At 69.7% G+C, this 46,684-nt stretch carries 55 protein-coding genes and 2 pseudogenes; 43 read left to right on the forward strand and 14 right to left on the reverse strand.

The genetic code is table 11. From position 1 onward, the window contains the following. The 7 genes and pseudogenes from ACFYOB_RS38175 to ACFYOB_RS38205 form a co-directional block, all read left to right on the forward strand. Nucleotides 1–1,314: pseudogene (locus ACFYOB_RS38175) on the forward strand (hypothetical protein); the annotation flags it as partial. 10 nt (nucleotides 1,315–1,324) lie between these two features. Then, complete coding sequence (locus ACFYOB_RS38180; protein ID WP_388568761.1) at nucleotides 1,325–1,759, forward strand: hypothetical protein; 435 nt, start codon at nucleotides 1,325–1,327, stop codon at nucleotides 1,757–1,759. Nucleotides 1,760–1,888: 129 nt separating this feature from the next. Then, nucleotides 1,889–2,731: a hypothetical protein gene (locus tag ACFYOB_RS38185; protein ID WP_388568763.1), complete on the forward strand. Its 843-nt coding sequence runs from the start codon at nucleotides 1,889–1,891 to the stop codon at nucleotides 2,729–2,731. Beyond that, the gene (locus ACFYOB_RS38190; RefSeq protein WP_388568765.1) at nucleotides 2,728–4,167 is read left to right on the forward strand and encodes a transfer protein; all 1,440 of its coding nucleotides are present in this window, start codon (nucleotides 2,728–2,730) and stop codon (nucleotides 4,165–4,167) included. The genes ACFYOB_RS38185 and ACFYOB_RS38190 overlap by 4 nt, the downstream gene beginning before the upstream one ends. 77 nt (nucleotides 4,168–4,244) lie before the next feature. Further along, nucleotides 4,245–4,436 carry a hypothetical protein gene (locus ACFYOB_RS38195; RefSeq protein WP_359236813.1) on the forward strand — a complete coding sequence of 64 codons (192 nt, stop codon included), beginning with the start codon at nucleotides 4,245–4,247 and terminating at the stop codon, nucleotides 4,434–4,436. A gap of 29 nt (nucleotides 4,437–4,465) precedes the next feature. Further along, on the forward strand, nucleotides 4,466–4,672 hold the full coding sequence (locus ACFYOB_RS38200; protein WP_388568767.1) for a hypothetical protein: 207 nt from the start codon (nucleotides 4,466–4,468) through the stop codon (nucleotides 4,670–4,672). Nucleotides 4,673–4,781: 109 nt separating this feature from the next. Next, nucleotides 4,782–5,252 (forward strand): hypothetical protein, encoded by a 471-nt coding sequence (locus tag ACFYOB_RS38205; protein ID WP_388568878.1) that lies wholly within the window; start codon nucleotides 4,782–4,784, stop codon nucleotides 5,250–5,252. Nucleotides 5,253–5,338: 86 nt separating this feature from the next. Here the strand turns inward: ACFYOB_RS38205 and ACFYOB_RS38210 are convergent, their stop codons facing one another. Continuing rightward, nucleotides 5,339–5,530, reverse strand: coding sequence for a hypothetical protein (locus tag ACFYOB_RS38210; RefSeq protein ID WP_361755527.1), 192 nt, complete (start codon nucleotides 5,528–5,530; stop codon nucleotides 5,339–5,341). A gap of 114 nt (nucleotides 5,531–5,644) precedes the next feature. Between ACFYOB_RS38210 and ACFYOB_RS38215 the strand changes: the two genes are divergently transcribed. The 26 genes from ACFYOB_RS38215 to ACFYOB_RS38340 all read left to right on the forward strand — a co-directional run bounded on the left by ACFYOB_RS38215 (nucleotide 5,645) and on the right by ACFYOB_RS38340 (nucleotide 24,498). Beyond that, nucleotides 5,645–6,448, forward strand: a complete 804-nt coding sequence (locus tag ACFYOB_RS38215; RefSeq protein ID WP_388568769.1) for a hypothetical protein — start codon at nucleotides 5,645–5,647, stop codon at nucleotides 6,446–6,448. A 33-nt stretch (nucleotides 6,449–6,481) separates the two neighbouring features. Continuing rightward, on the forward strand, nucleotides 6,482–6,736 hold the full coding sequence (locus ACFYOB_RS38220; RefSeq protein WP_388568771.1) for a hypothetical protein: 255 nt from the start codon (nucleotides 6,482–6,484) through the stop codon (nucleotides 6,734–6,736). Between the two features lie 151 nt (nucleotides 6,737–6,887). Further along, on the forward strand, nucleotides 6,888–7,448 hold the full coding sequence (locus ACFYOB_RS38225) for a hypothetical protein (RefSeq protein WP_388568774.1): 561 nt from the start codon (nucleotides 6,888–6,890) through the stop codon (nucleotides 7,446–7,448). Nucleotides 7,449–7,588: 140 nt separating this feature from the next. Beyond that, a complete protein-coding gene (locus ACFYOB_RS38230) occupies nucleotides 7,589–8,044 on the forward strand; it encodes an RRQRL motif-containing zinc-binding protein (protein ID WP_388568776.1) in 456 nt (151 codons plus the stop codon). Between the two features lie 116 nt (nucleotides 8,045–8,160). Beyond that, nucleotides 8,161–8,670, forward strand: coding sequence for a hypothetical protein (locus tag ACFYOB_RS38235; RefSeq protein ID WP_388568778.1), 510 nt, complete (start codon nucleotides 8,161–8,163; stop codon nucleotides 8,668–8,670). A 59-nt stretch (nucleotides 8,671–8,729) separates the two neighbouring features. Beyond that, nucleotides 8,730–9,683 (forward strand): AAA family ATPase, encoded by a 954-nt coding sequence (locus ACFYOB_RS38240; RefSeq protein WP_388568780.1) that lies wholly within the window; start codon nucleotides 8,730–8,732, stop codon nucleotides 9,681–9,683. Then, nucleotides 9,680–10,066, forward strand: a complete 387-nt coding sequence (locus ACFYOB_RS38245) for a hypothetical protein (RefSeq protein WP_388568782.1) — start codon at nucleotides 9,680–9,682, stop codon at nucleotides 10,064–10,066. Before ACFYOB_RS38240 ends, ACFYOB_RS38245 begins: the two co-directional genes overlap by 4 nt. A 119-nt stretch (nucleotides 10,067–10,185) precedes the next feature. Beyond that, the gene (locus ACFYOB_RS38250; protein WP_388568880.1) at nucleotides 10,186–10,488 is read left to right on the forward strand and encodes a hypothetical protein; all 303 of its coding nucleotides are present in this window, start codon (nucleotides 10,186–10,188) and stop codon (nucleotides 10,486–10,488) included. A gap of 92 nt (nucleotides 10,489–10,580) precedes the next feature. Further along, a complete protein-coding gene (locus ACFYOB_RS38255) occupies nucleotides 10,581–11,255 on the forward strand; it encodes a GGDEF domain-containing protein (RefSeq protein WP_388568784.1) in 675 nt (224 codons plus the stop codon). Continuing rightward, a complete protein-coding gene (locus tag ACFYOB_RS38260) occupies nucleotides 11,252–11,692 on the forward strand; it encodes a hypothetical protein (RefSeq protein ID WP_388568786.1) in 441 nt (146 codons plus the stop codon). The genes ACFYOB_RS38255 and ACFYOB_RS38260 overlap by 4 nt, the downstream gene beginning before the upstream one ends. Continuing rightward, the gene (locus tag ACFYOB_RS38265; RefSeq protein WP_388568788.1) at nucleotides 11,689–11,967 is read left to right on the forward strand and encodes a hypothetical protein; all 279 of its coding nucleotides are present in this window, start codon (nucleotides 11,689–11,691) and stop codon (nucleotides 11,965–11,967) included. Before ACFYOB_RS38260 ends, ACFYOB_RS38265 begins: the two co-directional genes overlap by 4 nt. A gap of 22 nt (nucleotides 11,968–11,989) precedes the next feature. Continuing rightward, a complete protein-coding gene (locus ACFYOB_RS38270) occupies nucleotides 11,990–12,196 on the forward strand; it encodes a hypothetical protein (RefSeq protein WP_331754927.1) in 207 nt (68 codons plus the stop codon). Next, complete coding sequence (locus ACFYOB_RS38275) at nucleotides 12,196–12,678, forward strand: hypothetical protein (protein WP_388568790.1); 483 nt, start codon at nucleotides 12,196–12,198, stop codon at nucleotides 12,676–12,678. Before ACFYOB_RS38270 ends, ACFYOB_RS38275 begins: the two co-directional genes overlap by 1 nt. Continuing rightward, complete coding sequence (locus ACFYOB_RS38280; RefSeq protein WP_388568793.1) at nucleotides 12,678–12,860, forward strand: hypothetical protein; 183 nt, start codon at nucleotides 12,678–12,680, stop codon at nucleotides 12,858–12,860. Before ACFYOB_RS38275 ends, ACFYOB_RS38280 begins: the two co-directional genes overlap by 1 nt. Before the next feature lie 91 nt (nucleotides 12,861–12,951). After that, complete coding sequence (locus ACFYOB_RS38285; protein ID WP_388568795.1) at nucleotides 12,952–13,389, forward strand: hypothetical protein; 438 nt, start codon at nucleotides 12,952–12,954, stop codon at nucleotides 13,387–13,389. Next, nucleotides 13,386–14,066, forward strand: coding sequence for a hypothetical protein (locus ACFYOB_RS38290; RefSeq protein ID WP_388568798.1), 681 nt, complete (start codon nucleotides 13,386–13,388; stop codon nucleotides 14,064–14,066). Before ACFYOB_RS38285 ends, ACFYOB_RS38290 begins: the two co-directional genes overlap by 4 nt. Further along, nucleotides 14,063–14,596 (forward strand): hypothetical protein, encoded by a 534-nt coding sequence (locus ACFYOB_RS38295; RefSeq protein WP_388568801.1) that lies wholly within the window; start codon nucleotides 14,063–14,065, stop codon nucleotides 14,594–14,596. The genes ACFYOB_RS38290 and ACFYOB_RS38295 overlap by 4 nt, the downstream gene beginning before the upstream one ends. Before the next feature lie 310 nt (nucleotides 14,597–14,906). Next, a complete protein-coding gene (locus tag ACFYOB_RS38300) occupies nucleotides 14,907–15,641 on the forward strand; it encodes a ParA family protein (RefSeq protein WP_328765372.1) in 735 nt (244 codons plus the stop codon). Continuing rightward, a complete protein-coding gene (locus ACFYOB_RS38305) occupies nucleotides 15,641–16,777 on the forward strand; it encodes a ParB/RepB/Spo0J family partition protein (protein ID WP_388568805.1) in 1,137 nt (378 codons plus the stop codon). Before ACFYOB_RS38300 ends, ACFYOB_RS38305 begins: the two co-directional genes overlap by 1 nt. 329 nt (nucleotides 16,778–17,106) lie before the next feature. Then, complete coding sequence (locus ACFYOB_RS38310; RefSeq protein ID WP_388568808.1) at nucleotides 17,107–18,498, forward strand: hypothetical protein; 1,392 nt, start codon at nucleotides 17,107–17,109, stop codon at nucleotides 18,496–18,498. Nucleotides 18,499–18,587: 89 nt separating this feature from the next. Next, nucleotides 18,588–19,169, forward strand: a complete 582-nt coding sequence (locus ACFYOB_RS38315; RefSeq protein WP_388568811.1) for a restriction endonuclease — start codon at nucleotides 18,588–18,590, stop codon at nucleotides 19,167–19,169. A 516-nt stretch (nucleotides 19,170–19,685) separates the two neighbouring features. Further along, complete coding sequence (gene mobF / locus ACFYOB_RS38320; protein ID WP_388568813.1) at nucleotides 19,686–21,503, forward strand: MobF family relaxase; 1,818 nt, start codon at nucleotides 19,686–19,688, stop codon at nucleotides 21,501–21,503. After that, complete coding sequence (locus ACFYOB_RS38325) at nucleotides 21,500–21,823, forward strand: hypothetical protein (RefSeq protein ID WP_388568815.1); 324 nt, start codon at nucleotides 21,500–21,502, stop codon at nucleotides 21,821–21,823. Before mobF ends, ACFYOB_RS38325 begins: the two co-directional genes overlap by 4 nt. Nucleotides 21,824–22,376: 553 nt before the next feature. Then, on the forward strand, nucleotides 22,377–23,117 hold the full coding sequence (locus tag ACFYOB_RS38330) for an alpha/beta hydrolase (RefSeq protein ID WP_388568818.1): 741 nt from the start codon (nucleotides 22,377–22,379) through the stop codon (nucleotides 23,115–23,117). Between the two features lie 275 nt (nucleotides 23,118–23,392). Continuing rightward, a complete protein-coding gene (locus tag ACFYOB_RS38335; protein ID WP_388568821.1) occupies nucleotides 23,393–23,596 on the forward strand; it encodes a hypothetical protein in 204 nt (67 codons plus the stop codon). 68 nt (nucleotides 23,597–23,664) lie between these two features. Next, nucleotides 23,665–24,498 (forward strand): transposase family protein, encoded by an 834-nt coding sequence (locus ACFYOB_RS38340; protein ID WP_388568823.1) that lies wholly within the window; start codon nucleotides 23,665–23,667, stop codon nucleotides 24,496–24,498. 103 nt (nucleotides 24,499–24,601) lie between these two features. On the opposite strand, the gene ACFYOB_RS38345 is transcribed toward ACFYOB_RS38340, so the two are convergent. Both ACFYOB_RS38345 and ACFYOB_RS38350 read right to left on the reverse strand, forming a co-directional pair. Beyond that, the gene (locus ACFYOB_RS38345; RefSeq protein ID WP_388568826.1) at nucleotides 24,602–25,072 is read right to left on the reverse strand and encodes a hypothetical protein; all 471 of its coding nucleotides are present in this window, start codon (nucleotides 25,070–25,072) and stop codon (nucleotides 24,602–24,604) included. A 149-nt stretch (nucleotides 25,073–25,221) separates the two neighbouring features. Then, complete coding sequence (locus ACFYOB_RS38350; protein ID WP_388568828.1) at nucleotides 25,222–25,698, reverse strand: hypothetical protein; 477 nt, start codon at nucleotides 25,696–25,698, stop codon at nucleotides 25,222–25,224. 271 nt (nucleotides 25,699–25,969) lie between these two features. Between ACFYOB_RS38350 and ACFYOB_RS38355 the strand changes: the two genes are divergently transcribed. The 3 genes from ACFYOB_RS38355 to ACFYOB_RS38365 all read left to right on the forward strand — a co-directional run bounded on the left by ACFYOB_RS38355 (nucleotide 25,970) and on the right by ACFYOB_RS38365 (nucleotide 28,411). Further along, a complete protein-coding gene (locus ACFYOB_RS38355) occupies nucleotides 25,970–26,347 on the forward strand; it encodes a hypothetical protein (RefSeq protein ID WP_388568831.1) in 378 nt (125 codons plus the stop codon). 385 nt (nucleotides 26,348–26,732) lie between these two features. Beyond that, a complete protein-coding gene (locus ACFYOB_RS38360) occupies nucleotides 26,733–27,542 on the forward strand; it encodes a replication-relaxation family protein (protein ID WP_388568834.1) in 810 nt (269 codons plus the stop codon). Between the two features lie 392 nt (nucleotides 27,543–27,934). Then, the gene (locus ACFYOB_RS38365; RefSeq protein WP_388568837.1) at nucleotides 27,935–28,411 is read left to right on the forward strand and encodes a hypothetical protein; all 477 of its coding nucleotides are present in this window, start codon (nucleotides 27,935–27,937) and stop codon (nucleotides 28,409–28,411) included. 48 nt (nucleotides 28,412–28,459) lie between these two features. Here ACFYOB_RS38365 and ACFYOB_RS38370 read toward each other — a convergent pair whose 3' ends face one another. Both ACFYOB_RS38370 and ACFYOB_RS38375 read right to left on the reverse strand, forming a co-directional pair. Beyond that, complete coding sequence (locus tag ACFYOB_RS38370; protein ID WP_388568840.1) at nucleotides 28,460–29,164, reverse strand: hypothetical protein; 705 nt, start codon at nucleotides 29,162–29,164, stop codon at nucleotides 28,460–28,462. Nucleotides 29,165–29,562: 398 nt separating this feature from the next. Continuing rightward, on the reverse strand, nucleotides 29,563–29,985 hold the full coding sequence (locus ACFYOB_RS38375; RefSeq protein WP_388568843.1) for a hypothetical protein: 423 nt from the start codon (nucleotides 29,983–29,985) through the stop codon (nucleotides 29,563–29,565). 443 nt (nucleotides 29,986–30,428) lie between these two features. Here ACFYOB_RS38375 and ACFYOB_RS38380 point away from each other — a divergent pair, with 443 nt between their 5' ends. Then, nucleotides 30,429–31,202 carry a hypothetical protein gene (locus ACFYOB_RS38380; RefSeq protein ID WP_388568845.1) on the forward strand — a complete coding sequence of 258 codons (774 nt, stop codon included), beginning with the start codon at nucleotides 30,429–30,431 and terminating at the stop codon, nucleotides 31,200–31,202. Between the two features lie 64 nt (nucleotides 31,203–31,266). Beyond that, nucleotides 31,267–32,094, forward strand: a complete 828-nt coding sequence (locus ACFYOB_RS38385) for an ATP-dependent DNA ligase (protein ID WP_388568883.1) — start codon at nucleotides 31,267–31,269, stop codon at nucleotides 32,092–32,094. Nucleotides 32,095–32,222: 128 nt separating this feature from the next. Here the strand turns inward: ACFYOB_RS38385 and ACFYOB_RS38390 are convergent, their stop codons facing one another. After that, entirely contained in the window at nucleotides 32,223–32,636 is a 414-nt protein-coding gene (locus tag ACFYOB_RS38390) for a hypothetical protein (RefSeq protein WP_158721224.1), read from the reverse strand. Nucleotides 32,637–32,960: 324 nt separating this feature from the next. Here ACFYOB_RS38390 and ACFYOB_RS38395 point away from each other — a divergent pair, with 324 nt between their 5' ends. After that, entirely contained in the window at nucleotides 32,961–33,365 is a 405-nt protein-coding gene (locus ACFYOB_RS38395) for a hypothetical protein (protein WP_388568847.1), read from the forward strand. A 501-nt stretch (nucleotides 33,366–33,866) separates the two neighbouring features. On the opposite strand, the gene ACFYOB_RS38400 is transcribed toward ACFYOB_RS38395, so the two are convergent. Then, nucleotides 33,867–34,424 (reverse strand): dihydrofolate reductase family protein, encoded by a 558-nt coding sequence (locus tag ACFYOB_RS38400; protein WP_388568849.1) that lies wholly within the window; start codon nucleotides 34,422–34,424, stop codon nucleotides 33,867–33,869. A 172-nt stretch (nucleotides 34,425–34,596) separates the two neighbouring features. Here ACFYOB_RS38400 and ACFYOB_RS38405 point away from each other — a divergent pair, with 172 nt between their 5' ends. The 3 genes and pseudogenes from ACFYOB_RS38405 to ACFYOB_RS38415 all read left to right on the forward strand — a co-directional run bounded on the left by ACFYOB_RS38405 (nucleotide 34,597) and on the right by ACFYOB_RS38415 (nucleotide 37,433). After that, the gene (locus ACFYOB_RS38405; protein WP_388568852.1) at nucleotides 34,597–35,508 is read left to right on the forward strand and encodes a LysR substrate-binding domain-containing protein; all 912 of its coding nucleotides are present in this window, start codon (nucleotides 34,597–34,599) and stop codon (nucleotides 35,506–35,508) included. A gap of 120 nt (nucleotides 35,509–35,628) precedes the next feature. Beyond that, nucleotides 35,629–35,915, forward strand: a pseudogene (locus tag ACFYOB_RS38410) (HNH endonuclease); the annotation flags it as partial. A 1,074-nt stretch (nucleotides 35,916–36,989) separates the two neighbouring features. Continuing rightward, nucleotides 36,990–37,433: a hypothetical protein gene (locus ACFYOB_RS38415; RefSeq protein ID WP_388568854.1), complete on the forward strand. Its 444-nt coding sequence runs from the start codon at nucleotides 36,990–36,992 to the stop codon at nucleotides 37,431–37,433. Between the two features lie 67 nt (nucleotides 37,434–37,500). Here ACFYOB_RS38415 and ACFYOB_RS38420 read toward each other — a convergent pair whose 3' ends face one another. After that, entirely contained in the window at nucleotides 37,501–38,067 is a 567-nt protein-coding gene (locus ACFYOB_RS38420) for a hypothetical protein (protein WP_388568857.1), read from the reverse strand. A 262-nt stretch (nucleotides 38,068–38,329) separates the two neighbouring features. Between ACFYOB_RS38420 and ACFYOB_RS38425 the strand changes: the two genes are divergently transcribed. Continuing rightward, entirely contained in the window at nucleotides 38,330–38,539 is a 210-nt protein-coding gene (locus tag ACFYOB_RS38425; protein ID WP_388568859.1) for a hypothetical protein, read from the forward strand. A gap of 99 nt (nucleotides 38,540–38,638) precedes the next feature. Here the strand turns inward: ACFYOB_RS38425 and ACFYOB_RS38430 are convergent, their stop codons facing one another. The 6 genes from ACFYOB_RS38430 to ACFYOB_RS38455 all read right to left on the reverse strand — a co-directional run bounded on the left by ACFYOB_RS38430 (nucleotide 38,639) and on the right by ACFYOB_RS38455 (nucleotide 45,834). Further along, nucleotides 38,639–40,399, reverse strand: a complete 1,761-nt coding sequence (locus ACFYOB_RS38430) for an ABC-three component system protein (protein WP_388568861.1) — start codon at nucleotides 40,397–40,399, stop codon at nucleotides 38,639–38,641. Further along, on the reverse strand, nucleotides 40,377–40,643 hold the full coding sequence (locus ACFYOB_RS38435; protein WP_388568864.1) for an ABC-three component system middle component 6: 267 nt from the start codon (nucleotides 40,641–40,643) through the stop codon (nucleotides 40,377–40,379). The genes ACFYOB_RS38430 and ACFYOB_RS38435 overlap by 23 nt, the downstream gene beginning before the upstream one ends. After that, nucleotides 40,640–41,575 carry an ABC-three component system protein gene (locus tag ACFYOB_RS38440; protein ID WP_388568867.1) on the reverse strand — a complete coding sequence of 312 codons (936 nt, stop codon included), beginning with the start codon at nucleotides 41,573–41,575 and terminating at the stop codon, nucleotides 40,640–40,642. Before ACFYOB_RS38440 ends, ACFYOB_RS38435 begins: the two co-directional genes overlap by 4 nt. Nucleotides 41,576–41,848: 273 nt before the next feature. Further along, the gene (locus ACFYOB_RS38445; protein WP_388568870.1) at nucleotides 41,849–42,445 is read right to left on the reverse strand and encodes a YaaC family protein; all 597 of its coding nucleotides are present in this window, start codon (nucleotides 42,443–42,445) and stop codon (nucleotides 41,849–41,851) included. Next, nucleotides 42,430–42,879, reverse strand: coding sequence for a YaaC family protein (locus ACFYOB_RS38450; RefSeq protein ID WP_388568873.1), 450 nt, complete (start codon nucleotides 42,877–42,879; stop codon nucleotides 42,430–42,432). The genes ACFYOB_RS38445 and ACFYOB_RS38450 overlap by 16 nt, the downstream gene beginning before the upstream one ends. A 294-nt stretch (nucleotides 42,880–43,173) precedes the next feature. Then, nucleotides 43,174–45,834, reverse strand: coding sequence for a Helicase associated domain protein (locus tag ACFYOB_RS38455; protein WP_388568876.1), 2,661 nt, complete (start codon nucleotides 45,832–45,834; stop codon nucleotides 43,174–43,176). Between the last annotated feature and the right edge of the window lie 850 nt (nucleotides 45,835–46,684).

Below are 46,684 nucleotides of genomic sequence, written 5' to 3' on the forward strand. Positions count from 1 at the left end.
CCCCCGAAGCGCACGGGCAAGGGCCGGGTCACCCTCCCGGCAGCCATCGCGGCGGAATCGGAGCGGCGGCTGAACAAGCGCCGCAAGCACCTGACACCCGTCCTGACCACGGTCCCCAAGGGCAAGAAGAAGGGGAAGAAGAAGCCGGCCCCGGCCGGGACGGCGACGCCGGGCACACCGAAGGTCGACCTGACCAAGAAGCCCAAGCCCACCACGAGCACACCGGGCGGCACGGCGAAGCCGAAGGTCAGCCTCACGAAGAAGCCCAAGCCCACCACCACCGCGGCCGGTACGGCCCCGAAGGTGAACCTGCGCAAGAAGGTCCGCCTCACCAAGAAGCCCCGGAAGCCGGGGCCGGGCGCGCCCGCCGGTACGACGCCGACGTCGAAGGTGAACCTGCGCAAGAAGGTCCGCCTCACCAAGAAGCCCCGGAAGCCGGGGCCGGGCGCGCCCGCCGGTACGACGCCGACGTCGAAGGTGAACCTGCGCAAGAAGGTCCGCCTCACCAAGAAGCCCCGGAAGCCCGGACCGGGCCCGGCCGCTGGTCCCACCGGCAGCACGGGCACGACCGGGCCGACGCCGACCGGCCCGGCCTCCAAGGGGAAGGGCGACCGGCGCCGTTCACTGCGCGGCTGGTGGGAGCGGGCGGGTGCGCGCCGCTCCGGGAAGCCGGAGTCGGACTCGTCCAGCTCCACCAGCTCGGCGACGACTCCCGGCCCGGACCCGGCACCGGCCGGGGGGTTCGGGCCGCCCCCGGGCTGGGGCTACGCCGAGGGCACGACCATCACCGTCGAACAGGCCGGCGGCCAGGTCTGGGAGGCACGCCAGCGCGAGGCCCGCCGCCGGGCCGGGGTTCCGGCCGGAGCGATTCCCGCAGCACGAAAAGGAGGAACCGTAGTGACCGTGCCCGTCCCGACGAAGGCACCGAACACCCAGTACGCGGACAGCGACCTGACGATCTACGACGTCATCGAATCCGACGCCGACATGGCCGAGGAGATCATGGCGGGCGTCGACGAGGCCCGCGCCGCCGCCGACGGCTGCGAGAAGATGATGACGCGGCTGGAGGCCCTGCACGAGAAGATCGTCGACCTCAAGGTGCCCGGCGTCCTGGAGGGCTGGGTCCTGATCCTCGCCGAGAAGGCCGTCAGCGTGAAGGCCAAGGCCGAGGCCCTGGCGGAGAAGCTGCCCGCCGCCTCCGAGGCCATCGCCTCCGCGGGTGAGAACGCGGAGCGCCGCCACAAGCCGCTCGCCGACGCCGTCCGCGACGCCGGACACGCTGCCCCCGCCGAGCGCGACTACCACGTCGAATAGGAGAAGCACCGTGTCCGACCTCGTACCCGTCATCGGCGGCGCCCTCCAGAAGACCGGCTCCGCCATCGTCGGAGCCGTCCGCTTCGGCATCGTCGTCGCGCAGCTCACCGCCGCCAGCGCCACCATGGCGGGCCTGTCCAACCAGGTCCGCTCCACCTTCAAGTACGTGGAGGACTGCGCGAAGTCGGTCGACAGGCTCGCCGACCAGGCCGCCGCCCTCAGCGTCGACCAGTCCACCGTCAACGAACACCGCGAAGCGGCGACCGTGATGCGGTCCTGCAAGGACGAAGCCGAAGCCATGGCCGTGGAGTGCGAGGAGATGTCCACGCTCTTCCACGAGACCGCCGACGGGCACATCGCCGACTACGGCTCGGTCGCGGACGCCGCCAACAACATGCCCGACGGCATCGAGATGGCCGACCGCGCCTTCTACAGCAACCGCTGACCCGCTCCGCACCAGCACGAAGGGGGGGGGGCCCCCCCCCCCGGCGCCCCCCCCCCCCCCCCCCACCCGGGGCGCCCACCCCCGGGGGGGCCCCCCCCCTTCCCTATGCCCTCGAAGGAGAGCTCACCGATGATCCGCCTCGGACCCCTGCGCAGCCGCTTCGCCCTGGCCCGCAACGCCGTCGGCCGCGTCGCCACCGTGGCCGGCACCGGCGCGCTCGCCACCGGCGCCTTCACCCACAACCTCTACGCCCCCTCCGTCCTGGCCGCCCTCGGCTGCGCCGGATGGGGCGCCGCCTGGTCCCTGACCCTGCGCCGCGACGCCACGGGCAACACCGCCATGGGCCTCTACATGGTCCCCTCCGTCTCGATGGCCGTCCTGCTCACCGCGCAGCGGATCATCCCCGGCATCGACTGGTACTGGGAGCTCCTCGCCGACGCCGGCTGGACCGCCGCCGTGCTGTACGTGCGCCCGGCCCGGGTGGCCCGCGTCCTGGTCGGCCGCGAGAAGTCGCTGACCCCCGAGGCGATCGAGCAGACCCGCGAGCTCCTGGTCCAGGACGACGTCCCGGCCGGGCCGCAGCACCCGATGGCCGCGTACTGGGCGCAGCACGTCGCCATCGAGGGCGGCGCCGCGGCGAACACCGTGCTGGAGCAGATCGAACGCACCGGTGAGCACTCGATGACTGCTGTCATCCGCTCCACTCTGCCCGGCAAGCCGGTCCCGAAGATCGACCTGCTGGAGCTGTCCGCGGCCATCAACTGGCCGGAGGACGAGATCGCCATCACCCCCGTACCCCGCCAGGGTGCCGGGGTCCGGCGCCTGACCGTCGGGCAGGCCCCCGAGGAAACCATGGACATCTACACGGCCTGGGAGAAGCTCATCGCCCCCAAGGGCATGCCCTCCACGGTCATCACCGCGATCCGCACCGTCGACATCCCCGACGAGGAGACCAAGGAGCTCCCCGCATGAGCAGGATCTACGAGCTGACAGTGGAAGCGGCCGAGTCCGGCGACATCATCACCTACCACCCGCAGCGCCTCGCCGCAGCCCTACACATCGCGGACGTCAACCGGCTCGCGGTGGAGACCAGCATCACGGGCACCAAGGCGTTGGTCACCATCTACCCGCACGACCCGCTCGCCCGCGTCATCCTCGCCGACCCCGAGATGCTGGTCATGGACGCCCGCGGCCGCATCTGGATCGGCCGCTACCACAACGGCCGGCCCTCCCTGCTGCGCCTGTACGACCCGGCGTCCGGGTCCGCGCAGCGCCTGCTGCTGTTCGGCACCACCGGCGCGGGCAAGTCCACCGCCGGGCAGATCATCCTCGCCGCGATGAAGCGCTCCGGGATCGCGGTCCTGTACGCCGACCTCAAGGGAGGCCAGTCCGCGCCCGAGGCGTTCGGGCAGGCCGGGCCCGGCCTGGACGGAAACGTGGCCTGGCGGGTCACCACGCAGGAAGGGACCATGGCGCAGCTGCGCACGACGTGGCTGACCATGATGGACCGCCAGGAGCGCTACGCCCGCCTGGGCCGCTCCAAGTTCCTGCGTGACCGGCCCGACCCGCTGATCTACCAGATCATCGACGAGGCCAACAGGTTGCTCGAAAAGGGTGCGCCCTACCGCGACGAGGCCACGTTCTACATCAAGGACATCGGCCGCACCGGCCGGTCCCTCGGCGTCGGCATCGGCCTGTTCGCGCAGGCCGGCCACCTCGAGGAGATGGGCGGCAGCGACACCCTCCGCGCGATGCTGAAGGAGGGCGAGGTCGTGTTGCTCCGTTGGACGTCCAGCATGATGAAGCAGCTGGTGACCGACGGCCTGCTGCCCGCCGGGCAGGTCCTCGCGCCGATCCCGAAGTATGCGGGCGAGGTCGACCTGGTGAGCCAGTTCGACGAGGAGCACGACGACAGCGACCTGCCCGGTACCCAGGGCACCGCGTACAACGTCAACGGCCGCTACCCCACCAGCAAGATGCGGTTCTGGAACATCGGCTCGTCCGAGCCCACCGAGGGCCTGGACCCGGAGGTCCTCGACCTCTACGGGCCCGGCGCCCCGCCCGAGATCGAAGAGGACGCCTGGGGCCTCATCGGGGACGCCTACTGCCAGCGCCTTGACGGCTTGGAGGCGTACCGGGCCGTCTTCCCCGAGCCCGAGGAAGACGAAGACGGCGAAGGCGGCGGCAAGAAGAAGGGCGGCGGCGGGGCCAAGGCGGCTCCCTCTCCCGTCCCGGCCGCCACGGGCAAGCCACGCGCGCGCACGCTGCGCGACCGCATCCAGGCCGTCCTGGACGCACACGACGACCCGCTGGACGCCCTCCAGATCCTTCAGCTCGTCAACGCCGACGGCGGCCGCGAGGTCAAGCTCGGCAGCGTCCGCAACACCCTGACCGCGATCAGGAACTGACCCACACCCTCCGCCGCCCAGCCGGGCCGGGCACCGCGCCCGCCCGGCCGCCGGCCTTCCCGAAGGAGCTCCCCACCGTGGCGTTGACCATCTCCCTGGTCTTCTTCGCCGGAATCATCGTCGTGATCCTGGTCCGCACCGGCAACCTGCGCCTGTGGCCCGCGCTCGCCGCCATCCTCTTCGGCTTCTCCCTCGCCTCCACCGGCATCGCGCCCGCCATCAACAACGCGATCAGCGGCATCGCCGGATGGATCAGCACCCTCGGATAACCCGCCCCACGAACCGATCGGAGCCCGCCATGAACCGCCCCCTGTTCGTCGTCGACGAAGCCGCCACCGTCCTCGCCACCGACCCCGAGGCCCGCCGTCTGCTGAACCAGCTGCTGCTCGCCGGACGCAAGAACGGCGTCCAGGAGCAGCCCGAGCCGGAGACCAGCCCGCGGGCCACCCTGCGGTTGCAGTACCCGACGCTCGCCGAGTTCGAGGCCGCCGCCCACCGGCAGTAGCCCGCCCCGCTCCCCACCCTTCGCGCCCTCCCCGCCGCCCCGGCCGGGAGGGCGCGCTCGTACCCGAACGGAGAACACCGTGGACTTCCACCCCACCGCCGGCCGCCCGATGTCCGACTCCGAGGCCGCCGCCGAAGCCAAGCGGATCATGGACGCGAGCTTCCGGACCGACCAGCCGGGCCACTTCCCCACGTCGTACCGCGACCACTCCCCCGTGCCCGCCTACGGCGACACCCCGCCCGTTCCGCAGCCCGACCAGCGGATCGTCCCGGCCTGGGCGGCCGGGATCGCGGTCGCGAGCATCGGCGTCGGCGCCGGGGTCACCGGCATCGGCTGCGGCGCCTGGCTCGTTCTGCAGGGCCTCGCCTCCGTCAGCCTCGCCGGAGTCCTGATGGTCACCCTGCCGTTCGCGGGCCTGGCCATGGCCGCCACCGCGATCGGAGGCGCGATCAACCGCGCCCGCTCCGCTGTCACGAAGAACGTCTTCGAGGGTCCGGTCACCATGCGGACCGAGATCAACAGCCAGAGCACCACGCGCGGCATGTTCTTCGCCCGCACCCGCAACGACATCCACCACTGACCCGGCGCCCTGCGTCGTACTCGAACCCCGCCCCCGTCCGGGCCGAGGGTCGAGTACGGGGCAGGCCGCCGGAGCAGCCCGCGCGCTCAGTCGTCCAGGTAGATCAGCAGGCGGCCGTACTCATCTACCTCCGCCTCGTAGATCACCCCGTCGACGATCGCGTGGTCGACGACGACCTCGTAGTCCTCCTCGTCGTCGATCCACAGCACGCCGTCGTCGTCCGTGAACGCCGGATAGATCACCCCGTCGGCGATCACCGAATCGAACTCGACTGCCATCGCGCCCCCTCGCTGCTCCCTGGCCTTCGCCCAGCCTGGCCCACCACCAGGCCCCGGCAACAGAGCCATGCCCATCCGTACGCGCCGTCACCGCTCTTGAAGGAGAAGCCGACCATGGCTGACCACAACGACCGCACCCTGAACGTCCCCGGCCCGCGCCAGGAGCACCCGGCCGCCGGCCACGGCCTCCCCGCGGCCGCGCCCCTGCTTCTCGAGGAACTCGACGACAAGCAGCCGCGCACGCAGGCCCTGTGCGTCTGGTGGGCCGACGCCTGGAACGACGGCGGCGTCCTGCACGACCGCTGGGAGGACCTGCGCCAGGCCCCGGCGCTCGGCTGGCACGGCATGGCCAACTGGCTGAAGGCGGTCCTCGGACTCGCCGGGATCTCCTTCGTCATCCTGCTGCTGGACGGCGCGACCGACGCCCTGACCGCCATGCTGCACAGCCTGCTGACGGCCGCGCCCCGCGTCCAGGTCGGCACCGACACCTCCACCGGCGTCTTCGCCGTGATCGACCAGCCGATCCGCACGTACATTGCCGCGCACTCCGCCTCCCTGCCGATCACCGGCGCCACCGTCTACACCGTCTGGCAGCTGGTCGGCCTCTTCGGCCTGATCGGAGGGCTCACACGCAGCAGCGGCGCCCGCATCACCTGGACCGCCTGGGGCGCGGCCAGCATCGCCATGGTCCACAGCGCAGCACCCGCCGACGGCCGCACCATCGCCACCGGCCTCGCCGTCCTCGCCTGGACCGCCGCCTCCGCCCTCGCACTGCGCGGCCTGACCCTGCGCCCGGCGTTCTTCACCCACATCCACAACGACGGCCACCAGATCGAGCCGCACATCCACCTCCCGGCCCCGGCCGCTCCGGAGGCCGACGACACCCCGGACAACGTGCACCCCCTCCAGAAGCGCTGACCCACGACCGCCACCGAACCCGAAAGGCACGCCATGAAGCTGGACGAGAACGAGCTCTGGGCTGGCACCTTCCACGGGCGCCACGACGGCGCCCCGGCCGAGGTCACCGCCACCCACGACGACACCCGCCCCGAGCCGTACGCCTGGACCTGCACCTGCGGCGCGACCCGCAGCTTCGCGACCGCGGACGCGGTGTTCCCCACCGCCTGGCGGCACACCCACCCCACCCGCCTCGACCGGCTGCGGGCCTGGGCCGCCCGCCTGCTCCGCACCCGCACCGCCCGCTGACCCGACGCCCTGCCTGGCCCTCGCCCACCCGCCCCGCGGGCGGCGAGGACCGGACAGGCCGCCCGGCCGCCCGCTGCGCCCCGCCGACACCAGCACGACGTCGGCGGGGCGCAGCGCTGACCACCGCCGACCGGATCCGGAGAAGGACGCGATGTACGAGCTCGACAAGCACACGCCCCACCGGCACGTGCGCTACCAGTTCACCCCGCTCCCGCTGATCCAGCGCGGCCTCGCCTACCACGAGGCCGGCCACGTCGTGCTCGGCCAGCTCGTCGGCTTCACCTGCGAGCGCGTCCGGATCCACACCATCACCCGCGACGGCGTCACCGGCTGGACCGGCGTCACCACCTGGGCCCGGTCCTTCGGCACCTACCTCGACGTCGCCGTGGTCTGCGGAGCCTCCGGCCAGGCCGCCGACCTCCACCAGCTCACCGAGTCCGGCCGCCTCACCCCAGAGACGGCCCGCCTCACCGCAGCCGACCACGACAAGGAGATGGCGCTCAGCATCCTCGCCGCCGAGGGCGTCCAGGTCAGCGAGATCGGCCCGGCCCCCGACGGCGGCCTGGCCTGGGACCACGTCATGGCCACCGCCCAGCAGCGCGTCGACCGCGAGTGGAACCGCATCACCGCCGTCGCCGAAGCGCTCCTCGCCGCACCCGACTTCACCCTCACCGGCACCCAGGCCGCGCAGATCGCCGCCATCGCCGCCTGATCCGACGCCCACCGACGACTGGAGGAACAGCCCGTGCTCATCCCCCGCCCGCGCCGCCGGATCGGACGGCCCCGCCCGCAGCGCCCCGGCCCCCGCTACCCGCACCGTCCCGACCGGCTGCCCACCGCCTGGAGCAGGTAATGCCCCGCCCGCGGAAGAAGCGCCGCTGCGAGGTGAACCGGGTGCCGCGCAGCGACGCGCTGATGCCCGAGTACGACCGCGGGGCCGTCCCCGATGGCCTGGTCACCCGGCGCCAGTTACGGGACATGGGCCTCAGCCCCGGTGGCAACGAGGGCGCGGTCGCGATCCTGCGCTGCCGGCTGTGCGCCACCCGGCCGCAGTGGTCCTGCACCCACCCCACCCGCGGCTACCTGCTCCGCGTCGACCTCGCCAAGCCCAAGCGCGTCCCGACGCTCGCCCAGGAGCGAGCCCTGGACCAGGCGATGGCGGCCCGGCAGACCTGCGGCCAGTGCGGCCGCCGGTTCTACATCTGCCTCTCCAAGAAGCTCGGCTGCTGCCTGGAGTGCTTCGACGGCACCCCCGTGGACCCGAGCAGCTGCATGACGGCCCCGGTCACGCACCGGCTGGCCGCGTGAGCCAGCCCCGTCCCGACCACGCAGGCCGGGACGGGGCCCGCACAACCGGACGGCCGCAGCACCGGCAAAGGCCGGCCGTCTGCTCCCTCACCCTTCGAGATCAGGAGAGATCCAGCATGACGTACCGTCCCGCCGTCTTCGCCGCCCTGCTCGGACTGACCCGCGCCGGAAGCGCCATCGGCGACTTCTGGGTCCAGAACGACTTCTGCGCCCGCGTGAAGGGCGCCTCCGACGAACACCCGGTCACTTTCACGGACCCCGTCACCAAGGAGGAGAGCACCCACGGCACGGCCAGCGGCCGCGCCGCGTGCCTCCACCACTGCCTCACGTACGTGGCCACGCAGGCGATCGTGGCCGGGCTCGGCGCCCGCGCGCTCGGGATCCGGGTCCACCCCGCCGCGGCCGCCGCCGCGCTCGCGGTCTCGTTCGGCACGCACTACGCCGCGGACCGCCGCGTCCCGGGCAAGGGCCTGCTGGAGAAGCTCGCGGACAAGACCGGCAAGGGCGGCTTCTACCGCCTCACCTCGCACGGCATCAACGGCGCGTTCCACCTCGACGGTGCCTTCCACCACGGCTGCGAGACCGTCGCCGCGCTCATCGCCACCACCCACGCGACCACCCGGTGACCCGCCTGTCCCGCACTCGCCTCAACCCGTCCGCACCCGAGATCCAAGGAGCTCCTCGCATGACGTCCCAGACCTTCCCGTACCTGCCGGACAGCTGCCTGGTTGTCCTGATCGGGGCCAGCGGTGCAGGCAAGTCGACGCTTGCGGCCACCTGGCCCGCCTCTCAGGTCCTCTCTCTCGACGCGCTGCGCGAGACGGTCAGCGACGACGCGGGCGACCAGGACGCGACCGGCGACGCCGTCGCCGCCCTGCACCTGCTCCTGGAGGCCCGGATGCGCCGCCGCCGGTTCACCGTCGTGGACGCCACGAACGTCACCCCCGCGTCCAGGGCGCCGCTGGTCGCCGCGGCCAAGCGGCACAACATGCCTGCCATCGCGGTCATGGTCTCCACCCCGGTCTCCGTGTGCGTGGAGCGGCAGGGCCCGCGGCCGGCCAACCGGACCGTGCCTGACGACACTGTCCGCGCGCAGCACACGGCGATGGTCCGCTCTCACCCGAAGCTGCTGGCCGAGGGCTTCAACGAGGTCTTCTTCTCCGAGAGCTTGTGCCAGCTGCTTCCGTTCCTCCAGCGGCTGGGCGATGCCCGGCAGGCCGACCTCGGGCTGGACGGCGGCGACGGCCTGGGCGAGATGCTGCTCGTCCGCCGGGTGTTCGGCGCCGAGGTTCTCCCGCTGTGGCGGTGGAAGCCCGGCTCAATGGCCGCCGGCGGTGACCGCGTCGCGGAGATCCGCCTCGGCCAGCAGTACCTCACTCTCGCGTTCCGGCCGAACGTCGACGGGCAGGGCGACTACGGCTTCGACGTCGCGCTGCCCTGCCCCCACGACGACGAATGCACCGGCTACGCCTGGGCGCCCGCGTACAGCGTCACCTGCCTCGCCCGCGCCCTGGCCGGCGAGCTGGACGACAGCGAGGACATCGTCTGCTCCGTCCACGGCGGCCTCAAGGACGCGGACCAGGAGCACAGCGACCACGCTGACGAAGCGCTTCGCGAGACCGCCGGGAGCGCGCGATGACCTTCCTCCAGGAGAGCAGCAACCCCGGCCGGACCGACTGGGAACTGGCCCGCCTCGCGGTCCACCTGCGCGGCTACGCCAAGTACGCCGACGACCCGGAGACAGACGCCGCCCAGCGCCTCGAAGAGGCGTTCACGCAGGACGAGGTCCGCCGGGCCGACGCCTTCCTGGAGGCCGGCTACCAGGACGCCGACCGCCTCGCTGCGATCGCAGCCCGACTCGGCAACGACACCGCCACCGATGAGGCGTGGCTGGTGCAGCAGCTCGCGACGGCATGGATGCGGCTGGACGAGCTCCGGGACCGGATCGACGACGGCGGCAGCCTCATGGCCAACACCCATGTGGCCAGCGCCATCGACTACGTCCGCGGGTCCCGGCCGTGACGAACCGGCCCTGCGGCGCGTGACGGTCCTCCGTGCCGCCCCGACGCCCGCTTATCCGGCGGGGGCCGGGGCGGTCGCGGTGGTCCCTCACCACCGAGAACAGAGAGGAGATGGACGTCATGCGCCTGCGGATCTACGAGGTGGACGTCCCGATACACGACACCCGCCACCCCGACCGGCACGGTGTGCACGTCTTCACCGGCGTCGCCGACTCCCCCGCCACGGCCCTGCGCCGCGCGCACGAGGTGTACGACGCCGCCCTCGCCGCGCACACGGCCGGACTCGAGATCCCCGGCAAGCAGCCGGACAGCTGGGGAGCGCGTGGGCTTCGGCCCGGCTGGCAGCTGGAGTGGCCCGCCGCGAAGGCCGGCCCCTGGCACAACCCCGTCAGCTGGACCGTCCGCAGCGACTTCGCGCTGTAGCTCTGCCCCGGGACAGGCGCACATCGGCGTCCAAACCAGTCGCCTGCCCCGGGCCTACCCACCCCGTACGAGACGAGAGAGGGAGATCCAGTATGGACTCCGTCCTGCGCACACAGGCCCGGTTCGGGCAGCGCGCACTCTTACTGACCACCGCCGCAGTGCCGTTGACCGGCTGGGCGGTCCACGCCGTCGCACTCCACAAGCGGCTCGCCGCCACCCGCCGTGACCCGCTGACCGGCCTGCTGCGCCGCGACTCCTACACCGCCCGCGCCCGCCGACTCCTTACCCGGCACGACGACGTGGCCGTGGTCCTGGTCGACCAGGACCACTTCAAGGACGTGAACGACACGATGGGCCACGCGGCCGGGGACGCCGTCCTGGCTGCGACCGCCGCCCGGCTCACCGCCTGGGCTGGCCCGCGGGCATCCGTCGGCCGGCTCGGAGGCGATGAGTTCGCCGTCGTCCTGGAGCTGTCCGCCGGGAGCCTGGAGCAGCGCCTCGCACAGCTGGTCCGGATGCTGCACACCCCGGTCGTCCTGGACGACGGCCGCACCGTCGACGTCGGCGCCTCGGTCGGCGCCGCCACCCCGCACGCGGTCGGCTTCCGCGACCTGAGCCTGCTGCAACGTGCCGCCGACGCCGCCCTGTACGACGGCAAGCACACCGGCCGGGCGATCCTCGCCGCGCGGCAGCACGTCACGGTGCCGTCCATTAACGGCCGCCGGGCCGGCCGTCCGGGCACCAGCGTGTGGGGGCGGGCCGCATGAGCGCCGCGACCCTGCCCGAGGGCGACTGGATCCGCGGCATCAGCATCCGGCAGCCGTACGTGGCCTGCATCCTCGCCGGTGCCAAGACCGTGGAGAACCGGCCCGGCCGGTGGCGGACCGGCTGGGTCCTGCTGCACACGAGCAAGACCGTCGACCGGCCCGCCCTGCGCGTCCCGCTGATCGGCCGCACGATCCGCGACCGTGAGCTGGTCACCGGCGCGGTCGTCGGCATCGCCCGGATCACCGACTGTCACCAGGACCCCGAGGGAGCGCCGCTCTGCTCGCAGTGGGCCCTCCCCGGCGTCTGGCACCTGGTGCTCGACGACGTCCAGGAGCTGCCCGTGCCCGTCCCCGCACGCGGGCAGGTCGTGCCGTGGAAGCCGACGCCAGACCTGCTGGAGCGCGTATTCCAGCAGCTGCCCGACTTCCGGCCGTGACCCGTACCCGAGGCAAGAAGCCGCCGTTCGAGCCGGGCCTGATCCCGGCCCCCGGCGCGCTCCTCGAATGGCGCGACAGCCAGCACTTCGACCGCTGGCAGGACCGCCCCTGCGTGCTGTGCGACAAGCCCACGCCGATGCGCTCCCACGCCGGGGAGCCCGTGCACAAGGCGTGCGCAGAGAACTGGATCGCCGCGAACCCGGCTGAGGCACGCCTCGGCCGCTTCGCCTCCGACACCCAGCCCAAGAGCAACCAGCGCGCCACCCACGCCTGACCCCTCCCACCGGAGGCCCCCCATGAGCAGCACCGACCGTCACGTCGACCACGCTCTCGCCTACCCCGAGCCGCCTGCCTCCCCGCTCTGGCACCGCCACGGCGCCGTGCAGGCCCGGCCCCTCACCGACGCGGAGAAGAAGCGCAACCGCGAGCTACTGGTGCTCGCGCAGTACACCCCCCGACCCCGCTCCCCTCGCCCCACCGAGACCCTGGCGGAGGCCAGCTGATGGACACCAAGCACTGCGCCGTCGACGGATGGGTCGACGCGATACCCGCCCCCGGCCCGCACGGCACCGCCACCTTCGACCTGGTGGTCCGACCCGCCGACTTCGACACTGCCGACAAGGACGCCCCCGACACGGTCGTCACCTGCACCAGCAGCAACCCCGGCATCACCCACGAGCTGCTGAACGGCATACAGCCCGGCGACCTCCTGCGCGCGACCGGCACCCTGGTCCAGCCGTCCGCGCCCGGCGAGCCCGCCCGGCTCACCATCGACGCCCTCGAGGTCCTGGGCACCGCGCTCCTCCCGGTCCTGCGGGACATGGTCCTCGACCGGTACGGCGACTACGTCGTCATCTTCGATGCCGACCGCGACCAGGTCCCCGTCTTCACCGCACACGGGACATGGGTCGGCCTGGCGGACAACCCCGACGCCATCACCACACTCATCGACATCCACGAGCGCGTGAACGGCGGCGACGCCTGATGGCCACCACCACCGCGCAGGCCCGCACCGTCCTGGAGCGGTTCCCCGCCGGAGGCCCCCATGGTTCCTGGCCGGCCGAGGAGTACGCCGCCGCCCAACGCGCCCAGGGCACACAGGCGCAGGTCGTGATGGACCTGCCCACCGACCAGTTCCTCGTGGTCACCGAGACCACCACCCAGTAGCCCCACCCCGGAGCTCCGCGTCCCGCCCTTCCCGGCCGGGCGCGGAGCCCCGCACGTCCCAACCTTTTCCACCACTGAGTAGGAGACTCCCTTGCGACCGATCCGTCTGACCTCGTTCGGCTACCTGCATCTGCCCACCGGCCCGGACGGCTTCCCCGTCCCGCCCGCCGCCGACCGGATCGAAGACGTCCGCGACCGGCTCCGCGACCCGGCCGCCGCCCGCGACATCCTCGACCTCGACGGCTTCCACCCCCGCGTCCAGGAAGTCGTCCTGAACACCCCCGGCGCCCGCGAGCTGCTCGCCAATCTCGCCGACTACGCCGACCTCCCCGCCGGCCCCAGCCACATCGCCATCGGCTGTGCAGGAGGCAGGCACAGGGCCAGCGGCCTTACGGAACTCCTGGCCCAAGCACTCCGCGACCGCGGCCGCGAGGTCGTAGTCGAGCACCTGCACGTCCACCTGCCGCGCGTCCTCAAGACGCCCGCCAGCCCCCGTACCGCCACCCCCGAGCAGGAGACCGCCCGATGATCCGACGCTTCCGCCGCTGCGGCCACGCCCCCGGCGCCCTCACTCCCGAAGACCAGGCCGCCGTCGACCGGTTCCGCGCGATGCTCACCGCCGTACGCACCCCGCAGCCCTGGACCCCCGGCCACGGCCAGGACGTAGCCGTACGGGTGGGCCCGTTCATCGAGCGCGCGCACACCCGACCCGGCGACGACCACGGCACCGAGACGCTCGCCGTCGCCCTGGTCCACCCCGACACCGGTCACGCCGCGGGCTACCTCCACGGCCGTCAGCTCGGCTACACCGACCGCGGCTGGCTGCGCTGCGAGACGACCGCGATCCTCGGAGCCTGGCAGCCGGCCTACGCGATGCTCACCCACGCCGCCGCGAACCTGCCGCTCCCAGACGACGTCGGCATGATGCCCGCCCACTACGGCGTTCACGTCGAAGCCCGCCGCCACGTCGGGCCCGGCTACACGCTGCTGCGCCTCGGGCCCTACACCCAGACCTGGCTCGCCTCCCGCGACGCCGACCGCCTCAACACCGAACTGGCAGGCCGCGCCGCCACCGTCATCCCCGGCTTCACTGTCACCGCGAAGAACGCCGCGTTCGACGCCAGCGACCACAACAGCTACACCGACCCGCACGGCGCCGACGTCACCGTGCTCCTCGCCGCAGCCGTCGCAGGGGTGAGCAAGTGACCACCACCGACCTGTACGAGATCGCGACCAGCGAGGGCGACGACGGCACCCTGCATCCCGTCGAACAGATCTGGACCCCCTGCGCCGACGACGCTGCCGACAGCGGGTTCATCGCCCACCGCGGCCTCCACGTCACCGGGATCGACAACCCCACCGACGACCACCTCTACCCCGTAGCGTTCCTCGTGCTCGGACACCAGCGGTGGACCGACGTCATCGAGGCAGCCGCCGCGTACATGGCCCGGATCCACGGCTGGCGGAACCTGCACCTCTACCCGGGCGACGACCCCTCCGTACTCATCCCCCTCATCCCGCGCGCGGTCCACACCTACGGCGTCTTCTTACGGCACCCGCACCCGGACCACGGCTGCGGATGCGAGTGGGACGACACCTGGCGCATGGTCTGGTCGCCCGACACCGAGATCGGCGCCATCCCGATCACCGTCCTGCGACACCCGGCCTCCCAAGCGACAGCCGCCGCCATACCCAGCCCCGACCACGGGTCCGTCCCCGCGACCTGGGCGCACTGACCTCACAGCTCCCCACCCCCGAAGCGGCTCCCGTCGTCCGAACCTCGGTCCGGACGACGGGAGCCGCTTTTTTGCGTCCCGGCAGATGTCTCCGAGCTGAGCGGGTCGGGTCCCCCCTTCAAAACCGGGTTTTGAACCACGCCTTCGGTTGACGAGGGTCGGTGAGCTGATGACGTATCGATCCCAAAACCCGGTTTTGAACCGACACGCCGCAGCACCTCCAAGCGAGGCCGACGTGGCATCCTGTCCCGGTCCGCTAGTACCGGCCCAACCGGGTCGGGAAGCATACGGAGCATCAGGAGTACCACCCATGGCACGGATCACCGCGCTTATCAACCGCAAGGGTGGAGTCGGCAAGTCGACTCTCACCGTGAACACAGCGGCTATCACCGCCCACGTCCTGGGCAAATCACCCGACGGCGACCCGCACTACGTCGCTGCAGTCTCGGCCGACCCTCAGGGATCCACCACGTGGTGGTCTCAGCGCGTCGGTGAGGACCTTCCCTTCTCCTTTGAGCAGATCAACTCGCGAGACGACCTTGAGTTGTTCTCCCAGCTTAAGAAGTCGCGAAGGGTGAAGCACGCCTTCATCGACACACCCGGGTGGATGGACCTCCCCGAGGACGAGAAGGAAGAAGCCGGCGACCCGTTCGGCAAGAGCACCGCGGCCGACGCGATGCGCGCTGTGCTCGCAAACGCCGACGACATCATCGTCCCCGTTGAGCCGGAACCGCTGGGCTTCATGCCAACACGCGACACCATCGAGGAAGTGGTCAAGCCCCTCGGCATCCCCTACCTCGTTGTCATCAACAACTGGGACCCACGCGACGGCGAGGCTGACCTCGACCAGACGAAGGACTTCGTCCGAGCCCAGGGATGGAACCTGGCCAACACTGTCGTCCGGCACTACAAGGTTCACACCCGGGCAGCCCTCGAAGGAACCGTCGTCACTCAGTACAAGAAGAACCGGGTCGCCATGGAGGCCCGCGAAGACTTCTACCAGCTCGCCCTCGAGCTGGGAGCAGGCAAGAAGGAGCGTCGGTGATGGCCGCGAAGAAGCAGTGGGCGGCCCTGATCGACGGTCCCGGCAAGGCTGGCAGCACCAGCGATACTGAACCCTCCAAGCCGGCGGCTCCGCCGACCACGGCGTACATGAACACGATCATCAGCAACCCGGACAATCCGCGCGCTGCCATCGACTACACCGACGACGACGCCGAGTTCCGCGAACTCAAGGAGTCCATGCGAGCGGTCGGCCAGCTGCAGCCGGCCGCCGCGATGTCGAGCGAGATCTTCCGCCGAGTCAAGCCCGAGCACGCCGACGCCATCGGAGACGCCCAGTGGGTCGTGATTCTCGGCAACCGGCGCTTCCACGCAGCGAAGCAACTCGGCTGGACCAAGTTCGAAATCAGGGTCCGTGATCGGCTGGGCAACGAGGACGACGACAAGGTCGACGAAGCCGTCATCATTGAGAACATCCACCGCAAGAACATCCCGCCATACAGAGAAGCTGAATTCCTCCAGCGGATGGTCGAGCGTCATGGGTCCCAGGAGAAGGTCGCCGACCGCATCGGCAAGTCGCAGATGTACGTCTCGAACCGGCTGGCCCTGCTCAACCTGGCACCGGAACTCAGGGAAGCCGTTGACACCAAGCAGCTCAAGGTGAAGACGGCAGAGCAGATCGCGAGGATCAAGGACCCAGAGGAGCAGAAGGCGAGGGCCGCTGAGGAGCTCCTGAAGGCGGCCCAGCCCAAGCAGCCCCGGGCGAAGTCGACACCGCCTGGTGACGGCGCGGTTCAAAACCCGGTTTTGAAGCACACCCCAAAGACTGTGGCCACTGGCAATGAAGCCGGCACACCAAGGCCGTCCAGTGAAGCACTGCCCCACCCGACCCGCGTACCGGAGCCTCGGCCAGCGGGCCAAGGAGCCGACACGGAAGTGAAGGATGCTGTCGGCAACGGGGCTTCTCTTCCATGGCATGACGGGGCTGCGGTCATGGATGCCGTCTACTGGAAGCTCACCGCACCCCAACGGAGCGACTTCATCCTTCGGTATTTCCAGGTCAGTACCGGAGTTGAGGCCGTCATCGAGGACATGAGGGGCACCCTTACCTCAGAGGCCCGCATCCAACTCGCAGCCATCCTGCAGCAGGTCTCCAACGGACTCCTCAAGGACGGGTAACCCGCCGCAAAACCGGCGGATGGGCAGCGCACGGTGCTCCTCGAATGCCTCCTGGCCGTTCACGGCGCCTAGACAGGAGTAGCGGCGCCTTCTAGTGGCTCCGTCTCGCTGACTGCGGGATGGAGCCACTCCGTGTTTTACGGCCGTAAAACTGCCACCCACGACGCTGCTGGCCCGCGCCCCAGGAGGCCGTTCGCCATCCGGCATTGATGCGCCTCCAGCTAGCGTGGAACCGCGGGTGCGCGCCTCCTTGCTGGAGCGAGAGAGGTGTATCCAGGCATAAGGCGAGACCACTGACTGTGATGCGGTCACTCTGCGATCATCGGCAGATGGCCGACAGCAAGGACCGCGCAGCACTTCGCCAGCTGGTCGGTGACGTCATCGCGCCCCTCAGTGATGAGCACACACACCCCAGGCTCGGGGAGGCGTGCGCGCAGCTTGGTCTTCCGGTTCCGACGGAGGAGGGATCGAAGCGCGAGCGAGTCCGGCGCAGCTTCGCCGAGGTTCTGGACAGGGACCTTCCCCACATCGCGAAGCGCGTCCTGGCCCAGCGGCGAATGGATGCCGCGACCCGGAACGGGATCCAGGACTTGCTGTGGGCAGAGGACCTGCCCCCTGAAGTGCCCAAGAGGGTCCGACGTGAACTGGCCCGAGCTCTCGATCTGGCGGACCTTGCCCACCACACCGCCCGGTTCATGGCGCTCCTGGACCGCTTCTGGGTGCTCGACGATCCACTCGACGGCTGGCTGTCATCTCCCAGTACGACGAGCCTGAGGGCGCGCATCGAGCAGCACGTCTTCCGGAACCCGGGGGACTGGTCGACCGAGGACCTCTTCGAAAACGTGGGCGCGTTCGAGGCTAGCGACGCCAGGTTCGCCCGGTTCCTTGAAGGAGCCGTCTCCGCCGACAACATCCCTGACGAGCTCGTGCAGCGGCGCTTGGTGGACACGATCAACGCCCATGTGCGAGGTGCGGCGGTCGAGCTGAGGGAGACCGGGACTGATGGGGGCTACCCGCTCTTCGCCATGGTCTCGACCCGGCTCGCCGACAACCGGCGGCCGAAGAACGTCATCTTCGCCACGCTCACCAAGCCGGACATCCGCTTCCGATCCGCCATCGACAACGACATCGAGATCGTTGGCAAAGCCGACAGCGCCCTGGTCTACGACCGAACCATCACAGGCGACGGCATCCGCTGGCGCGACCTCCAGAGCTGGTGGCAGGACACCCGCCACATCCCCAGCGAAGCCGAGGCCAAGAAGTCCCTCTACGCGCGGCTCCGCCGCAGCCTGCCCGACAACTCTCCCGGGCAGCACAACCTCTTCACGCTCTACCACGAGATCCTCGGACGTGCCGTCTACGACCTTCCCGCCCTCTTGCCCGAGGTGTGGCTCCACTGGGACCACAAGACCGTCCGCGAGCGCGGCCCCGAGGCGCTGCTGCGCTTCCGGATGGATTTTCTGCTCCTGCTACCCCACGGCCCGCGCATCGTTCTCGAGGTCGACGGGTCCCAGCACTTCACCAGTCATGGCGGGCAGCGGCCCGACAGCACGAAGTACGCGGAGATGGTGGCCGGCGACCGAGACCTCAAGCTCGCGGGGTACGAGGTCTTCCGGTTCGGCCACGACGAGCTTGAGCACATGGAGCAGGCCCGGCCGCTGCTTCGGCACTTCCTCACCGGCCTGTTCCGCCAGTACGAGATAGCCGTCCCGTCAGCCTGACCGCCCACACGCCTCCGCCTCGGGGATAGACCGAGGCGCGCATGGGGAGCTGTAGCTGGCTGACAGCGATGGAGGGGGAGGGTCAGAGCATGGGAACGGGCATAGTGGTGCTGGTGGTGTTAGCCGTCTTGGGCGCGGGGGGCTTGGTCGGGATCCTGGTGCATGCTGGTCGTCGTGAGACCGAGGCTGAGAGGGTCCGGCTGGCGGAGCAGGCGCGGGTCCAGGCCGTGCGGTCCATGGAGGCGGTCTGGTCGATGGGGCCTCTCGAGTTCGAGGAGTACGTCGCGGACCTGTGCCGCCGGGACGGCTGCACCGAGGTCCGCCGAGTAGGCGCCACCAATGATCTGGGTGCCGACGTGATGGGCCGGCTGCCTGACGGCCGGAAGATCGTGGTGCAGTGCAAGCGCTACGCCAAGCACCGCACCGTCGGTAGCCCGGACCTGCAGAAGTTCAACGGCACCGCCCGCAGCGAACATGGAGCGGACGTCCCGCTCTTCGTTGCCTCCTGCAAGTTCACCAAGCAGGCCCGCGCCTTCGCCGCCCGCCACGACCTGGTCCTCGTCGACGTCGACCTTCTCGGCTTCTGGAACAGCGGCACGACCCTGACCGCGCTCCTCGACCTGGACATCGGCCGCTCCGGAACCAACCGGAAGCTGACCCCGGACAGCTGAACTGCTCGAAGGTCAGGTTCGGGGCCAGGGGCCGGTGAGGATGTCGTGGGTGCCGATGCGGCGCCAGATGATGTGCCGCTCGCCGCGGACTCTCTCCGAGCCGTACTGCCACGTGCGCCCCGTCCGTTGCGGTCGGGGCGCAGCATTCGCACGGCCGCGGTCAGCTGTCGTAGAGGGCGCGCATCACGTCCCAGAACTCTGAGGCCGGGCGGCCTCGCAGCCAGCGCAGCGGTACCGGTAGAACCAGGTACGGACCGGTTGGTCCTGCTGACCTGAGGGACGGGTGCTGCGGAACTCCGGTCGGAGCGGGCACGAGCACAGCGGGCAGAGGTCTGCGTACAGCGATTCGTCTTTCATGCGGCGGACTCTGCACACGCCGCAGGACTACCGTCTCGGGCTGCCGCGCTTCCCGCCTGACGGGAGGCCAGGGGCAAGAGTTGGTGATAGTTGCCCGCCCGGCGGGAAGCACCCCGGATCACGCTTTTGCGCAGGTCAAGGGCCATGTTTCATGGCCCGATGCTTACAGGATGGCAGGTCGGGCCGAAGGGCTGGCCGTACTACTGCAACGGCGTGCTGGTCGGTGACGGCCACCGCCGTGCGGGCACGTCGCTGCGCGCTGCCCAGGACGAAGCCGGCGTTCCGGCCGGGTTCTGGACGGGCCGGGGCCTGGCCGCGGTCGGACTGCTCGCCGGGGACACGGTGACCGAGCGGCAAGCCGCACTCCTCATCGGGGAAGGCCGCCACCCGGACTCCGACCGGATCGAGCACGACCGCCTGGCGGCGGGCGACGACCCGGAGAGGGCACGCCGTGCGACCGTGCTGGGCCGGCCTATCGAGCACAACCAGTCGCCCGCCACCGAGAAGGCCAAGGAGCGGACGCCGTGGCTGGCCATGGACCTGGTGTTCCGGGCACCGTCGACCGCGCAGATCGCGTGGGCGCTCTGCGATGACAAGCACCGGATAGTGCTGGAGCTGTGCCAGGACATCGCCCGGGACAAGACGCTGGCGTGGCTGGAGGAGGCGGTGGCGGAGATCCGCTGGGGGAGCGGCGGCAAGCACAGCGCCCCGATCCTGGACGGTCTGATCGTCGCCGTGTTCCGCCACTACGAGTCCCGAGCCCGCCAATCACGGCCGCTCCTTCACGACCATGCGGTGGTGTCGATCCGGGCCCGGCGGCCGGACGGGAAGTGGGGGAACTGGTATCAGGACCGGATGCTGGCCAACATCGTGGCGGCCGGCACCCTGTACTCCCTCTACTTCATGGAAGAGGTCTCGGCCCGGCTCGGGTGGGCGTGGGAGCCGCGCGAGGTGACCGCGGGCAAGAGGCCGGTCATGGAGATCGCCGGGATCGAGTGGCGGCTGATCGGCTGGCAGTCGACCCGCCGTCAGCAGATCGCGGACGCGCTGCTCGCCATCGTCGCCGACTACGAAGCAACCCAGGGGCACCCGCCAGGGGAGCGCGCCGCGTACGCGCTTACCCGGAAGGCCGCCGACCGGACCCGCCCGCCGAAGCGCAAGGACCCGCGATCCCTGACCGAGCTGCGCGCCGGCTGGCGGAAGTCGGCGATCCGGGCCTACGGCGCCGACGTCATCGACCGGCTGGCGGAGCGGGCCAGGGCGGCAGCCGCAGCGGTATGGGCGCGAGTCCGGCCGGCCGTCGACGTCGCCCTGGCGGCCGTCGACGTCGCCGCCGTGGTGTACGTGATGCGCGGCGCGTTCAAGCGCCACCACCTACTCGCCGAAGCCCGCCGCCACCTCGCCTACATCCTGCGCGGCCAACCCCACCAGCCCGGCCTGGACGAACAGATCGTGCAGACCGCCGTCGACGACTACACCCGCCCGGCCAGCCGCCGGATGATGACCGCCGACCTGCGCGCCCTGTACCCGGACGACACCGAGGACCACGCCGTGCTGCGCCCGCTGACCCGCGCCCGCACGAAGTCCCCGTACGAGCGGGCCCGCCTCGCCGCCGGGGCACTGACCGCCCGGGCCCACGCGGTACGCCGCGCGGACCGCTTGAACTCCCGTGCCCGGCCGCACACCGTCGCCGTGCCCGCCGCCCCCAGCCCGAGCCTGCGGCCGGGCCGAGCGGGGCGGAAGGCCGACCGGGGTCTGGAGTGGGCGACGGACGTCGCCGCGGTGGAGCAGACCCGACGGACGTTGGAGGCCGCCGCCGCCGAGATGGCCGCCAAGCTCCAGGACGGTATCCGGGAACGAGCCGCCGCTCGCCGTCCCCGACCACAGCCCGCCACGGCGACGGCCCCGCCGCCGAGCACCCAGCAGCCTGTCCAGCCCGCGCCGGGCCGGACCACACCCACTGGAGGAATCGCATGACCACACCGTCCGAGGACCCGAGGATCGAAGCGGTCGCCATCCGGCTGAGGGAGGCCGCCCAGGCGCGCGCCGAAGCGTACGGGCCGCAGCCGGCCTGGGAGCCGATCTGGAAGCGGCCCCGGAAGCCGAAGACCGACCGGGAGAAGAAGGCGGAGCTGCGCAAGCAGCGCAAGCGGCGCAAGGCGGCCGGGATACGCCGGTTCTACGGCGCCCAGTCGCGCCGGCCCCGGCCCCGGCAGAACCGCATCGGCAGTGCCGCCGCGCGCCGCGATGCCCGTGCCCTGTCCCGGATGCGGCACTCCACCGCTTGGCTGTGGTGACGATGCCGGGCATCGTCCACCGAGTGGAGCGCACGATGCTCTGCATCCAGTGGACGATGCCCGGCATCAGGTGGAGGCCACCGAGTGGGTCCCACCTGGTGGGTTCCACCCCGGTGGGCTCCGCCGAGTGGACTCCATTCCGGTGGGTACCGGGGTGGAACCCACTGAGCCCCCGCCAACTTGAAGTAGCAGGTCAAAGGGCTGGTGTGATCGGCGCTCAGGGTGCTCACGCTGGTCATGGGCGGCTGTCTGCGCAGTAGATCGTCCGTCAGCGGTTGGTTGCCGGTTTTTCGGTGCTCGAAATCGGTGGCGGACGTGCGCTTTCCGACCAGTGACAGGCGTGACTCCGACGCCGTGGTGTTCGGCCGCAGAGCCTCCTCAAAAACCCGTTGGCGGAACCACGGCAGCCACTGCTACGTTTCCGGAGGCCGTGCAAGAGAGCGAGGAGGTGGTACCCGTGAACGTATCGACATGGGTGCTCCCCTCCGGGGTCACGGTCGGGCGGTAGGTCGTCCGGGAGCGCCGTTCCATGGCACTCCCGAAAGGCATGACCATGCAATTCACTTCTGAACAGCGTCTCGACGACGCTGTCCTTGAGCGCGAATTCACCCTCGGCGAGATCCCCGGCATCCTGTGGACGCCCGGATCTGCATCCACATCCGCACCGGCGCCGCTGATCCTGCTCAGCCCCCCTCCTCTCGGGCTGCGCAAGATGTACCCCCGGCTGCTGGCCCGGGCCCGGCACTCCGCGGCGGACGGCTTCGCCACGGCCACCATCGAGCTCCCCGGAAGCGGCGACCGGCCCCGTTTGCCCGCAGCCGAGCAGGCCGTCGCCGACCTGCGCCGGGCTATGGAGGCCGGCGAGCCGGTCAGCGACGAGATCATCGACGCCCTTATCCTCCCCCTGGTCGACAAGGCGGTCCCGGAATGGCAGGCCGCCCTGGACGCCCTCCTGTCGCTGCCCGAGATCGGCGGCCCGGTCGGGTACTCGGGGGGAGTGATCTCCATCGGGACCCGGCTGGCGGTGGTCGAGCCGCGTATCTCGGCCGCTGTTCTGTTCGCCGGGAGTTTCGTCCCTCGCGCCATGTTCGAGGAGGCCCGCCAGGTCACCATCCCTCTGCACGTCCTGCTGCAGTGGGACGACGAAGGGAACGACCGGCAGGCGGCCCTGGACCTGTTCGACGCCTTCGGCTCCAAGGAGAAGACGCTGCACGCCAATATGGGCGGGCACACCGGCGTCCCGCAGTTCGCGGGGGACGCCGCGGCCCAGTTCTTCACCCGACACCTGAAGTGACGCCGGGCCGTCAGGCCACCAGCAGACGGTAGCCGTGTTGGCCAGGATGCTGCTCATCTAGGGACGGGTCCCAGCCCCCCTCGGCTCCCTACACCACGGGTCCCTGCCAGACTCTTGGCAGGGACCCGTGCTGCCCGAAGCCATGAATTGCTCGACGTCTGCAGAGCTTCGAGTGCTGTCCAAACCCGTGTACAGGTGCTGTCGGCTCGTGAACAAAGCCACTCGATCGCACCCTTTTCCGGAAAACCCCATCAATGGGCTTCTACGATCTATGCATGCTGGATCCCGAGCTGCTGGAACGGATCACCGCGCGGCGCGCGGAACTGGACGAACTCGAAGAACGGCTGGCCAAGGAGCTGGCGGAGGTGCGGGCTGAGCGGCCAAGCTGGAACCGCTACGCGGCAAGCTGGTCAGACTCGTCGATCGCGGCTGGCTGCGGAAACTCCCCGACGGCCGGTTCACCTCGCGCCTGTGACTAGGGGCACCGCCGCCCGGAGCGGTGCGGCACGGGCGTAACCAGGGTGCCCCCGGCGGCCGTTGGAATTGTGTGACGAATATCAAGAAGCACGCCGAGGACACCTGCCCGATTGTCTACCAGTGCCGTCTGTCGCTGTCCACGCGCACCGTCAACCACCTCGCCGATCTGCTCAGGCGCCATCTGAAGGCGATCAGGTCCCGGTGGCGGATCCTGCCACCGGGGAAGATCGCGGTGATCGTCCTGGCCGTACTTCGCCACGACGAACGTCTGGCCGACATGGCCGGCGGCAACGACGTGTCCGAGTCCACCGTCCGACGCTGGCGGGATGAGCTGATCGCCCTGCTCGCCGCCCAGGCGCCGCGCCTGGACCGCGCCCTGAAGAAGGTCGTCAATCAGGGCGGGGAGGTGGTTCTGATCGGCGGCACCCTCATCCGCACCCAGCGCCGCACCGGACCGGCCGACCGGCGCAACTACTCCGGCAAGCACCGCAGCCACGGCCTGCACTTCCTCGCCCTGACCGACGAGAACGGCCGCCTGATCTGGATCTCCGCCGCCCGGCCCGGCCGCACCCACGACAACACCGCCGCCCGCCACGACCACATCCTGGCCCACCTACGTGCCGCCGGCCTCAGCGCTCTGGCCGACCTCGGCTTCCGCGGCCTGGACAACGACATCCGCGACCCCGTGATCGTCACCGGCTACACCGCCAGCCGCACCCACAAACTCACCGCCGGTCAGAAGGAAGCCAACCGCGTCCTCGCCGTCGGACGCGCACCGGTCGAGCACGGCTTCGCCCACCTCAAGAACTGGCGGATCCTCACCAAACTCCGTACCGATCCCGCCCACGCCACCCAACTCCTGCGTGCTCTGCTCGTCCTGACGAACCTCGAAGTCGACCGCTGACGGACGATCTTGTCCGCAGACTTCCGCCCGCGACCAGCACGAGCACCACGAGAGCCGATCACACTAGCCCTTTGACCTGCGACTTAAAGTTGGCGGGAGCTCACTACACGGTCGTGGTGCGCACCGTGCGCGCACTGGTCGGTGCGGGGTGCGCCTCCATCGCCTGGCCCAGGGAGACAGCGTTCAGCTGGTGCAGGATGTCGACGACGTCCTCGTGGCCCTCGGTGAGGATCTGCGCGGTGAAGCGGATGACCGCGAGGGCGATGCCCGCGGCCGCGTCGGCGCCGTCCTGCTCGTGCCAGGACCGCAAGGTGCCCAGGAAGCAGATCCCCAGCTCGAACAGGGCGAACGAGGCGTCACACGGCACCTCTTCCTGGTCCTGGTCGGGCAGGTTGGTGACCGGGATGACGATGCGCTCCGCGACCTCCAGGAGCAGCGCGGGCATCCGCGGCTCGGCGGCGACGAACTCGGCGGCGGCTTCGGTGTCGCCGGCCTCCACGGCCCGGAGGTAGTTGAAGGCGCTCATCACCGCGTCGGGAGTCATCGGGGTGAGCGGGATGGTGGTCTCGGGCATGGGGGTTCCTCATGTACGGGTCGTCTCGCTGATCGCGGCGGCCTCAAGACGGATGCTCGGGGCGCGGGCCTGTGGACAGGGACCGCGCGCTGGCGGTGAACGGTTGGTGGTGCGGTGACGCCGCGCACCGCCACCGGATCCGGTGAGCGCTACACGGGGTAGACGCCTGCCGGATAGATGCCGATCGGCGGGCCGTACACCTGCACTGCCTGTTCGACGCCGGCGGCCTGAAGGCGCTGGAGTACATCGGCGACGTCCTGCTGGTCCTCGGTGAGGATCTCCTCGGTGAACCGGATGATGGCGTGGGCGATGCCCGGAGGCATCGCCGGGCAGATGTCGTCGTCGACGCGCAGGATGTCCAGGATCATCCGGCCGAGCGCCTGCACCACGAAGGAGTCCGCGCTCAGGTCCCTGTTCCGGTCGTCCACGGTGGTGACCGGGATGATGACGCGTTCGGCGACGTCCAGGAGCAGCTGACGCATGTCCGATCCGCCGATGTCTTCCACGACCGCGCAGGCGGTGTCGACGTCGCGGGCCTGCATCGCCCGGATGTAGGTGAACGCGCTGATGATGTCGTCCGGATCCATCGGGGCGAGCGGCGCGGCGGCGGTGGTGTTCTTGGGCATGACAGCTCCTCATGTACGGGCCGCCTCGCTGTTCGTGGCGGCCTCGGAACCGATGCTCGGGTCGCGGCCCTGTGGACAGAGTCCGCGCACCGACGGTGAACACCCATCCCCTTGTCCTGGTTCGGACGGCGGAGCGTTTCTCCTTGACCAGGCTCGCTACCTGCGACATACCGCCCATTCCGGCAGGGGAGAAATCTCCGTCCCGGCACGCTGAGCGACGACCCGGGAAAAGCCACTGCCGGACGAGGTACGCCGCTGGGAGACTTCGGGGATGACCACGCAGCGGCTTCCGTTCCCGGTCCCGGACGAACGCGCCCACCACTTCGTCGGCCAGTACGCCGACATGCACAACCTCGTTGAGGACCTGGTCGTGGCGGTCATGCACTCACTGATCGCTGTGGAGATCGTGCTGCGCGACCGCGTCCCGGGCGCGGGCAAGAAGCCGCTGCAGCAGCTCATCAAGCAGGGCGCCGACACCGGCATCCTGACCGCCCGGCAGGCTGAGTACCTCGACTATGGTCGACAGATCCGCAACGGCATGGCGCACGGAAAGACCACGCACGCGGCGATGCCGCCGGCCATGGCGGTGCCGTTGGTGACGACCTCGTTCGCGATCGTCTCCGAGCTTTGCGCCGCACCTGCCGAATGATCACGGCTCGGTAACGGCATTCAGGGGAGCGTCACACCGTCGACTTCCGCGACACCTCTAGCAAGTGACGGCGGGATTCCATCCGGCATCCCGCGACACCTGCGTGAGGAGCCTCGTCATGACGTACACCAGCAGCGCCCGGCAGCCCGAACCGGAGCCGCGCCCGACCTGGTCAAGGGGTACCGAGCGCCCTCCAGGCGGCCAAGAATCCAGTGCCGCGTCCAGTGCCGTGAACGATTCCAACGTCGTGCCCATCACCGCAGCTCACACCGCCCGTCAGGGGTCTGCCCGGCACGCTGACACCCCTCTCCCTACCCCTGAGACACCAGCGAAGGGGAAGAAGTCCACTCCCACGGCCGGGAAGGTACGGGCCGATGCGCTGCGGATGCTGGGGTGCGTACGGATAGCCACGGTCCGGCAGATGGCTCAGGTGATCACGGGGGAGGGGTCGGACGGCCGGTCGTACGTGCGCAGGGCCATGGTGGAACTGGCGAAGCTGGGGCTGGCGGAGACGAACGGCAAGGACGGCAAGCACCAGATCTGGAACCTCACCCCGGCCGGGCAGAAGGCTCTGGCCGACGGCAACGAACTACCGGCACGACCGAAGGCCGGCACCGGTGCGAAGGCCGTACGCGCCGGGTTCGGCCCGCACGCCGTAGCGGTGACCGACACGATCCTCGCCTACACCGACACCGTCCTCGGCGGGCGCCGGGAGTACCTGACCGACTGGCAGGTGGAGGTCAACCACGCCATCAAGGAGACCGGCCTGTCGTTCAACACCGACGCCGTCCTCGCCGTGCCGACCAAGACCAGCGAAGTCCGCCTCTTCGAACTCGACAACGGCACCATGTCCCAGGCCCGCCTCGCGAAGGAGGTCTGGGACTACGAACGCTACGCCGGGCACCGCGTCTGGGAGGGCGCCCGCGGCACCATCGGCGGGACGTACCCGTTCTGGCAGCGCCACCGATACACCCGCTCGAAGACCTTCCCGCGGCTGCACGTCGTCCTGGCGGGCAAGGCGGAGCACCTGCTCGACAACCGCCTCCAGGCGCTCACCGCCGCCGTGCACGGCATCACCATCGCGGTGTGGGTGAACACCCTGCCCCGGCTCCAGCGCGGCGAGCCCTGGTACGAGATCGGCGTCGACGACCCACACCGGCGCCGGGCCCGCTACCCCGAACCCGTCGGCCGCTGACCGGCGCTGGGCAAGCCCAAAGGGAGCCTGGGCAAGCCATCTCGAACACCGGCTTGCCCACCCCGGCCGGGGCTCGTCGGCAGGGCGGCATCGGTCACAGCCAGGGCGCGGCTGACCGATGACGGGTGACCGATGACCGGTCACCGCCTCGGCCGGGAGTTGCATGGACCGGTCACGGCGCTGACGTGCTGTTTGACCGATCGCGGGAGACGGATCGGTCACGCCCGGCCCGCCGATCGGTCACGGGTTCCGCTGGGCAAGCCCTCGCCACGGAGGGCTTGCCCAGCGTCCGGGCCGCAGGGCGGGACGGTTCCCGAGCTCGTGGCGTCACCGTCTGGGAGGCGGAGGCCCGAGGCCGGCCGACGCCACCTCGCTGGCCCTAGACCAGAGCCATGAGCGAAGACAAGCAAGAAAGCCGATCCGACCCTGAGTTCCACGATCCCAGCGCCATGTGGCGCGCACTGACCCGACTTCACGCCACCCACCCCGAAGCGCCCGACCGCTTCCTTCCCTATGTCACGCCGGAGGTGCTGCTGTCTCTCACACGGCCGGAAGTCCTCTGGAGGGTTCGGGTGGAGCTGGCCGGCGGAGAGACCATGGCAGACCTGCACAACCTGGTAGCGGATTTGGTCCCTGCCCTGGAAACGGACGACAGGCGTGCTCTCTCCGGGGAGACGCTGGAAATCGTGGTGGGCACCCGGCACGAACTCACGCTGCACCCGGCCCACGTCCACGGCCTCACCCAGCTCCTGCACCAGGCCGTCGGCACCATCGGGGCCCGCAGCACGCCCGGGGGCGGCCGGTGCTTCCACTGCGACGGCACCGGCCGTGCCCGCCCGCTGTGGGAGCCAGCAGTCGGGCAAGCCTGAGGCGACCCTGGGCAAGCCCTCCACGAAGAGGCTTGCCCAGGGACGGGGTTACGCCATCGCGGCGGCCACGGTCTCCAGGACTACGAGCTGTTCCGGGTCGACGGGGACGCCGTCAGCCTGGCGCAGCGAGCGGAGCGTGGTGCCGTCGGCGCACAGCCTGCACAACCCGGCCAGAGGGAACGGGGTGGCGCCGATGAGGGTGTGCGAGGAGGAGCTGTCGTAGACGGGCCGGTAGCAGCCGGGGCACGGCAGGCAGTCATCGACTCCGTCCCCGGGCGGGGCGTCCGGGCCGAGCAGCGGCACGATCCGCAGGAGGCTCTCCCCGGCCTCGGCCCACTGTGCCATCGGCCGCTCCGCGGACCGCTCGAAGACGACGTCGTCGCTGTCCGGGCCTTCGCTGGTGCGGACCTGGGCCAGGGTGCCGACGCCTTCCTCGGGGTGGTTCGGGAGGAACGCCAGGACGGTCTTGGCGCCGGGCTCCTCGGTGACGCTGTAGATGTGCCCGCGCCCGGCCTTCATGGCCGTGCCCATCTCGGTCAGGCCCTGGCCCTCGTCGTCGTTGCGCAGGCGCAGCTGCCACGACGCCGGGGCGCCGTCGATCTCGGCGGGGGAGGAGGTGATCAGGATGCCGTTGCCGGACTGGCGGACGTCCAGGTGCACCATCCCCAGGACGGAGTGGAACGCTGTGCCGAACCACTCCGTGGACGGCCGGATGCTCTCGCGGCGCGGCTTGTGCTGCTTGTGACGTCCCATGCCCTGCCTCGCAGACGTGACCTCGTGTACGGGCCGGTCGGTCCGCTCCACCCCCAACCGGTCGCCCGGCAGCCCAGGTACGCCGCAGGGCCGGCCTTCACCCGCCCGGCCCACCTGGGCAAGCCTCTCCGGCTGGAGGCCGCGTCGGCCCGCTGGAGGGTTGCACCGGAAGGGGGCTGGAGGGTTGTCTGCAGGGTTGCACTAGGCGGGGGACCGAAGGTGTGACCGGGAGTGGGACCCCTCGAATCTGGTGATCTTGCATTCGTGCAGGTCAGAGGTCATGGGCAAGCCCCCTTCGCAGAACGACACCTCTTTGTCCGCGATAGCCGGACGAAGAGGTCTGTCCCGTGTCCGGGGGCCGGCGGCGGCAGGGGTGCATAGCGGGACGGCCTGGCGGGTCAGCGGCTCCTGATGGTGCCGCGGACGAGGGCGTAGGGCATGACGCAGAAGGCGCCGAGGGTGACGGCGACGATCGCGGTGAGGAACAGCCAGTAGGAGAAGCCGTGGCCGTCGGAGGAGGCGAGGAGGTACCCGTACGTGAGACTGGTGAGGATGCCGGTGAGGGCGATACCGGCCGCCCATCCCACCACGGTGAGTCCGAAGCCGAGACCGATGTACGCCCAGAAGAGGGCGGGGCCGGCCACGGCCGCGATGGCCAGGAACACCGGGAAGTCGATGTCCCGGCCGCCGATGTAGTCCGTGAGCTGAGGTACCGAGATGAAGGTCATTAAGCCGATGTAGGCGAAACCGAGGACGACTGCGACGATCGTGATCACGCGGGCGGCGCGGGTGGTGGGAGGGGTGTTCGCGGCGTCGGTCATGAGGCGGTGGCTCCTTCTCCTACGGCGGGCAGGGCAGTCGGCCCCGCTCGGGTATAGCCGACGGGGACCACAGGGGTGCGTGCTTCCCGGCAAGGCTCCCCGGGGCCGGTGACGAACAAGCCACTCGAAGCGGTGACGCGGCACCGGCGACTGCAACGCACCCGCTCGGACCTGCAACACGGGCTCTGCAACACGTGAGCACGTTGCACGTCTGACCTGGGAGAACACCGGCCGAAGGCCGGTCTGGGGCCCGCGTTGCAGCTCTGTGTTGCACCGCCGTCCGGTGCCGGGGGGGGCAAGACGAAGGCCCCGGGGGTCACGACGTCCCGGGGCCTCCTCTTCGCTGACCTCCCCGCTCAACGACGTGCCGGGCAACCTGTCACGCCCAGTCCACCCCCAGCTTCGTGCTGCCTTCTGTCAGGGGGCGTCTCTACCCTGGCGTGATGACACGGTCTGAGTTCAAGTTCGCCTACCTGCAGCCGCTGTTCGCGGACGTGGAGCGACTGCGTGGAGAGGGTGCCTACCGGCAGTTGCCGGCACCGCAGCCGTCGAGCAGCCTCGCGACGGACGATGCACCGCTGGGCATGTACTCCGCGTCCACGCTCATCCGGAACTCCTACAGCGCGGGGGTCGCCCATGCCGATGCGCTGCGCAGGCTCGTGCACGCGGGAGAGGTAGACCCGCAGAGCCCATGGACCCTGATGCGGGGGGCGCTGGAGAACTTCGCCACGGCCGTCTGGATCCTGGGCGGCAACGACCGCACCGAGCGCCGCCGGCGCGCCCTGGCCCTGTGGCGTGAGGACATGCGCAACCGGGCCCAGCACGAGGAGGACACGGACCACCAGCCAGGCCCCGGTGGCAAGACCGGTCGCGAGCGCCGCCAGGACATAGCCGACCTCGCCTTGTCCCTCGGCATTCCCACCGCCTCACTCAGCAAGCCAGAGGCAGGGAAGGTAATCGGGGAAGCTGCCGAGGACGCCGGCCTGAAAGCCCGAGAGGTCACCGCAGCCTGGCGCGCGGCGTCAGGGTTCGCCCATGGGCGGTACTGGCCCAACCTCCGGGCATCCATGCCAATCGACGCCGTGCGCAGCGGCCCCGACCACTACCTGATGGCCTTGGTCATCGACGAGGACGAGCACCGCCCGCTGACACGGCATACCAGGACGCTGCTCCACCGACTGCACGACAGGTACCAGGCCAGGGCCACAGCCCACTGACCACGCAGCGAAGCCCATCAGGCGCCGATGACTCGGGGCGCTGGTCCAAGGCCGGTGGCCGGACCTGGTGGCGGCCGCCGAGGCGCAGTTGCCGCACGGCCTGGTCCTCGATGGCGAACTGGTCGTCTGGGACACCGAGGCAGGCAGGCTGTCCTTCGAGGCGTTGCAGCGCCGAGCCGCCTCCCGCGCCCGCGGCGCCCGGACCCTGGCCGCCCGGTGGCCCGCCTACTTCGTCGCCTTCGACCTCTTGCAGCAGGACGGCCAGGAACTCCTCGCGCGCCCGTACGCCGAGCGGCGCGCACTGCTGGAGAACCTGTTCTCCAGCCGCGCCCTGAGCGCGCCGTGGACGCTCTGCCCGCAGACGACGGACCTGGCCAAGGCGCGGGAATGGCTTCAGTCCTGGACGGACGTGTCGGGAGTGGAGGGGATCCTGGTCAAGCCCCTGAACAGTCGCTATCTGCCCGGATATCGCGGCTGGACCAAGATCAGAAGACGCGACACCACCGAGACGATCGTCGGCGCCATCACCGGAACCCTGACCCGCCCGCAGCTCCTCATCCTCGGCCGCCACGACCAGAACGGCCAGCTACGCGCGGTCGGCCGCACGGTACCGCTGCGCCCGGACGCCGCCCGGCAGGTCGCCGAGCACCTCACCGCGGCCGCGCCCGGACACCCGTGGACGGGGGCTAAGTTCTCGGCGGCATGGGGGAGCCGCGACGTCCTCGACACCATCCTCGTCCACCCCGACCTGGTCGCCGAGGCCAGTGCCGACCGGGCCATCGACTACGGCGGCGTCTTCCGCCACCCTCTCCGATTCCAGCGCCTGCGCCTGGACGTCGGGCTCGAGGACGTGCCCCGGTTGGGTGAGGGTCCGGCCGCGGCCGCCGGGTGAGCGGCCGCGGAACCGGTTGGGGCTGGCGGCTGGACTGCAGCCCCTGACCTTCGTTTCGGTGCGGGGGACGGGCCGCGGGCCGGCACTAGCAGGGGAACCTGCTGTGCCCGTCCGCAGCCCTGGGAGGGTTAGGGGACGACGATGGAGAAGGAGGCGTCTTCGTAGACGCCGGGCTTTCCGGTGATGACGAGGAAGGTGTCGGTGCGGGTCCCGCACGAGGGGTGCGGCCACATCGAGATCCGGATGTCGTATTCGAAGCTGATGTACTGCAGGGTGGCGTTGGGGACGAGCTTGCGGATGTCGAGGTCCTTGTCCTCCAGCTCGACGCAGTAGTGGCCCGCCGCGGGCTTGGTGACGGCTTCGATGCCCTTGGACCGGTTGACGCTGCCGTTGGCGTTGACCACGGCAGCGGCCTGCGCGTAGGGGGCGGTCACCTTCGCGGAGCCCGGGGGTGCGGCCACCGCTGTTCCCGCCCATGTTCCGCCGGCGAGGAGCCCGAGGGCGACGCTGGTCCACACGGCTGCGCGGGTCTTCTTGCTCATGGGCATGTGCAGTTCTTCCCCTCTGTTTGGTGCTGGCGGCCTCCCTGGGCCGTCGGCACACCCGAAGCTAGGGGCGCCACCACGGTCTTTATGGTCCTCACGCGGTGAAACCACCGGTTGAGGGGGCGCGGGAGGTGCTCGTCTGGGACCGTGGCGCGCCTTCGGCGCGTGGGGCGAGGGCGTCCACGGGCGGGGTTTGCTCCGCACCTGGGGACGGGCTGCGGGTGTGCAGTGGCGTTTCGCCGGTGAACCGGGCGCTCCGGGAGGGTGAACCCGCCTCTGCAAGGCTGTCCTTGGCCACGTTGCAGCGGATACAACCGGCACATGATGATCATGATGCGGTCCGCTGTCGCGGCCGCCGCCGCTCTTGCCCTGACCCTGTCTTTGCCCACTGCCGCGCACGCGGCCGGGCCCGCCGCGGCGGCTGTGCCGCAGGTGTTGCCGATCGGGGTCGCGGTGTCCGCGCTCCCGATCGCCACCGAGGACCGCACCGGCTACCAGCGCACCTCCTTCAGGCACTGGAACGCGGGTGACGTCCCGGCCGATGGCTGCAACACCCGCGCCGAGATCCTCCTGGCCGAAGCGGTCGTGTACCCGGAGATCGGCCCGGGCTGCACCCTGACCGGGGGCGTGTGGTGGTCGTACTACGACGAGCGGGAGGTGACACCGGCCGGTGCGCTGGACATCGACCACATGGTCCCGCTCGCCGAAGCCTGGGACTCGAAGTAGGCGGAGTTGTCTCGGCTGCATCATTCCGCTTGGTTCGGTGACCGCCTCTGACCTGGTCGGGGAGGTGCGCCTGTCGCTCGTCCAGGCGATCAAGAAGCCTTCTGCCTCGTGAGATACCGGTTCAACGCCACGATGTTGCATCTGACGCAACCGTGGGAGCTGGTGTGGCATCTGCCGTGTGCCGGGCGTGATCAGCCCGGTGGTGCCAGGTAACGTCCGGGCGCTGGACCGGCTGCGGCGAAGTTCTGAGCCTGGCGCGCCGTGCCCCAGTCGCCCGGCCCGCAACACGGCGCTCGCCCACCTCGCCCAGGCCTTCCCCAGCGGTCCCCACACCCCTCTTCGGCCTTCCCGTCATCACCCCGCACGACGGCGCCGCCGCGCCGCCGGCTGGACCGCGTACTCGCAAGCCCGCGTGCCCCAGGACCCCAGCTGATCAACCGGTTACAGCGCCTGCGGCGGGTTCGCCAAGGGCTGTTCAGCCCTGTAGGTGCCGGGCTTCTGCTACTCCTGAGCCTCCTGGTTGGCGGGACGGAGGTCGAGGACCACGGCGCCAGTGCTGAAGGTGGTGGTGCCGGCAAGGGTCCACGAGGTGGAGGGGATGCCCTCGGGGAACAGGTGCTTGCCCTTTCCGACGATGACGGGGTGGATCCAGAGCTTGAGTTCGTCGATCAGTCCGAGTTCGATCAGTGAGTTCTGCAGGTCGCCGCTGGCGTAGATCAGGATGTCGCCTGTGTACTGGTCCTTGATCTTGGGGATCTCGGTGGCCAGATCGCCGCAGACCACGGTGGCGTTCCACTCGGCTTCCTGCAGGGTTGTGGAGACCACGTGCTTGGGGAGCGTGTTCATGCGGACGGCACCCTGGCCCTCCGATTCCTCCATGTGTGGCCAGGCTGCCGCCATGCCCTCGTAGGTGACGCGTCCCAGCAGCAGGGCGTCGGCGGAAAACATGCGGTCATGGGCGTAGGCGGCGTGTTCGGCGTTGAAGTACGGCCCGGTCCAGGTCGGGTTCTCCATGACGCCGTCGAGCGACAGATAGGTCAGGGCGACGATCTTGCCCACAGTAGTTCTCCTAGGTCCACGTGCGAAACAGGGTGGTGAGGCGTCTCGGCTGAGCGGTTAACGCTGCCGCGCCGTCCGGACCAGGCTCTCCCTTGAAGATCAACCGAACAACGCCTGATACTGGAACCCACGTTTAGCCAGCTTCAACATCGGTCCATGACCAGGAGGCCCGGTGCTCGAACGCCTGGAACTCGAAGCGTTCCTCACCCTGGCCGAGGAACTGCATTTCGGGCGCACCGCCCAACGCCTGCACGTCACCACCGGCAGGATCAGCCAGACCATCAAGAAGCTGGAGCGGTACATCGGAGCGCCGCTGTTCGAACGCACCAACCGCAGTGTCCGCCTCACCCCGCTCGGCCTCCGGCTGCACGACGACCTGAGGCCGGGCTACGAGCAGATCCAGGCCGGCCTCGACCGCGCGATCGCCAGCGTCCGCCACACACCCACCACCCTGCGAGTCGGCTTCGTCGGCGCCGCTGCGGGACAGGTCGTCCACCAAGCCAGAGACCTCTTTCCAGAGCGAGTCGCGCACTGCCGTATCCACGTTCGGGAAGCACAGGTCATCGACGCCGTCGCGCGGCTGCGCGCGGGCGATGTGGACGTCCTCGTGCTGAGCCTGCCGATCTCCGGCCCGGACCTGGTCGTGGGCCCGGTCCTGATCTCCGAACCCCGCATGCTGGCCGTTCCCGCCGGCCACCCCTTCGCCCACCGCAAGAGCCTGACCATGGAAGACCTCGCTGACATCCCGCTCCTGAGATTGGCCGACGCTCGGCCCGGCGACTGGCCCTCCGACCGCTGGCAGCAGCGCACCCCGCAAGGCAAGGCTGTTCACGCCGGCCCCCACTTCGAGACCTTCCAGGAAGCCCTGCAACTCATCGCCGCGGGGAGCGGAGGGTACATCGTCGGCGCGCAGACAACCCGCTTTTACGCCCGCTCCGACGTCGCTTATGTCCCGTTCTCCGATGCCCCGCCCATCGACTGGGCCCCCGTCTGGTTGAAAGCCAACAACACCCCACGCGTCCGAGCCTTCGCCTGCACTGCGCAGGAAGTCGCCAACCGCGTCTACCTGGATGCATCCCACTGACCCCATCGAGCTGCGCGGAGGTCGGACTCTGAACCAAGTGCACTGGTTGGCCTCGGATTCGGCCGGTCACGCCCAGCGCTCAACCCGAATACGGTCCGGTTGGAATGACGCTTCCCGCCAGCTGGGGCGTCGGCGTGGACGGCGGCGCGGCGGGAGGCGTACGCGAACGACCAGGGCCAGCCGGCGTCGCTGGTGGCGGTGACGGCCCGTTCGAACCGGCAGAAGGCGGACCAGGACCCCGCGGAGTGGCTGCCGCCGGCCCGGACGCGCTGTGCCGGTACGGCGCGGAGTGGACCGCAACGAAGCTGCGGTGGGGGCTGGCGGTGGATGAGCTGGAGCGGGACCGGCTGCTGGACATCGCGGCGGGCTGCGGTGGCACGGACGTGGAGTTCACCCCGGCCTCGTAGGCTGGCGGCAGCAGGGCGAGGGCCGTCACCCCGTGCAGGGGTGACGGCCCTTTCGCGTGCCGCCCGGAGCGCTCGGGTCGTACTCGTCCGATGCCTGCAAACTTCCTTCCTGAAGGCCGGTCTGCTGGTCTACCTCGGCGGGGACGCCGAGTTCCCCGACGTCCATCCGGACCAGGTGACGGCCCTCGCGCGCCGCCGGGACCTGCCGGCCCTCCTCGACCGGCATGTCCCCCTCGGCCCGGACCAGGCCGCACGGCGCCTCGGCGTCCGAAGGGTCGATTGGGGCCAGGCGGTCAGGCTCGATTGGGTCGCCCTGGTCGGCTCGGTGGAGATCGGCTACAAGCACCACGGCGGCGTCACCACGTCCCGCTGTACTCCGCCGAGGACGTCGCCCTGCTCCCCGTTGCGGTGGCGTGGGCACAGATGGGTGACAGGACGAGTGTTGTGGGGGGAAGCCGGGAAGGCCTGCGGGGGAATTGACTGCACTACCGGAAAGGCCGTCATGCGTCGTCTCGCTGCTGTCGTTCTCGCAACTCTCGCATTTTTTGGCGTTCTCGCTGTGCCGGCCAGTGCCGACACAGGTCTGAGTGTCGGTCCGATCTCACTGGGCTTGCCGGGCGCCTCACAGTTTGCGCAGCTCCGGGGCTTGGACATCAATGTGGGCAGGCTCCTGGGGTAGGCGTCGGCCTGGTCATGGCCTGCGCCTCGCCCGGATCGAGCAGCGCGCCGCACCACCAGACCTTGGCCATCGGTACTTGCTCAGGTATATCGCCAGCCGTCCGGTCAGCTCCCCCTTCATCGACTCCGGTCGGCTCGGTGGAGATCGACTGCAAGCACCACGGCGGCGTCACCACCGTCCCGCTGTACTCCGCCGAGGACGTCGCCCCGCTCCCAGTCGTCCGCCCCTCGGTGGACGTCGGGCAGCCATCGGTCGGGAAGGCATTCGCTGTACTCCTGAGGGGTGGTGCAAGCCTTTCCGACCATCTGTCGCACGTTGGCAGGGAAGGGATTCGCCTGGCCCAAAAGATCAGCGGCGACCCGCGCGGGCGCTGCGTGTCAGAAGTGGAGTCGTCCATGGCACCCGTACCGAACGGCATCTACACGATCACCCGCCCTAACGAGCAACTGCTCACGCTGCTGGAGGGGGCATCGGAGCCCAAGACACCCGTTGTCCTGCTGCCGCCCACAGGCAAGCCCGGCGAGCAGGAGTGGCAGCTGGAGAGACTCAGCAACGGCAACTTCACGATCCGCAATCTCCGCAGCGAAACCTATGTCTCCTATGACGGCGACCCGGAGACGAACAAGCCGGTCGTCGGATACCCCGAGCCCCGCGAGTGGGCGCTCTACCAGAGCGCCGAGCCGCACACCTTCCACGTCGTCGTCCCCGGAGGGCCCATCGACGGCGTGGAGCTGGCCCTGGACCTCAGCCTGCTGCGGATCTTCCCGCCCCGTATCGCCCTGAGGCCGCTCGACGTCAGCGACCGAAGCCAGGCGTGGACCTTCGAGTTCATGGAGTAGAGGCGTGAACCGGGGTGCCCGGGCCGGCAGCCGACCCGGGCACCGCCCAAAGCGTGCGGCGGGCGGGCTACGCGTGGGCGAAGCGCCAGGACCCGGAGCCGTTGTCGCGGTTGGCGTAGGCGTTGGTGTAGACACCGTGCAGCCCGGTGGCCGGCGCGGGCGCGCCGCCCATGATTTCCAGCCAGCCCCCGTTGGCGGTGCCGTAGTTGCTCAGGATGTGCACCACGTCCCCGGTGCGGATCGCGCCGTCCTGGGTCGAGGAGGTCTCGGCGAACAGGAACCACTCGCCGCTGTAGCCCTCGCGGTTCTGCTTCCCCGACGCGGAGACGCTGTACTTGCCGGAGTTGTAGCCCGCGCCCCCGCTCACGTCGAGGTAGGACGGGGTGCTGTTGTTGTACTGGCTCACCAGGAAGACGAGGTCTCCCGAGGTCACCGTTGCTCCGTCGGCCTTACCGCTCGCAGAGGCGATCTTCCAGGTGCCGCTGAGGCCCTCGCGTGTGGCGGTCGAGGCCGTGTCCACCCCGTAGCCAGGACTGGACGGCCCGGGCCCGTTGACCTCCAGGTAGCCTCCCGTCCAGCTCGCGAAGCCGTTCTGCAGGGTGACCGCGTCCCCATATTTCAGCTCATTGGCCATAGTTCCCCTTGTCCTCCTGCACAGGCTCATGGTTGGCCCGCACACCGTTCAGGAGGCTATCCAGCAGCGGGGAGGGAACGGCACCAAACGGGTCAAGCTGACTGAAACAGATCACACTGGCGGCGTATACCCACTGAACTTGCCTCGTATGACAGGACGTCTGCTCCTGCGCTGACCTGCGAGATTAGGCTGACAACCCGAGATAACCACCGTTGGTGCCACCAGCGCGAGTGAACGGGTCCAGTCGGCTTCCCTGGTGGCGGTGACGGCCCGCTCGAACCGGCAGAAGGCGGACCAGGACCCCGCCGAGTGGCTGCCGCCGGCCCCAGATGCGCTGTGCCGGTACGGCGCGGAGTGGACCGCGACCAAGCTGCGGTGGGGGCTGGCGGTCGACGAGCTGGAGCAGGACCGGCTGCTGGACATCGCGGCCGGCTGTGGCGGCACCGATGTGGAGTTCACGCCCGCCCCGTAGGCGCGTCTTGCAACGGCAGAGGGCCGTTCCCGCGCGGGAGCGGCCCTCTGACTTGCTGAACTCTCACAGGGGAGCGGCCCAGGCCGTGGCTGGTCGGCGCTACGCCTTGCCTGTGGCTTTGAAGCGGAAGCCGAAGAGGCCGCCCTCTTCGTCGTCGGTGAGGCGGGGGCTGCGGATGTGGGGTTCGGGGTTGAATCCGCGCTGGGCGGCGGTGCTGAGGGTGTCGGTGTTGAGGGTGACGATGTACTGCATGTGCTCTTCCTCCGTGACTTCGGCTGCGAGCGCGAGGGCTCGCGCGACCTGCCGTTCGTCGACGCCGTCGTAGAGGTGGCTGTCGTGGATGAGGAAGTCAGGGCCGCGCTCGTGGCGGTGTGCGAGGACGGCCAGGGTGAGGTCGAAGCAGAAGATGACCATGTTGTTGATGCCGCGGCTGTCGTCGGCGTCGATCCGGGGCGTGATGCTGAGGCTGGTCCGGCCGGCCTCGATGGCGAGGTAGGCTTCGCGGCCCTCGCCGTACAGGCGCTGGGCGTACCGGGAGAACAGCAGGATCGCTTCGTCCGTCTGCTGGCGGCGCTCTCGGAGGTCGAGGTCGACGGCATGCTGAAGTTCAACGCTCTTGGCGGTGATCTGCCGGGCGCTGGCTTCGAGGGCCTGCGCGGCGTCGAAGCGGTGGCGAAGAGCACCGAGAGCGGCCTCCTCCCGGCCCAAGGCTGTCTGCAGGGCGGTCAGGGCCTCCAACGCTCCACCGTCCGCCAGCTCGCGCAGTAGGCGAGCCTGGTCTTCGCCCAGGTCGGCACGTTCCTGACGCCGGGCGGCCAGGCGAGTGGTGAGTTCCTGGATCTCCTCCTCCAGGAACCTGCGCCGGTTGCGTACGACGGAGTGGTGGAACGCCTTGACGTCGTCGAAGCGACGTCGGACCTGGTCGTTGAGGATGACTCCGAGCTCGCGGTAGGCCGGCTCGAGGTAGGACACCTCGACGTCGGTGGTCTCGGTGACCGCGTCCCGGAGTTCTTCGAGGTTGTGCTGGTCGATCACGTCGTCCTGGGCGAGCTGCTTGATCCGGCGGCTTACCTGGTCTGCGCGCTCTTTGAGGCGCTCGTACTCAGGGACGACCTGGAAGGCGGCAACCTGCGTCCGCAGCCGTTCGACCTGGGCTTCGGCGAGAGTGATCTGGCCCCTCAGATCGGCCGTGGACCCGACGATCCGTCCCCATACGGGATCGTTGACGGCCTTCCTCAGCTGGTCTCTGGTCGCCTTGCGGGCGTTGAGCTCGCGGTATCCGTTGACCAGTTGCCAGTCCAGCCCAAGGAGGTAGGACAGGTTCGACGATGCCTCGGCGGCCGCCTGTCGGGAGAACGTCCGGGTCGGCTCGTTGAAGCCGTGAGCGGAGACCCGGCGGATGAGGAACGACAGGAGCGTGCGACCACTCACTCCGGGATGGTCGCCATCCAGCCCGAAGAGGTCCCGCTCGATGACGCGATTCCACTGCTCCACGGACAGCTCGACGTTCTGGCCACCTGCGAAGAGCGTGTCGGCCGGCACACCGGATACGTCTCGGCTCAGCGACACGACCTTGGGATTGTCTCCGCGCCGTCGTACCTCAAGCGGATCGTCCTGCCACGGCCAGTCCATAGCGAGGCCGAAGGTGATGTGGCGCAGCGCCTTGTTCGTGGCCAGCGACCCGGAGGACTTCGCCCCCAGAAGGAAGTGAATCAGTTCGATCACGCTGGACTTGCCGGCGCTGTTACGGCTGTCGGTTTCAGCCGACGACGAGGTGGTGTCCGCGACCAGCAGGTTCAGTCCCGGCGAGAACTCCACCGTCTTGAACCGCGCGTCGTCAGCGCTTAGACGGCGCAGCATCCGTACTCCTTGCGACGAGAACGTCCTGGACCAGCTCCACCGCACCCATGGCGAAGAGGATGTCCAGGGCCAGAACGAACCACTCGAACGATACCGGCGAGGTATGGGCCTGATCAGCGCGCCAGCCCTTCAGCCTCGCCCACGTCTGACTGACTGTCCGCGGTTCATCGAGCTGGAGGAGAACCTGCGCGCCGACAGCGAGCAGGCAGCGGTCAGGAGCGATTCCTTTCGTTGGAGTGATCATGCGGTCAGTCCGATGCCCGGTTGCCAGCCAGCGGGCGGCGTCTCGAAGATGTCGCATCGTTCGAAGAAGTGCGCCAGGACAACAAGGGCGGCGCGCAGCACCTTCGGTCGCGGCTGGGCGTTCCCCAGGAAGTACATCTTGAGCTGCCAAAGAACGTCGTCGGCGTCGCTGTAGTCGCGACGCACCTGCTGGTAGTACAGCCGGAAGCCCTCTGCGACCTCGTCGTGCTCCAGCTCGCTCCGCGTGCCGGCGTAGAACGCGTCTACCAGGTAGCTCTGTCGCATGCCGCGGAGGAGGTCCTCCCGATCCGCTCCTTCGATCCGGTTGAAGTCCAACTTCTCCACCGGCACGTCAGGCAGGGACATCAGAGGGTTGGACTCGGCGCGGATGTCCTGCAGCTGCTTCAGCAACGGCGCCAGGTCCTCCATACCGATGCCGAAAGTCGTGTCCTTGATGGGGATCTCGCAGCGGAGGACGTCCTCGGTCTCCATCTGATCAAGCTGCATGCACTCGCGCCACAGCCGCCGGGTGCCCATCTGCTCGAATCGCAGCGAAGGCATGCTGTCCCGCGCGCTTGCCAGCAGAGATGTGACTTCCGGATGCACACCCCGCCTGTCGTTGTGCACGAAGACAAAGGTGTCGAATTCGCCGTTTCGTTTGGCGACCGCCCCCGAGAGATCCCCGTCGAACTTCTTGCGGATCTTGTCCGGCTTCACGGTCTGTGGTGCGTAGCAGGCGTACAGCTTTCGCGAATGCAGGCTGAGGCCATCGGCCGACCTGTCACCCAGACTGCCAGCCGTGCGCACGTCGAGGAAGTCTGGATAGCGCAAACACATCAGCCGATGGAAGAAGTCCTCAAACTCGTTCTCGTAGAGCTCCGCCATCAACTCGAGGAACTTGACGTGTGCATACATCCGCTGCTCAAACAGCATGAACCCCCCTTGCGCACAGAGCTGCCAGCGTAGCTGTGTGTAACTAGACCCAACACCCTTTGATCAGATCCTGTGGTTGCTCACGCCCAGTCCGCGCCCACCTCCCCGAGGAGCGGGTGAGCTTGCGCGCCGGCTTTTCATGTCGGAGCCCCACTCGCGGATGAGGGACTGGACCCGGGCTCCGGCCACGGCCCTCGTCTGGCAGGACGTTCTCGTGCTGTCGGGGTGCGCGAGGAGTTTGCCGGTCGGTGGGGCACGGTGTGAGCTCGGCGTCTACGGCCAGGCGGCGACTTCCTCGATGGTGTCCGCGATCAGGACGGGCAGGTGTTCCATGGCCCGTTCCAGGATCTTCTCGATGGGCACCGCGTGTCGGCTGCCGTCCACGTTGATGTGGTTCGCCCACTGGGCGGGCTGGTAGCGGGCGAGCATCGACAGCGCGTACAGCACCGCCCACCACGCCATCAGCGGATGGAGTTCACGCGGCAGGCCCGCGACGGCGGGGAAGAAGTAGCGATGCCCGGCATACTTCCGGGTCATCGCGGACAGGCGTTGCAGGCGTTCCTCTTGGCTGCCTGTCTCCGGGGGCATCTTCCAGTGCATGGACAACCAGCCGGCGTTCGGGTGGCTCCGCTCGTAGTCCGGCTCAGCGTGGTCTCCCGCCCGGCGGCGGGCGAAGTCCTCATACTCGGCGGCGCCGGGGTAGCTCTGCAGGAACTCATCCAGAGCCGTGCGGCTGCGCGCGTCGACGACGCGGTCCAAGATGTCGCCGACTTCGACGGTGAGCAGCGGGTGGAAGTCGATGCCTCTGATCATGTCCGTGCTGGCGTACAGGGGCGTGAACCGCTCCCGGCCGGTCAGTGGGTACTCCAAGTTGGCAGGGAGGGTGTCCCAGACCTCCTCCAGCCGGCGACCGTGTCATTGCCCCAGACTGGTGACCGCAGCAGCTCACTGAGCCGTACGAAGCTGCCGGCAGTGCCAGCAGGATCCGTGCGGATCTCGATGTCGGCGAAGTCCAGGTGGTAGCCAGAGGCATGGATGCCGTGAGAGGTCAGGTTCCAGTCCTCGCCCTTGAGGCCGACGGCCGCGGCCGCGATCGTTCTGCCAGCCTGACTCAGACCGTAGAACACGAGCAAGGGACGGGTCTGCGGGCCCACGACCTCGGCGGCCTTGAACATCTGCTGCGCCTGCTCCAAAGCCGTGGCGTACGTCTTCGCCCGCGCCCCACCGCTCGCTCTCCCCGGTCGGCTGGAACGACTGGCCCGCAGCCTCTCCCACGCATCAAGGGGATCCATCTGCATGTACATGGAGAGACGCTATCCAACAGCTGGGGTCGTCGGAGGGCGTTCTCACGGGCAGCCGTATCGACCAGCGACTGCAACGCACCCGCTCGGCCGTGCAACACCGGCACTGCAACACGCCTCCGCGTTGCACCCCTGGCCTGCGCAGATACGAGCCCAAGGCCATCAAGGACCGGTGTTGCAGCCTGTGTTGCACCGCCGTCCGGTGCTGGCAGGCAAGACGAAGGCCCCGGGGGTCACGACGCCCCGGGGCCTCCACTTCGCTGACCTCCCCCGCTCAACGACGAGCCGGGAAACCTGTCACGCCCAGTCCACCCCCAGCTGCGCGAGGGCGGCCAGCTGGTCGGCGGTGAGCTTGTCGCGCCTGCTCTTGGTGTTCGAGACCCACACGCCCAGCTTCACCACCACCGGCTCCGCCTCGCCCTCGACCGCGACCTCCTCGCCGTGGGCGCGCGGCACCGGCCGGTGGGTGCCTTCCCGTTCCACCCACTGCGCGAGGGCCGCCAGGCCCCGCTGGAACGCGTGCTGCGCCTTGCTCGGTCCCTTCGCCGTACGGCTGGCCGCCGGGGCCGGAGGCGGCGCCTGGGCGGGTTCTACGCCCAGCGCGGTGAGCCGCTTCTGCTGCTCGGGCAGCAGCCGTGCCCAGGTGGTCGGCTGCCTCTGTTGTTGGAGCCAGCGTCCGATGTCGTCGCCGTCCATCAGCACGCCGGGCGCGATGTCGGGCAGGCTGCCGTCGGCGTCGACCAGGTCCGCGAGGACGCGGTAGTGGCGCTGCCAGTCCAGGGGCCAGGGGCAGTTCCAGTCCTTGTCGATCGCGGCGAGCTGGGCGGCCCGGGTCGTGGCGGTGTCCTGGTTCTTCCCGAGTCCGTTCTTTGCGCCCTTGCGGCGGAGGTTGGCCATGTACTGGCCGATGGGCACCATCTCGTCGTCCTCGCCCCACATGGCGTCCTGTCGGGGGGCGAGGTGTCCGGTGGCCTTCCGGTATGACCGCAGTGCGGCGAGTTTGGTCTCCCACGCTTCCTCGCCGGGCTCCCACACCATCCCGGCTTCCGGCGCGTCGAGCAGGGTCTTGCGCCGCTCTTCGAGTTCTCCGGCGCGCAGGGCCTTGCGCTGCTGGTGCACCCACCGTCCGAGGGGGAAGTCCTTGGTGACGCCGACCTGGGTCTCGGTGTCGTACGGGACGGCGTACAGGCCGGTGATCTCGTTCTCCCTCCGCCACCGCAACAGGGCCTGGTAGCCCTCCAGCCATACCAGGCTGTCGGGCCGGTAGACCCGGGTGCGCAGGAACGCGGCGATGGTGGCGGTGTCGCGGGGGCTGGAGAAGTGGAGCAGGGCCGACTCGGCGGCGGTGTTGGCGCCGCCCTCCTGGCCCTCGCCCTCGCCACCGGTCCCGACGATCCGCCCGTCCTCGTCGCGCCGGAGGTGGACTTTGCGCTGGCCGTGGGTGAGGGCGCGGGAGGCGAGCTGCTCGACCAGGCGCTCGTCGTGACTGCGCAGGCCCTGGAGGACCGCTACGAGCGGCTTGTAGCTGGCGGAGGCGACCATGTCGGTCGGGTCCTCGCCCGGCTCCAGGAACACGGGCACGATGATCCGCGCGACCTTCGTGCTGCCGTCCTTGTTGAGGCGGAGGGCGCGGCCGATGTTCTGGACGATTTCGACCTGGGAGCCGCGGGTGTCGGCGAAGCAGATTGCCTCGACGCCGCGTTCGCCGGTGATGTCGACGCCTTCTCCGAGGACGCGTACGGAGGCGAGGAACGCCCGGTGCACACGCTTGTTGTTCGCGTCGATGCCGTTGGCGAACTGGTGCAGGACTTCGCGGCGCTCGGTGACGAGGTGGTCGCCGCACAGCCACGCCGACCAGACCCGGTCCGGGGGTACGTGGCGGCCGGCCTCCAGCTCGTAGAACTCCGCGTCGATCGACGACTGCGGCAGCTTCTCCGCCTTCGCCAAATCCTCATCCGAGGCATCGTTGAGGTACAGCTCGGCGGCGGTCTCCGGGAGCTTGTCCGCGAACGCGGCGGCTTCCTCGACCTTCTGGTGGAACGTCATGACCGTACGCAGGTTGTACGCCGCGGCGTGCTCCAGGAGCGCGGTCTGCAGCAGTGCCAGGCGCCGGCCCCGCTGCGCTTCCTCGGACTCTCCGAGGCTGGGGGAGGGGTCGCGGATCTCCAGGACGTCGATCTCGAACCCGGCGAGGATGCCCCGCTCGATCGCCTCGCTCAGGCCGAGCTCGGCCAGCCACGCGCCGTAGGTGCCGTCCGGGTCGTCTGCCATGCTCGCGATGTCCAGCTCCTGGCCGCCGGCGCCTTTCTGCGGCCGGGCTGCGGCGAGGATGCGCGGGGTGGCGGTGAGGTAGAGCCGGAAGTGGGCGGGGATGCGGGCGTTGTCGTGGATCGCCGCCCAGGGCCGTCCGAGGTCGCCGGCCGTGCCGTGGGCCTCGTCAACGATGGCGAGGTCGAAGCCCGCCATCTGCTGGCCGTAGAGGCGCTCCCCGCCCGCCAGGGCGGCCTCCAGGGGCCCGCGGACCTTCCGCTGGCCCTCGGGTGCGTTGATGTCCTCGCGGTCCACGAGTGAGGCGTACGTGGCGAATACGACCACGGGCCCGTGCCCGGCCCACAGGGCGAGCTGGATCGGATTGGTGGTGGTGCGCAGGCCCAGCTCGTTGAGCACGCGGTCGTTTTCCAGCGAGCACACGGCGATCATCGGGGCCCGGTGGCCGACCTGGCGCCACGCCTGGGCCGTCTGCGCGAGCAGGTCCAGGGTCGGGACCGTGACGAGGATCCGGCCGCCCGGGAAGGACTCCAGCGCGCACGCGGCTGCCGTGATCGTCTTGCCCGATCCGGTCGCGGACACGATCGTGCCCCGGGCCCCCTGCGGGGGTACAGATGACTTTGCAGGGAATCCCACCCATTTCCGGAACGCTGACTTCTGATCGACCTGGTGCTCACGGAGCTGGATCATCGAGAGTGAACCTCACATGCATCTCTTGACAGACTCGAATATGGAGGGGGCAAGCGACGGCCCCATGAACGCTGTCAAGGGCCTATAGCGGGGCGATAGTTGACCTATATGAGGTGGTCAGGGAGGCATCGGTGCGAGAAAATGGGGGGTATGGACGAAGACTTCTGTGAAGTGATGCTCCTGCCCAGCTCCCAGTGTGACCACTGCCGAACAGCGCGATCGGAGCTTCCCCGGAGGGTGTACGTCACCAAAGGAGGAAACGTCTACCACAGGACGCCTAACTGTGAAGGAATCAAAGACGGTCAGCGGTACGCTCGTTGGAGAGGAGACGAGATCCATGATGTTCAGTCCGTCCCACGCAGCGATGTACAGGCCCAACGAGGAGCCTGTGAAGTCTGTCGTCCTGACCTGATTCGCAAACGACCCTGAGCGTGTCCTGTATTTCCTCCAATGGTACATGCTGCATCAATCTGATGCAGCCGCTATAGTGGAACCCGACACGAACGAGCGACCCCCAGTAGCCAGCCTGGCCCACGCAGTGGGCCCCAACGGTTCTGGAGGCGCAGCCGGAAGGACCGTCAGGCGGGGGAGCGCAGCGGACCCGCCCCGGGAGGGCGCAGCCCTCCCTCACTCCCCGCCAACTCCCCTACAGGAAGCCCCACCAGGCGCACTGTCAGACCCTCGCCAGCCTGGCCGCGCACCGCGCGGCCCGCCGGGCGCGCCGCGGCCGGCCTCCCCTGGATCCCGAAGCGCAGCGCAGGGATCCGCCCACGCTTCGCGTGGGCGCGGGGAGCGCAGCGACCCGCTCTCGCTGTCCCATCGCGCAGCGATGGGGTACCCGCTCCGCGGG

Origin of the sequence: Streptomyces sp. NPDC006463, assembly GCF_042870715.1 — a bacterium.
Lineage (GTDB): Bacteria > Actinomycetota > Actinomycetes > Streptomycetales > Streptomycetaceae > Streptomyces.

What these genes read in the sequence shown, in the direction of transcription:
- ACFYOB_RS38220 (WP_388568771.1), top strand. Translation starts at nt 6,482, where the DNA reads ATGAAGCTGGACGAGAACGAGCTCTGGGCTGGCACCTTCCACGGGCGC.
- ACFYOB_RS38215 (WP_388568769.1), top strand. Translation starts at nt 5,645, where the DNA reads ATGGCTGACCACAACGACCGCACCCTGAACGTCCCCGGCCCGCGCCAG.
- ACFYOB_RS38270 (WP_331754927.1), top strand. Translation starts at nt 11,990, where the DNA reads ATGAGCAGCACCGACCGTCACGTCGACCACGCTCTCGCCTACCCCGAG.
- ACFYOB_RS38245 (WP_388568782.1), top strand. Translation starts at nt 9,680, where the DNA reads ATGACCTTCCTCCAGGAGAGCAGCAACCCCGGCCGGACCGACTGGGAA.
- ACFYOB_RS38330 (WP_388568818.1), top strand. Translation starts at nt 22,377, where the DNA reads ATGCAATTCACTTCTGAACAGCGTCTCGACGACGCTGTCCTTGAGCGC.
- ACFYOB_RS38225 (WP_388568774.1), top strand. Translation starts at nt 6,888, where the DNA reads ATGTACGAGCTCGACAAGCACACGCCCCACCGGCACGTGCGCTACCAG.
- ACFYOB_RS38300 (WP_328765372.1), top strand. Translation starts at nt 14,907, where the DNA reads ATGGCACGGATCACCGCGCTTATCAACCGCAAGGGTGGAGTCGGCAAG.
- ACFYOB_RS38335 (WP_388568821.1), top strand. Translation starts at nt 23,393, where the DNA reads ATGCTGGATCCCGAGCTGCTGGAACGGATCACCGCGCGGCGCGCGGAA.
- ACFYOB_RS38430 (WP_388568861.1), bottom strand. Translation starts at nt 40,399, where the DNA reads ATGCTGCGCCGTCTAAGCGCTGACGACGCGCGGTTCAAGACGGTGGAG.
- ACFYOB_RS38360 (WP_388568834.1), top strand. Translation starts at nt 26,733, where the DNA reads ATGCTGGGGTGCGTACGGATAGCCACGGTCCGGCAGATGGCTCAGGTG.
- ACFYOB_RS38190 (WP_388568765.1), top strand. Translation starts at nt 2,728, where the DNA reads ATGAGCAGGATCTACGAGCTGACAGTGGAAGCGGCCGAGTCCGGCGAC.
- ACFYOB_RS38275 (WP_388568790.1), top strand. Translation starts at nt 12,196, where the DNA reads ATGGACACCAAGCACTGCGCCGTCGACGGATGGGTCGACGCGATACCC.
- ACFYOB_RS38200 (WP_388568767.1), top strand. Translation starts at nt 4,466, where the DNA reads ATGAACCGCCCCCTGTTCGTCGTCGACGAAGCCGCCACCGTCCTCGCC.
- ACFYOB_RS38450 (WP_388568873.1), bottom strand. Translation starts at nt 42,879, where the DNA reads ATGTACATGCAGATGGATCCCCTTGATGCGTGGGAGAGGCTGCGGGCC.
- ACFYOB_RS38250 (WP_388568880.1), top strand. Translation starts at nt 10,186, where the DNA reads ATGCGCCTGCGGATCTACGAGGTGGACGTCCCGATACACGACACCCGC.
- ACFYOB_RS38235 (WP_388568778.1), top strand. Translation starts at nt 8,161, where the DNA reads ATGACGTACCGTCCCGCCGTCTTCGCCGCCCTGCTCGGACTGACCCGC.
- ACFYOB_RS38440 (WP_388568867.1), bottom strand. Translation starts at nt 41,575, where the DNA reads ATGCTGTTTGAGCAGCGGATGTATGCACACGTCAAGTTCCTCGAGTTG.
- ACFYOB_RS38240 (WP_388568780.1), top strand. Translation starts at nt 8,730, where the DNA reads ATGACGTCCCAGACCTTCCCGTACCTGCCGGACAGCTGCCTGGTTGTC.
- ACFYOB_RS38325 (WP_388568815.1), top strand. Translation starts at nt 21,500, where the DNA reads ATGACCACACCGTCCGAGGACCCGAGGATCGAAGCGGTCGCCATCCGG.
- ACFYOB_RS38205 (WP_388568878.1), top strand. Translation starts at nt 4,782, where the DNA reads ATGTCCGACTCCGAGGCCGCCGCCGAAGCCAAGCGGATCATGGACGCG.
- ACFYOB_RS38310 (WP_388568808.1), top strand. Translation starts at nt 17,107, where the DNA reads ATGGCCGACAGCAAGGACCGCGCAGCACTTCGCCAGCTGGTCGGTGAC.
- ACFYOB_RS38345 (WP_388568826.1), bottom strand. Translation starts at nt 25,072, where the DNA reads ATGCCCGAGACCACCATCCCGCTCACCCCGATGACTCCCGACGCGGTG.
- ACFYOB_RS38185 (WP_388568763.1), top strand. Translation starts at nt 1,889, where the DNA reads ATGATCCGCCTCGGACCCCTGCGCAGCCGCTTCGCCCTGGCCCGCAAC.
- ACFYOB_RS38370 (WP_388568840.1), bottom strand. Translation starts at nt 29,164, where the DNA reads ATGGGACGTCACAAGCAGCACAAGCCGCGCCGCGAGAGCATCCGGCCG.
- ACFYOB_RS38230 (WP_388568776.1), top strand. Translation starts at nt 7,589, where the DNA reads ATGCCCCGCCCGCGGAAGAAGCGCCGCTGCGAGGTGAACCGGGTGCCG.
- ACFYOB_RS38365 (WP_388568837.1), top strand. Translation starts at nt 27,935, where the DNA reads ATGAGCGAAGACAAGCAAGAAAGCCGATCCGACCCTGAGTTCCACGAT.
- ACFYOB_RS38390 (WP_158721224.1), bottom strand. Translation starts at nt 32,636, where the DNA reads ATGAGCAAGAAGACCCGCGCAGCCGTGTGGACCAGCGTCGCCCTCGGG.
- ACFYOB_RS38435 (WP_388568864.1), bottom strand. Translation starts at nt 40,643, where the DNA reads ATGATCACTCCAACGAAAGGAATCGCTCCTGACCGCTGCCTGCTCGCT.
- ACFYOB_RS38280 (WP_388568793.1), top strand. Translation starts at nt 12,678, where the DNA reads ATGGCCACCACCACCGCGCAGGCCCGCACCGTCCTGGAGCGGTTCCCC.
- ACFYOB_RS38260 (WP_388568786.1), top strand. Translation starts at nt 11,252, where the DNA reads ATGAGCGCCGCGACCCTGCCCGAGGGCGACTGGATCCGCGGCATCAGC.
- ACFYOB_RS38210 (WP_361755527.1), bottom strand. Translation starts at nt 5,530, where the DNA reads ATGGCAGTCGAGTTCGATTCGGTGATCGCCGACGGGGTGATCTATCCG.
- ACFYOB_RS38305 (WP_388568805.1), top strand. Translation starts at nt 15,641, where the DNA reads ATGGCCGCGAAGAAGCAGTGGGCGGCCCTGATCGACGGTCCCGGCAAG.
- ACFYOB_RS38350 (WP_388568828.1), bottom strand. Translation starts at nt 25,698, where the DNA reads ATGCCCAAGAACACCACCGCCGCCGCGCCGCTCGCCCCGATGGATCCG.
- ACFYOB_RS38380 (WP_388568845.1), top strand. Translation starts at nt 30,429, where the DNA reads ATGACACGGTCTGAGTTCAAGTTCGCCTACCTGCAGCCGCTGTTCGCG.
- ACFYOB_RS38415 (WP_388568854.1), top strand. Translation starts at nt 36,990, where the DNA reads ATGGCACCCGTACCGAACGGCATCTACACGATCACCCGCCCTAACGAG.
- ACFYOB_RS38255 (WP_388568784.1), top strand. Translation starts at nt 10,581, where the DNA reads ATGGACTCCGTCCTGCGCACACAGGCCCGGTTCGGGCAGCGCGCACTC.
- ACFYOB_RS38315 (WP_388568811.1), top strand. Translation starts at nt 18,588, where the DNA reads ATGGGAACGGGCATAGTGGTGCTGGTGGTGTTAGCCGTCTTGGGCGCG.
- ACFYOB_RS38420 (WP_388568857.1), bottom strand. Translation starts at nt 38,067, where the DNA reads ATGGCCAATGAGCTGAAATATGGGGACGCGGTCACCCTGCAGAACGGC.
- ACFYOB_RS38395 (WP_388568847.1), top strand. Translation starts at nt 32,961, where the DNA reads ATGATGATCATGATGCGGTCCGCTGTCGCGGCCGCCGCCGCTCTTGCC.
- ACFYOB_RS38455 (WP_388568876.1), bottom strand. Translation starts at nt 45,834, where the DNA reads ATGATCCAGCTCCGTGAGCACCAGGTCGATCAGAAGTCAGCGTTCCGG.
- ACFYOB_RS38355 (WP_388568831.1), top strand. Translation starts at nt 25,970, where the DNA reads ATGACCACGCAGCGGCTTCCGTTCCCGGTCCCGGACGAACGCGCCCAC.
- mobF (WP_388568813.1), top strand. Translation starts at nt 19,686, where the DNA reads ATGCTTACAGGATGGCAGGTCGGGCCGAAGGGCTGGCCGTACTACTGC.
- ACFYOB_RS38290 (WP_388568798.1), top strand. Translation starts at nt 13,386, where the DNA reads ATGATCCGACGCTTCCGCCGCTGCGGCCACGCCCCCGGCGCCCTCACT.
- ACFYOB_RS38375 (WP_388568843.1), bottom strand. Translation starts at nt 29,985, where the DNA reads ATGACCGACGCCGCGAACACCCCTCCCACCACCCGCGCCGCCCGCGTG.